67 protein-coding genes and 1 pseudogene (2 of these 68 running past the window's edge) are annotated in these 52,635 nt (G+C 61.8%); 30 read left to right on the top strand and 38 right to left on the bottom strand.

Annotated features, from left to right (window positions below):
• Together L1K66_RS08105 and L1K66_RS08100 are read left to right on the top strand one after the other, a co-directional pair.
• Positions 1-23: the end of a hypothetical protein gene (locus L1K66_RS08105; protein WP_252260436.1), read on the top strand. The gene continues 628 nt to the left of window position 1, outside the view; the window shows 23 of its 651 coding nt (coding positions 629-651); the start codon falls outside the window, past its left edge; it ends in the stop codon at positions 21-23.
• A 90-nt stretch (positions 24-113) separates the two neighbouring features.
• Positions 114-653 (top strand): SixA phosphatase family protein, encoded by a 540-nt coding sequence (locus L1K66_RS08100; RefSeq protein ID WP_252260435.1) that lies wholly within the window; start codon positions 114-116, stop codon positions 651-653.
• Here L1K66_RS08100 and soxR read toward each other — a convergent pair.
• Entirely contained in the window at positions 650-1,117 is a 468-nt protein-coding gene (soxR, locus tag L1K66_RS08095) for a redox-sensitive transcriptional activator SoxR (protein ID WP_252260434.1), read from the bottom strand. The two genes, L1K66_RS08100 and soxR, sit on opposite strands and share 4 nt — an antisense overlap.
• A 114-nt stretch (positions 1,118-1,231) precedes the next feature.
• Between soxR and L1K66_RS08090 the strand changes: the two genes are divergently transcribed.
• Complete coding sequence (locus tag L1K66_RS08090) at positions 1,232-1,636, top strand: VOC family protein (RefSeq protein ID WP_034952841.1); 405 nt, start codon at positions 1,232-1,234, stop codon at positions 1,634-1,636.
• An 87-nt stretch (positions 1,637-1,723) separates the two neighbouring features.
• Positions 1,724-3,172, top strand: coding sequence for a S41 family peptidase (locus tag L1K66_RS08085; protein WP_252260433.1), 1,449 nt, complete (start codon positions 1,724-1,726; stop codon positions 3,170-3,172).
• Here the strand turns inward: L1K66_RS08085 and L1K66_RS08080 are convergent.
• The 3 genes from L1K66_RS08080 to L1K66_RS08070 are packed head-to-tail and all read right to left on the bottom strand — an operon-like array spanning position 3,169 to position 5,109.
• A complete protein-coding gene (locus L1K66_RS08080; protein ID WP_252260432.1) occupies positions 3,169-3,798 on the bottom strand; it encodes an SOS response-associated peptidase in 630 nt (209 codons plus the stop codon). The genes L1K66_RS08085 and L1K66_RS08080 overlap by 4 nt on opposite strands.
• A 4-nt stretch (positions 3,799-3,802) precedes the next feature.
• Positions 3,803-4,711 carry a 4-hydroxybenzoate octaprenyltransferase gene (ubiA, locus tag L1K66_RS08075; RefSeq protein WP_252260431.1) on the bottom strand — a complete coding sequence of 303 codons (909 nt, stop codon included), beginning with the start codon at positions 4,709-4,711 and terminating at the stop codon, positions 3,803-3,805.
• Positions 4,708-5,109 (bottom strand): hypothetical protein, encoded by a 402-nt coding sequence (locus L1K66_RS08070; RefSeq protein ID WP_252260430.1) that lies wholly within the window; start codon positions 5,107-5,109, stop codon positions 4,708-4,710. The genes ubiA and L1K66_RS08070 overlap by 4 nt, the downstream gene beginning before the upstream one ends.
• A 39-nt stretch (positions 5,110-5,148) precedes the next feature.
• Here L1K66_RS08070 and L1K66_RS08065 point away from each other — a divergent pair, with 39 nt between their 5' ends.
• From L1K66_RS08065 to L1K66_RS08055, 3 genes are all read left to right on the top strand, one after another.
• Positions 5,149-5,919 carry a 16S rRNA (uracil(1498)-N(3))-methyltransferase gene (locus tag L1K66_RS08065; RefSeq protein WP_252260429.1) on the top strand — a complete coding sequence of 257 codons (771 nt, stop codon included), beginning with the start codon at positions 5,149-5,151 and terminating at the stop codon, positions 5,917-5,919.
• 63 nt (positions 5,920-5,982) lie between these two features.
• Positions 5,983-7,356 carry a glutamate--cysteine ligase gene (locus L1K66_RS08060; protein WP_252260428.1) on the top strand — a complete coding sequence of 458 codons (1,374 nt, stop codon included), beginning with the start codon at positions 5,983-5,985 and terminating at the stop codon, positions 7,354-7,356.
• A gap of 17 nt (positions 7,357-7,373) precedes the next feature.
• A complete protein-coding gene (locus L1K66_RS08055; RefSeq protein ID WP_034952825.1) occupies positions 7,374-7,673 on the top strand; it encodes a putative quinol monooxygenase in 300 nt (99 codons plus the stop codon).
• 7 nt (positions 7,674-7,680) lie between these two features.
• Here the strand turns inward: L1K66_RS08055 and L1K66_RS08050 are convergent.
• The 5 genes and pseudogenes from L1K66_RS08050 to L1K66_RS08030 all read right to left on the bottom strand — a co-directional run bounded on the left by L1K66_RS08050 (position 7,681) and on the right by L1K66_RS08030 (position 13,533).
• Positions 7,681-9,072 (bottom strand): annotated as a pseudogene (locus L1K66_RS08050) (methyltransferase family protein).
• Between the two features lie 100 nt (positions 9,073-9,172).
• The gene (locus L1K66_RS08045; protein WP_407931987.1) at positions 9,173-10,510 is read right to left on the bottom strand and encodes a PQQ-binding-like beta-propeller repeat protein; all 1,338 of its coding nucleotides are present in this window, start codon (positions 10,508-10,510) and stop codon (positions 9,173-9,175) included.
• Between the two features lie 35 nt (positions 10,511-10,545).
• The gene (locus L1K66_RS08040; protein ID WP_252260427.1) at positions 10,546-11,334 is read right to left on the bottom strand and encodes a tetratricopeptide repeat protein; all 789 of its coding nucleotides are present in this window, start codon (positions 11,332-11,334) and stop codon (positions 10,546-10,548) included.
• A gap of 185 nt (positions 11,335-11,519) precedes the next feature.
• A complete protein-coding gene (locus L1K66_RS08035; protein WP_252260426.1) occupies positions 11,520-12,659 on the bottom strand; it encodes a glycosyltransferase in 1,140 nt (379 codons plus the stop codon).
• Between the two features lie 10 nt (positions 12,660-12,669).
• Positions 12,670-13,533: an alpha/beta fold hydrolase gene (locus tag L1K66_RS08030; RefSeq protein ID WP_252260425.1), complete on the bottom strand. Its 864-nt coding sequence runs from the start codon at positions 13,531-13,533 to the stop codon at positions 12,670-12,672.
• A 74-nt stretch (positions 13,534-13,607) separates the two neighbouring features.
• Here L1K66_RS08030 and L1K66_RS08025 point away from each other — a divergent pair, with 74 nt between their 5' ends.
• Positions 13,608-15,005 (top strand): protein adenylyltransferase SelO family protein, encoded by a 1,398-nt coding sequence (locus L1K66_RS08025; protein ID WP_252260424.1) that lies wholly within the window; start codon positions 13,608-13,610, stop codon positions 15,003-15,005.
• A 155-nt stretch (positions 15,006-15,160) separates the two neighbouring features.
• The gene (gene astD / locus L1K66_RS08020) at positions 15,161-16,582 is read left to right on the top strand and encodes a succinylglutamate-semialdehyde dehydrogenase (protein WP_330221261.1); all 1,422 of its coding nucleotides are present in this window, start codon (positions 15,161-15,163) and stop codon (positions 16,580-16,582) included.
• Positions 16,583-16,587: 5 nt separating this feature from the next.
• On the opposite strand, the gene L1K66_RS08015 is transcribed toward astD, so the two are convergent.
• Positions 16,588-17,313: a hypothetical protein gene (locus L1K66_RS08015; protein ID WP_252260422.1), complete on the bottom strand. Its 726-nt coding sequence runs from the start codon at positions 17,311-17,313 to the stop codon at positions 16,588-16,590.
• 364 nt (positions 17,314-17,677) lie between these two features.
• Between L1K66_RS08015 and rarD the strand changes: the two genes are divergently transcribed.
• Positions 17,678-18,595 carry an EamA family transporter RarD gene (rarD, locus tag L1K66_RS08010; protein ID WP_252260421.1) on the top strand — a complete coding sequence of 306 codons (918 nt, stop codon included), beginning with the start codon at positions 17,678-17,680 and terminating at the stop codon, positions 18,593-18,595.
• Here rarD and pyrC read toward each other — a convergent pair.
• The gene (gene pyrC / locus L1K66_RS08005; RefSeq protein WP_252260420.1) at positions 18,592-19,629 is read right to left on the bottom strand and encodes a dihydroorotase; all 1,038 of its coding nucleotides are present in this window, start codon (positions 19,627-19,629) and stop codon (positions 18,592-18,594) included. The genes rarD and pyrC overlap by 4 nt on opposite strands.
• 65 nt (positions 19,630-19,694) lie before the next feature.
• On the opposite strand from pyrC, the gene L1K66_RS08000 reads away from it, so the two are divergent.
• Both L1K66_RS08000 and ygfZ read left to right on the top strand, forming a co-directional pair.
• A complete protein-coding gene (locus L1K66_RS08000) occupies positions 19,695-20,597 on the top strand; it encodes an ATP-grasp domain-containing protein (protein ID WP_252260419.1) in 903 nt (300 codons plus the stop codon).
• A complete protein-coding gene (gene ygfZ, locus L1K66_RS07995; protein ID WP_034952806.1) occupies positions 20,597-21,337 on the top strand; it encodes a CAF17-like 4Fe-4S cluster assembly/insertion protein YgfZ in 741 nt (246 codons plus the stop codon). The genes L1K66_RS08000 and ygfZ overlap by 1 nt, the downstream gene beginning before the upstream one ends.
• On the opposite strand, the gene L1K66_RS07990 is transcribed toward ygfZ, so the two are convergent.
• From L1K66_RS07990 to rplU, 4 genes are all read right to left on the bottom strand, one after another.
• The gene (locus L1K66_RS07990; protein WP_252260418.1) at positions 21,325-21,921 is read right to left on the bottom strand and encodes a TetR/AcrR family transcriptional regulator; all 597 of its coding nucleotides are present in this window, start codon (positions 21,919-21,921) and stop codon (positions 21,325-21,327) included. The genes ygfZ and L1K66_RS07990 overlap by 13 nt on opposite strands.
• A gap of 55 nt (positions 21,922-21,976) precedes the next feature.
• On the bottom strand, positions 21,977-22,522 hold the full coding sequence (locus L1K66_RS07985) for a GNAT family N-acetyltransferase (RefSeq protein ID WP_252260417.1): 546 nt from the start codon (positions 22,520-22,522) through the stop codon (positions 21,977-21,979).
• A 221-nt stretch (positions 22,523-22,743) separates the two neighbouring features.
• On the bottom strand, positions 22,744-23,013 hold the full coding sequence (gene rpmA / locus L1K66_RS07980) for a 50S ribosomal protein L27 (protein ID WP_034952804.1): 270 nt from the start codon (positions 23,011-23,013) through the stop codon (positions 22,744-22,746).
• A 13-nt stretch (positions 23,014-23,026) separates the two neighbouring features.
• Entirely contained in the window at positions 23,027-23,476 is a 450-nt protein-coding gene (gene rplU, locus L1K66_RS07975; protein WP_252260416.1) for a 50S ribosomal protein L21, read from the bottom strand.
• Positions 23,477-23,694: 218 nt separating this feature from the next.
• Here rplU and L1K66_RS07970 point away from each other — a divergent pair, with 218 nt between their 5' ends.
• Both L1K66_RS07970 and L1K66_RS07965 read left to right on the top strand, forming a co-directional pair.
• Positions 23,695-24,201, top strand: coding sequence for a hypothetical protein (locus L1K66_RS07970; RefSeq protein ID WP_252260415.1), 507 nt, complete (start codon positions 23,695-23,697; stop codon positions 24,199-24,201).
• Positions 24,198-24,887, top strand: a complete 690-nt coding sequence (locus tag L1K66_RS07965; protein WP_252260414.1) for a Crp/Fnr family transcriptional regulator — start codon at positions 24,198-24,200, stop codon at positions 24,885-24,887. Before L1K66_RS07970 ends, L1K66_RS07965 begins: the two co-directional genes overlap by 4 nt.
• Positions 24,888-24,938: 51 nt before the next feature.
• Here L1K66_RS07965 and L1K66_RS07960 read toward each other — a convergent pair whose 3' ends face one another.
• From L1K66_RS07960 to coxB, 16 genes are all read right to left on the bottom strand, one after another.
• Complete coding sequence (locus tag L1K66_RS07960) at positions 24,939-25,361, bottom strand: hypothetical protein (RefSeq protein WP_252260413.1); 423 nt, start codon at positions 25,359-25,361, stop codon at positions 24,939-24,941.
• Between the two features lie 81 nt (positions 25,362-25,442).
• Positions 25,443-25,889 carry a molybdenum cofactor biosynthesis protein MoaE gene (locus tag L1K66_RS07955; protein ID WP_252260412.1) on the bottom strand — a complete coding sequence of 149 codons (447 nt, stop codon included), beginning with the start codon at positions 25,887-25,889 and terminating at the stop codon, positions 25,443-25,445.
• Positions 25,890-25,892: 3 nt separating this feature from the next.
• Complete coding sequence (locus L1K66_RS07950; protein ID WP_252260411.1) at positions 25,893-26,138, bottom strand: MoaD/ThiS family protein; 246 nt, start codon at positions 26,136-26,138, stop codon at positions 25,893-25,895.
• A complete protein-coding gene (gene moaA / locus L1K66_RS07945; RefSeq protein ID WP_252260410.1) occupies positions 26,138-27,196 on the bottom strand; it encodes a GTP 3',8-cyclase MoaA in 1,059 nt (352 codons plus the stop codon). Before moaA ends, L1K66_RS07950 begins: the two co-directional genes overlap by 1 nt.
• On the bottom strand, positions 27,180-27,515 hold the full coding sequence (locus tag L1K66_RS07940; RefSeq protein ID WP_252260409.1) for a Rossmann fold domain-containing protein: 336 nt from the start codon (positions 27,513-27,515) through the stop codon (positions 27,180-27,182). The genes moaA and L1K66_RS07940 overlap by 17 nt, the downstream gene beginning before the upstream one ends.
• The gene (locus L1K66_RS07935) at positions 27,515-27,898 is read right to left on the bottom strand and encodes a dihydroneopterin aldolase (RefSeq protein WP_034952790.1); all 384 of its coding nucleotides are present in this window, start codon (positions 27,896-27,898) and stop codon (positions 27,515-27,517) included. The genes L1K66_RS07940 and L1K66_RS07935 overlap by 1 nt, the downstream gene beginning before the upstream one ends.
• Positions 27,899-27,910: 12 nt before the next feature.
• The gene (locus tag L1K66_RS07930; protein ID WP_252260408.1) at positions 27,911-28,819 is read right to left on the bottom strand and encodes a class I SAM-dependent methyltransferase; all 909 of its coding nucleotides are present in this window, start codon (positions 28,817-28,819) and stop codon (positions 27,911-27,913) included.
• Complete coding sequence (thrC, locus tag L1K66_RS07925; protein ID WP_252260407.1) at positions 28,819-30,246, bottom strand: threonine synthase; 1,428 nt, start codon at positions 30,244-30,246, stop codon at positions 28,819-28,821. The genes L1K66_RS07930 and thrC overlap by 1 nt, the downstream gene beginning before the upstream one ends.
• 61 nt (positions 30,247-30,307) lie before the next feature.
• Positions 30,308-30,886, bottom strand: a complete 579-nt coding sequence (locus L1K66_RS07920; RefSeq protein ID WP_252260406.1) for an SURF1 family cytochrome oxidase biogenesis protein — start codon at positions 30,884-30,886, stop codon at positions 30,308-30,310.
• Positions 30,883-31,167, bottom strand: coding sequence for a DUF983 domain-containing protein (locus L1K66_RS07915; protein WP_252260404.1), 285 nt, complete (start codon positions 31,165-31,167; stop codon positions 30,883-30,885). Before L1K66_RS07915 ends, L1K66_RS07920 begins: the two co-directional genes overlap by 4 nt.
• A 95-nt stretch (positions 31,168-31,262) precedes the next feature.
• Positions 31,263-32,147 carry a cytochrome c oxidase subunit 3 gene (locus L1K66_RS07910; protein ID WP_252260403.1) on the bottom strand — a complete coding sequence of 295 codons (885 nt, stop codon included), beginning with the start codon at positions 32,145-32,147 and terminating at the stop codon, positions 31,263-31,265.
• A 32-nt stretch (positions 32,148-32,179) separates the two neighbouring features.
• Positions 32,180-32,776 carry a cytochrome c oxidase assembly protein gene (locus tag L1K66_RS07905; protein ID WP_252260401.1) on the bottom strand — a complete coding sequence of 199 codons (597 nt, stop codon included), beginning with the start codon at positions 32,774-32,776 and terminating at the stop codon, positions 32,180-32,182.
• Between the two features lie 2 nt (positions 32,777-32,778).
• Complete coding sequence (locus L1K66_RS16450; protein ID WP_034952780.1) at positions 32,779-32,904, bottom strand: hypothetical protein; 126 nt, start codon at positions 32,902-32,904, stop codon at positions 32,779-32,781.
• Positions 32,901-33,836, bottom strand: coding sequence for a heme o synthase (locus tag L1K66_RS07900; RefSeq protein ID WP_252260400.1), 936 nt, complete (start codon positions 33,834-33,836; stop codon positions 32,901-32,903). Before L1K66_RS07900 ends, L1K66_RS16450 begins: the two co-directional genes overlap by 4 nt.
• Before the next feature lie 111 nt (positions 33,837-33,947).
• A complete protein-coding gene (gene ctaD, locus L1K66_RS07895) occupies positions 33,948-35,657 on the bottom strand; it encodes a cytochrome c oxidase subunit I (RefSeq protein WP_252260399.1) in 1,710 nt (569 codons plus the stop codon).
• Between the two features lie 54 nt (positions 35,658-35,711).
• Positions 35,712-36,665, bottom strand: coding sequence for a cytochrome c oxidase subunit II (coxB, locus tag L1K66_RS07890; protein ID WP_252260398.1), 954 nt, complete (start codon positions 36,663-36,665; stop codon positions 35,712-35,714).
• 256 nt (positions 36,666-36,921) lie between these two features.
• On the opposite strand from coxB, the gene pyrE reads away from it, so the two are divergent.
• The 8 genes from pyrE to ruvX are packed head-to-tail and all read left to right on the top strand — an operon-like array spanning position 36,922 to position 42,693.
• Positions 36,922-37,527: an orotate phosphoribosyltransferase gene (pyrE, locus tag L1K66_RS07885; RefSeq protein ID WP_252260397.1), complete on the top strand. Its 606-nt coding sequence runs from the start codon at positions 36,922-36,924 to the stop codon at positions 37,525-37,527.
• 1 nt (position 37,528) lies between these two features.
• Entirely contained in the window at positions 37,529-38,647 is a 1,119-nt protein-coding gene (locus L1K66_RS07880; RefSeq protein ID WP_252260396.1) for a beta-lactamase family protein, read from the top strand.
• The gene (locus L1K66_RS07875) at positions 38,644-39,387 is read left to right on the top strand and encodes a pyridoxine 5'-phosphate synthase (RefSeq protein ID WP_252260395.1); all 744 of its coding nucleotides are present in this window, start codon (positions 38,644-38,646) and stop codon (positions 39,385-39,387) included. The genes L1K66_RS07880 and L1K66_RS07875 overlap by 4 nt, the downstream gene beginning before the upstream one ends.
• On the top strand, positions 39,374-39,670 hold the full coding sequence (locus L1K66_RS07870; protein WP_252260394.1) for a pyridoxal phosphate biosynthetic protein: 297 nt from the start codon (positions 39,374-39,376) through the stop codon (positions 39,668-39,670). Before L1K66_RS07875 ends, L1K66_RS07870 begins: the two co-directional genes overlap by 14 nt.
• On the top strand, positions 39,670-40,074 hold the full coding sequence (gene acpS / locus L1K66_RS07865) for a holo-ACP synthase (protein ID WP_034952770.1): 405 nt from the start codon (positions 39,670-39,672) through the stop codon (positions 40,072-40,074). Before L1K66_RS07870 ends, acpS begins: the two co-directional genes overlap by 1 nt.
• Positions 40,075-40,117: 43 nt before the next feature.
• On the top strand, positions 40,118-41,056 hold the full coding sequence (gene lepB, locus L1K66_RS07860; protein ID WP_407931986.1) for a signal peptidase I: 939 nt from the start codon (positions 40,118-40,120) through the stop codon (positions 41,054-41,056).
• An 18-nt stretch (positions 41,057-41,074) separates the two neighbouring features.
• A complete protein-coding gene (locus tag L1K66_RS07855) occupies positions 41,075-42,226 on the top strand; it encodes a DUF3089 domain-containing protein (RefSeq protein WP_252260392.1) in 1,152 nt (383 codons plus the stop codon).
• On the top strand, positions 42,223-42,693 hold the full coding sequence (gene ruvX, locus L1K66_RS07850; RefSeq protein WP_252260462.1) for a Holliday junction resolvase RuvX: 471 nt from the start codon (positions 42,223-42,225) through the stop codon (positions 42,691-42,693). The genes L1K66_RS07855 and ruvX overlap by 4 nt, the downstream gene beginning before the upstream one ends.
• Before the next feature lie 50 nt (positions 42,694-42,743).
• On the opposite strand, the gene L1K66_RS16445 is transcribed toward ruvX, so the two are convergent.
• Genes L1K66_RS16445 through L1K66_RS07835 form a run of 4 tightly spaced genes read right to left on the bottom strand, consistent with a single transcriptional unit; the run spans position 42,744 to position 44,927 of the window.
• Positions 42,744-42,866: a hypothetical protein gene (locus L1K66_RS16445; RefSeq protein ID WP_256471499.1), complete on the bottom strand. Its 123-nt coding sequence runs from the start codon at positions 42,864-42,866 to the stop codon at positions 42,744-42,746.
• Between the two features lie 22 nt (positions 42,867-42,888).
• A complete protein-coding gene (locus L1K66_RS07845; protein ID WP_252260391.1) occupies positions 42,889-43,785 on the bottom strand; it encodes a transposase in 897 nt (298 codons plus the stop codon).
• Positions 43,785-44,744 (bottom strand): hypothetical protein, encoded by a 960-nt coding sequence (locus L1K66_RS07840; RefSeq protein ID WP_252260390.1) that lies wholly within the window; start codon positions 44,742-44,744, stop codon positions 43,785-43,787. Before L1K66_RS07840 ends, L1K66_RS07845 begins: the two co-directional genes overlap by 1 nt.
• Positions 44,745-44,762: 18 nt before the next feature.
• Complete coding sequence (locus tag L1K66_RS07835; protein ID WP_252260389.1) at positions 44,763-44,927, bottom strand: hypothetical protein; 165 nt, start codon at positions 44,925-44,927, stop codon at positions 44,763-44,765.
• 128 nt (positions 44,928-45,055) lie between these two features.
• On the opposite strand from L1K66_RS07835, the gene L1K66_RS07830 reads away from it, so the two are divergent.
• Positions 45,056-45,556, top strand: a complete 501-nt coding sequence (locus L1K66_RS07830; protein ID WP_252260388.1) for a PaaI family thioesterase — start codon at positions 45,056-45,058, stop codon at positions 45,554-45,556.
• Positions 45,549-45,950, top strand: a complete 402-nt coding sequence (locus L1K66_RS07825; RefSeq protein ID WP_034953306.1) for a PaaI family thioesterase — start codon at positions 45,549-45,551, stop codon at positions 45,948-45,950. The genes L1K66_RS07830 and L1K66_RS07825 overlap by 8 nt, the downstream gene beginning before the upstream one ends.
• 12 nt (positions 45,951-45,962) lie before the next feature.
• Here L1K66_RS07825 and L1K66_RS07820 read toward each other — a convergent pair whose 3' ends face one another.
• Together L1K66_RS07820 and cobS are read right to left on the bottom strand one after the other, a co-directional pair.
• Complete coding sequence (locus L1K66_RS07820; protein WP_252260387.1) at positions 45,963-48,113, bottom strand: transglycosylase domain-containing protein; 2,151 nt, start codon at positions 48,111-48,113, stop codon at positions 45,963-45,965.
• A 44-nt stretch (positions 48,114-48,157) separates the two neighbouring features.
• Positions 48,158-49,138, bottom strand: coding sequence for a cobaltochelatase subunit CobS (gene cobS / locus L1K66_RS07815; RefSeq protein WP_034952761.1), 981 nt, complete (start codon positions 49,136-49,138; stop codon positions 48,158-48,160).
• Positions 49,139-49,204: 66 nt separating this feature from the next.
• Here cobS and L1K66_RS07810 point away from each other — a divergent pair, with 66 nt between their 5' ends.
• The 4 genes from L1K66_RS07810 to L1K66_RS07795 are packed head-to-tail and all read left to right on the top strand — an operon-like array spanning position 49,205 to position 51,625.
• Positions 49,205-50,092: an oxygenase MpaB family protein gene (locus L1K66_RS07810; RefSeq protein ID WP_407931985.1), complete on the top strand. Its 888-nt coding sequence runs from the start codon at positions 49,205-49,207 to the stop codon at positions 50,090-50,092.
• 52 nt (positions 50,093-50,144) lie between these two features.
• The gene (locus L1K66_RS07805; RefSeq protein ID WP_252260385.1) at positions 50,145-50,516 is read left to right on the top strand and encodes a DUF1428 domain-containing protein; all 372 of its coding nucleotides are present in this window, start codon (positions 50,145-50,147) and stop codon (positions 50,514-50,516) included.
• 3 nt (positions 50,517-50,519) lie between these two features.
• On the top strand, positions 50,520-51,146 hold the full coding sequence (locus tag L1K66_RS07800) for a glutathione S-transferase family protein (RefSeq protein ID WP_252260384.1): 627 nt from the start codon (positions 50,520-50,522) through the stop codon (positions 51,144-51,146).
• Entirely contained in the window at positions 51,143-51,625 is a 483-nt protein-coding gene (locus L1K66_RS07795) for a VOC family protein (RefSeq protein ID WP_252260383.1), read from the top strand. The genes L1K66_RS07800 and L1K66_RS07795 overlap by 4 nt, the downstream gene beginning before the upstream one ends.
• On the opposite strand, the gene L1K66_RS07790 is transcribed toward L1K66_RS07795, so the two are convergent.
• On the bottom strand, positions 51,622-52,215 hold the full coding sequence (locus tag L1K66_RS07790; protein WP_252260382.1) for a DnaJ domain-containing protein: 594 nt from the start codon (positions 52,213-52,215) through the stop codon (positions 51,622-51,624). The two genes, L1K66_RS07795 and L1K66_RS07790, sit on opposite strands and share 4 nt — an antisense overlap.
• Before the next feature lie 73 nt (positions 52,216-52,288).
• Between L1K66_RS07790 and L1K66_RS07785 the strand changes: the two genes are divergently transcribed.
• Positions 52,289-52,561, top strand: coding sequence for a BolA family protein (locus L1K66_RS07785; RefSeq protein ID WP_252260460.1), 273 nt, complete (start codon positions 52,289-52,291; stop codon positions 52,559-52,561).
• Positions 52,558-52,635: the 5' end (the start) of an NUDIX hydrolase gene (locus L1K66_RS07780; protein ID WP_252260381.1), read on the top strand. The gene runs 378 nt beyond the window's last position; only the first 78 of its 456 coding nucleotides appear in the window; the start codon lies at positions 52,558-52,560; the stop codon falls past the right edge of the window. The genes L1K66_RS07785 and L1K66_RS07780 overlap by 4 nt, the downstream gene beginning before the upstream one ends.

The raw sequence follows: 52,635 nt of genomic DNA, 5'->3' as shown, positions 1-52,635 counted from the left end.
AAGATCGGGACACGCAGGAATAACCTGCCGCCCTGCCCTTGTCGCATTTGCAATGCGCCGCGCGCATGGCATAGGGCGATGCAGATGTTTCGCATGGTGGGGAAAGCAGAGTCGTGAAAATCCTTGGTCTGTTTCGCCATGCCAAGTCCGAATGGGACGACACGGCCAAGCGCGATTTCGACCGCGGTTTGAACGAGCGCGGTCGGCGCGGTGCAGTGACGATGGGCGACCATATCCGCGCCCACGGCATCGAATGGGACCGCCTGATCGCCAGCCCTGCCGTCCGGGTCACGGAAACGCTGCAACTCGGCATTCCCGAGATTCCCGCGATCCTCGACGAAAAGCTCTATCTCGCCAGTTCGGACACGATCATGGAAGTCGCTGTCGCGCACGCCGGCGAAGGCAGGGATGAAGCCGAAGCGATCCTGATGTCGGGCCACAACCCCGGCTTGCAGGAAACCATCCTCGAACTCGTATCCCCCTCCCACGAAAACGACCTGTTCCGCGAAGCCTGCGTCAAGTTTCCGACCGCCAGCTACGCCGTGCTCGAATGCAATGTCGAACGCTGGGCCGATTTGAGGCCGCGCTGCGCCAAGCTGGTGCATTTCGCACGCCCGCGCGACTTGGATCCGGAACTGGGGCCGGAATACTAAGCCGCTTTCGGCGGGTCGAGGACATAGCGCGGCCCCGCCCCCAGCGCCGCCATCCTGTCATCGGGATTGTAGAGCTTGCAATGCGTCAGGCTAAGGCAGCCGCAGCCGATGCAGCCGTCCAGCCGATCGCGCATCGACTGCATCTGCGCGATCTTGCGATCCAGCACCTGACGGATCGAAGCGCTGATGCCCTGCCAGTCGTGCGCGGTGGGGGTGCGGCCATGGGGAAGCTTGCCCAGCTCCGCCTCGATCTCAGCCAGCGACAGGCCCAATTGCTGCGCGATCAGGATGAAGCTTAACCGGCGGATGTCGGATCGTAGAAACCGCCGCTGATTGCCGCCGGTGCGTATCGGCTCGATCAGGCGCTTGTCTTCGTAGAAACGGATCGCCGACACCGAAAGCCCGGTGCGCCGCGCCATTTCGCCGATCGGGATGAGGTCCTTGGGAGAGAGGGGCCGAGACATGCAAACCGGGTAGTCCAGAAATAGCTTGATCTCAAGTTAAGTTGAGATTGCATGGTTGCTGCACGACTTGATTCGCGAGCGGAACGATCCGCCGCCCCACAGGAGTGCAAAGCAATGCCGACAGGAACCATCGAACACGCCAACATCACCGTCACCCGGCCCGAACGCAGCGCCGAACTGCTCAAACAATTGCTCGGCTGGGAAGTGCGTTGGCAGGGCCAATCGCAAATGGGCGGCGACACGATCCATGTCGGCGCACCGGGCAATGGAGCCGCCTACATCGCGCTCTACACCAATGCCGAAGTGCAGGCAGACAAAGATCGCCGCTATGCCAAGGGGCAGCCGCTCAACCACATCGGCCTGCTGGTGGATGACATCGCAGCGGCAGAACAGGTGGTGGTGGCCGCCGGGCTCGAACCTTTCGGCCACGACGATTACGAACCGGGCAAGCGGTTCTACTTCTTCGACTGGGACGGGATCGAATTCGAAATTGTCAGCTATTCCGGGGACGGCGCATGAACGAGCCGATCCTGACGCAGCCGATGTTTGCTCGCCGCGCGCAACGCAAGGGGTTGAAGCCTCAAGCACGGGGTGTATTAGGGCCGCATGACACCCCGCATTCTTACACCGCTTTCCGCGCTCTTGCTGTGTTCCTGCGCCGCATCCGCCACGCCTGTTTCAGCGCCTATCGCCCTTTGGGAACGCGCAGGTGAGATCAGCACGATAGTCCGCGCCGACGGCACCACCGATCCGCGTGTGCGCGGCGCCTGGCGTGCGCGCGGATATGGCTGGATCGTCGATATCGATGCCACCGGCGTCACCCGTTATCAGGCGGGCGACACCTGCTATGCCCCGCCCCGCGCCGGCGGGCCGCAATCGGCGATGGATTCGGTCAGCTATCGTTATTTCCGGGAGATCGAGCCGGGCAAGAGCGTGATCCTGCAACTCCTCGACGGGGACACCAATGTGGTGTTTGACCGCCTCGCCGCGCTGCCCGAAGATTGCACTGCCGAACCGGCTACGGATCCCGAAACCGTGGCGGCTGCCTTCCTCGATCATTTCGAACGGCATTACGCCTTTTTCGACCGCCGCCCGCCCGGCCATGCGGAGCGCGCCAGCCGTGTGACCGACGCGATCCGTGCGGACATGGACGATGCCGGGCTTTGGGCGGCCCTTGCCAGCTATATGCACGGCCTTTCCGACAGCCACACCAAGCTGATCGGGACGGTCGATGGCGCGCGCCAGCGCGTGCAGGACGGACAGGGAACCACCCTTCCCCGCATCCGCTCAGGCGAAGGGGGTGAACAGCAATGGCTCGTCAGCCTGATCGGCGAAGCAAAGACACAATTGGGAGAGTCGGCCCGCCACGAAGCGAACGACCGCATCCTGTGGGGCGTGATCGACGCACCCGGAGGGAAAAAGGTCGGTTACATCCAAGTATTCGTCATGGGTGGCTTCACCGACCGCGATGATTTCGGGAGCCCGGAATGGGCCACCGCCGAAATGGCCGAATTCGACCGGGTGATGGATGAAGCGCTGTCGGCCTTCGACGGTTTCGACGCGGTGATTGTCGATCTGTCCAACAATCGCGGCGGGTGGGACAGGGTGGCAAAGGCGCTGCCTTCACGCTTCACCGATACCGCCTTCACCGGCTTTACCACCGTCTCGCGCGGATCGGGCCTCGCCCCCTTCCCGCACCTGATCACGCCAGCCGCCGGTGCGCGCTTTACCGGGCCGGTCTGGCTGATGACGAGCGATGTGACCGTCAGCGGCGGTGAACTGGCGACGCTGGCCTTTCGCCAGATGCCCAACGTGACGCAGGTGGGGACAACAACGCGGGGGGCGTTTTCCACCCCACTGGCCAAGCCGCTGCCGAATGGCTGGCTGCTTGAATTGTCGAACGAAGTCTTTGCCGCGCCCGATGGAACCATGTTCGAGGAAACCGGCATCGCGCCGCAGCGCACGCTTGAAATCTATCCGGCGGACAATCCGGTGAGCGGCCACTGGAACGCGGTGATGGAGGTTGCGGCAATGGCCGCTGGACAGGCGGGTTAGAGCAAATCCCGCTGCACCGCCGCGCCCTTTACCCAGGGCTGATCGGTGAGGTCTATCCGGATTTCGCCCTCCCACGCGGTGCACAGCGCCTTGGCATCCTGCAGCGATCCCGACAGCCATCGCGCATAATGATCGGGCGTCAGCAGCACCGGCATCCGGCTGTGGACATCCTCTGCGGCCGAACCGACGCTGTCGGTCATCACCATCGAATAGCAGGTGCCGAATTCGTCGCTGTCGCGCCACACGCCTGCGACAGCGAACAGTTCGGCATCAGGCAGCGAAAGCCAGGTGCGGGTTTTTGCCCCCTTGGCCCCTTGCGCCTCGGCCCATGCGGAAATGGGGATCAGGCAGCGGCGCTGTTCAAAGGAATTGCGCCAGAAGAAGCTGTCGAGCTTGTCCGTACGGGCGTTGTTCACCGGCTTGGGCTTCAACGGCTGGCCGTTCTTGCCCTTCATCACCAGCGGAAAACCCCAGCTCATCTGCCGGACTTCGCCCGATGCAACGACAAGGCCGGGATAGCCGGGATAGACTTCCTCCCCGAAATTCGCCCCGCCCGCCGCGTCGACCGCGTCGAACCACTTGGCGACCTCGTCCTTGTTCTTCGTCATGCGGTAGAGGTTGCACATCGGATCAGGCGCCCGCGTTTCCGACCACGAAGCACGCCGCCGCCATCAAGGCGCCTGCCCAGCGGTTCGAACGGAACCGGGCGAGCGGGTTGTCGGGGTCTTCGGGATCGAGCGTGGTAACCTGCCACACCAGATGGATCGCCACCGGCAGCAGCGCCAGAATCGCAAACACATCCGGGCGGTAAAGCCAGATGCCCAGCCCCCACAGCGCGATTGTCGCGCCATAGAATGCCGCCACCCCGGCATGTACCCTGCCACCCATGCGCAGGGCAGAGGACTTGATCCCCACCAGCGCATCATCCTCCCGGTCTTGCAGGGCATAGATCGTATCGTATCCGATCACCCAGCAGATGCACCCGGCATAGATCGCGGCGAGCGCCTCCCAATTGTCAAACCGCAATTCGGACCATCCAACCAGCAGCCCCCAGTTGAACACCATGCCCAGCCAGGCCTGCGGCCACCATGTGATCCGCTTCATGAAAGGGTAGGCAGCCACCAAAGCCAGGCTGGCCAGCGCGATAACCTGCGCCTCCAGCCGCAATTGCAGCAGCACCACCAGCCCGATCAGGCACAGGAATACAAGCCAGCCCCGTGCCAGTTTCTTGCTCACCCGCCCGCTTGCAACGGGCCGTGCGGCGGTGCGGGCGACCTTGCGATCAAGATCGGCATCGACGATGTCGTTATAGACGCAGCCTGCCCCGCGCATCGCAATCGCGCCCAGCAGCAGCCAGCCGAGCAGCGCAAACTGCGCCCCCCCCCCCGCCAGCCACACTCCGAAAACACAGGGCCAGAACAGCAGCCACCAGCCGATCGGACGGTCAAACCGTGCAAGCTGCGCCAGATCGCGCGGCAATTGCGGCAGCCGCTCAATGATTGAACGATGTTCGGTGTCGGGGACGACTTGGTCTGTCATGCAAACTTCCGGTTCGCTTTGCGCTCGTCATTGCGTGCGGCTCGCCAGCCGAGCAGGCAGGCAATGAACATGGTCAGATTGCCGGCAAAATCGAGCATTCCGATCGAGGTCAGGACGGGCATTTCGTAATGGAAATACCAGTTAAAGACGAAGAACGGCAGCAAGACCACGGCAAACACCGCGAACGCGCGCGCAGTCCAGCGCACCACCAGCGCCATAATCCCGAACATCACAGCCTGCGCGCCGAAGCAGGCGATGGCAAAGCGCATGATGAAGCCCGTGTCGCGGTAAGGCTCGGTCAGGGCGAGCTCAATCACATTGGCAGGTGCAAACAGCGCCCAGCCGCCGAGGCCGAGGAACACGGCTGCGATCAGGAATTGGCAGATGCGCGCGGTCATGGCTTGCTCCCTACCCTTGCGCGCGACTAGAGGAAAGCCATGCCCGCAACTCCCGCCCCTCGCATTCCGGCATGGCCTCCGAAAAGTGCACCGCGCCTGTTTGTGGAGCAAGCGTTGGAAGCCGGCGGGGCGATCACGCTTGATGGGACGCAGGCGCATTATCTTGGCCGGGTGATGCGGGTCGCGCCGGGTGACGCGGTGATCGTGAGCGACGATCAGACCGGCGAATGGGCCACGCGGGTTGTCGATGCGGGCAAGCGATCAGTGACGCTCGAAGTGGTGGAGCGCCTGCGCGAACGGGAGGAAGTGCCCGATCTGTGGCTTTGCCCCGCCCTCCTCAAGAAAGACCGGTTCGACTTCGTGCTGGAAAAGGCCACCGAACTGGGCGTCGCCCGCATCCAGCCCGTGATCACGCGCCGTTGTGTGGCGGACAAGCTCAATCTGGAACGCGCCCGCACGATCACCACCGAAGCTGCAGAACAATGCGCCCGAACGGCGCTGCCCGAACTGGAGCCGCCGCTGAAGCTGGATGCCTTGCTGGGTGAATGGCCGTCTGAACGTGTGCTGTTCTTTGCCGATGAGGAAGGCGGCGATCCGGCTGCCGATGCGTTCTGCTATCACGAAGGACCCGCCGCGATCCTGATCGGCCCCGAAGGCGGCTTCGACGATGCCGAACGCGCGGCCATTCGCGCGCATCCGCAGGCACGGGCCATATCGCTCGGCCCCCGCATCCTGCGCGGGGAAACCGCTGCGATTGCCGCGCTTTCGGTTTGGATGGCGGAAGCAGGCGACTGGCTGGGCGAAGAATGACTTCGCACCGCACAACGCAGTTTACGCTTCCCTCGGGCAAGTCGGTTTTCTAGGGCAACTGACATGAGCACACGCCAAGCCTCCGCCGCCGACGAGCCGATCATCGAATCGCTTGATCAGCTGATCGAACCGATGATCCGCGGCGAAAAGCCCAAGGCAGACTGGCGCATCGGCACCGAACACGAAAAGCTCGTCTACAAGCGCGACGATCGCCGCGCCCCTTCCTATGACGAGCCATGCGGCATCCACGACCTGCTGATGAACCTTACCGAGTTCGGATGGGAACCGGTCGAGGAAGGCGGCAAGGTCATCGCCATGCGCGGAAGCGACGGGACTGTCAGCCTCGAACCTGCGGGCCAGCTCGAACTGTCGGGCGCACCGCTCGAAACTCTCCACGAAACCTGCGCCGAAACCGGGCGCCATCTGGCACAGGTCAAGGAAATCGGCGAGCGGTGCGGGGTCGGCTATCTCGGCCTCGGAATGTGGCCGGACAAGACCCGCGAAGAACTGCCCGTGATGCCCAAGGGCCGCTACAAGATCATGATGAACCACATGCCCAAGGTCGGCAATCTGGGGCTCGACATGATGCTGCGGACCTGCACGATCCAGGTCAATCTCGACTATTCGTCCGAAGCCGACATGGTGCAGAAATTCCGCGTCGGGCTTGCGCTGCAACCGCTGGCGACGGCGCTGTTCGCCAATTCGCCCTTTACCGAAGGCAAGCCCAACGGCTTCCTTTCCTACCGTTCGCACATCTGGTCGGACACCGATCCGCACCGCACCGGGATGCTGCCTTTCGTGTTCGAGGACGGCTTCGGATACGAACGCTGGGCGCAATACATGCTGGATGTGCCGATGTATTTCGTCTTCCGCGACGGCAAATATATCGACGCGGCGGGCCTGTCGTTCCGGGATTTCATGGATGGGAAGCTGTCCGTCCTCCCCGGCGAACGCCCGACGGCAAGCGATTGGTGGGATCACCTGTCCACCGCCTTTCCCGAAGTGCGGCTGAAAAGCTTCCTCGAAATGCGCGGAGCCGATGGCGGCCCGTGGAGCCGCATTTGCGCCCTGCCCGCCTTCTGGGTCGGCCTGTTGTATGATCAAGGCGCGCTCGATGCGGCGTGGGATCTGGTCAAGGACTGGTCGATGGAAGAGCGCGAGCAATTGCGCAACGATGCCCCGCGCCTTGCGCTTGATGCGCCGCTTCCGGGCGGAAAAGGCACGATGCAGGATCTTGGCCGCGAAGCTTTGGCGATTGCCCACGCGGGCCTCGCCGCACGCGGAAAGCTCAATGCCAGCGGCGACAATGAGACAGGATATCTCGAAACACTGGACGAGATCGTGAAAAGCGGCAAGGTTCCGGCCCAGCGCCTGCTGGATGCCTATCATTCCGAATGGGGTGAAGACGTTTCAAAGGTCTACAAATACTCGTTCTGAGGGAGACAGAACCACCCATGATCATCGTCGTCGGAAGCTTCCGCATTCCCCCCAGCATGATCGAAGTGGTCATCCCGGTGATGGAACACATGATCAAGGCCAGCCGCGCCGAGGAAGGCTGTATCGAATACGCCTATGCGCTCGATGTTCTCGACAAGGGGCTGGTACGGGTGAGCGAGAAATGGCGCGATCGGGCTGCACTCGAAGCGCATTTCCGCACCGCGCATATCGCCGAATGGCGCGCGCAGGTTTCGGCATTGGCGGTGTCAGAGCGCGAATTGACCGCGCACGAAACCGACGACGGTTTCTACATCTAGCGCGCTATCATTCCGCCGGTTCGACCACGGCAGGCTCCGGGCTCTTGCCGGGGCCGGCGATCCGCCCCATCAGCCTGCGCTTTACCTTCGCCAGCGGCGCGGTGATCAGGCCGTATTGCTCCATCCAGTCGTAATATTCGCGGTATTTCGGGTCTTCGGCCAGCAAATGCGCCTCTTCGGTGCGCGCACGCCAGTAATAGATCGCGTTGACCACGGCGAGGAAGAAGCAGTTGCGGATCATGTCCACCGGCGAACCGCTGGTGACAAGGAACGGCATGACCGAACACCACCAGAACAGGTTCTTCGACACATAGGCCGGGTGCCGCGTAAAGCGATAGGGTCCGTTGGTCAGCACGCCGCGATAGGTAAGGTTGGAAAAGCGGATGCCGAACGCCACCGTCGCCCAAGCGTAGATGCCCGTGAGGAACACCAGCAAGGCGGCCCAGGCCCACAGTGCCACTTCATTGCCCTGCAACCAGAAATCCCAATGCGCGGTGTTCACTTCATAGCTGAGCACGCCATTGCCAAAGAAACCCCATGCAAACGGCGGGTAACACAGCAGCGCGGCCAGCCAGCCGGCAAGGAAGGGATTGCCCGAACGGATATGTGCATCCAGCGGGCGCAGGGTGAACAGATAGCCGACCGTCCCGATCTGCACGTCGATCAGGAACAGCAGCGTCACCAGCAGCATCCCGATTTCGACCGGGTTGGACAAGATTGCCGCCGGATCGCTTTCGACAATCACGGCAAAACCCGGCGGGATGATCGAGATCATGAACGCGCTGAAGAAGCCCTTGATGATCCATGCGCGCCAATGCTTCTTGACGGCTTCCATATCCCATTCACCGCGCCCCAGAACCATCGCGCCAAAGTGCCATGTCGCATCCTTGGGTTCGACCATGTAGCGGTCGATCCAGATGACATAGGGCACCGATGCCACCACCAGCGGCAGGATCGCCACACCCATCACATTCATCGCGAACAGGTAATTGTCGTCCCAATACCAGCGGCAGATGCAATACAGTCCTGCGATGATCGCCTAGGTCACCCACAGGCCGACAATCTTGACGGCGGAGAATGCGGCCACATCGTTGACGCTGCGTTTGAGGCTCCAGTCGAGCCCGGTCGAAGGACGCAGGTGCACCCTGTCCACCAGAATTGACCAGATCGCCATCGGACCTGCGGTGAACAGCATTGCGGTGAGTGCCGCGTTCGGGCCTGAGAGAACGCCATATTCCTCTTCCAGCCCGACCCATTGCGCCAGTTGCGGAAATGTGCGGCAGAAAAGGATCCAGACGAACAGCCCGAGCAGACCGGCAAGGCCAACGCCGCTCGAAACGTCGCTCTTTGGCGGCGCGGGGCGCTTCTGCGCCGCAGCAGGATGGAATAGCGAAGTCATCACCCGAAAGCGCATAGCGCCAAAGGGTTAATTCTCCGCTCCCAAAACCGGCGGCGTTCCGTCACGAAACGCCGGGCGGCCAAAGGTTAACGGCTGCGGCTCAACGCCAGGCGTGGATCGTGCCGCTGTCGTCGAGGACGTAGAGGTAGTTGTCGGCCACAACCGGGGCGAGGCTGACCGGCTGATCGATGTCGGCGAAAAGCTCCGCCGAACCTTCGCCGGTGCTCACCTTCCAGATTTCCCCGCGTGAGCTGGCAACCCAAAGATTGCCGCCGGCCAGCACCGGGCCGACCCAGAAAATCGGGCCCTCACGGTCCTTTTCGTCGCGGAATTGCTGCAACTGGGTGATCCAGCGCACACGGCCCGTCGAACGCGCGATCGCCAACAGGCGGGCATCGTCGGTAAGGGTGAAGATCCACTCGCCAGCGATCGCCGGAGTGGAAATTCCCGCGAGATTCAGCTCCCAGATGCGCTGCCCTGTCACCAATTCGTAGGCGGCCATTCGCCCGCCTTGCCCCAGCGCATAGACGCGGCCCGAATCGATGATCGGATCGGCGTCGATATCGGTGATCGAGCTGACGGTGGTGGAAATATTGGTCCGCGCCAGTGCGTCAGCCCACAGGATACGGCCGTTTTCGTAGCGATAGGCGCTCAGTTCGCCGCTCGAATAGCCCGCGATCACCGTGCCCTGCCCCGCAGCCGGAGCGGCCACGCCGAACACGCCGCTTTGCGTGGTCGATCCGCTCTCGTTCCACAGCAAGTCGCCATTGCGCGCATCGAGCGAGATGATCTGGTTGTCCTGCGTCATCACGAACACTTGGCCAAAGGCGATAGTCGGCGAACCACGCAGCGGCCCGGCAGGCTTCACCTTCCAGAGCGATTCGCCTGTCTGGGCGGTCATGGCCTTTACATCGCCTACGCCGTTGGTGGCGTAGATGATGCCGTTGTCATAGCTGACACCGCCACCGAAAGCGGCGGGGCGCAGGTCCTTTTCCATGTTCTGCTCGGCGCGTTCCCACAGCCTTGCACCGGTGTTCTTGTCAAATGCGTGGATCGTGCCCTCGGTGTCTGTGGCAAACAGCATTTGTCCGCCAATTACCGGCGAAGCGGCGAGCCGCACGCGGTCGGACGAACCGGCTATGCGAGCGGTCCAGGCTTTGGTCGGGTTCTGCCCCAGCGCGAGGTGGCCGTAGGATTTGCTGGCCGAACCGCCGACCTGCGCCCATTCCGCGTTCACGCTGGCAGGGGGTAGAACCACGCTGACACCCGCGAGGGCGGAATCAACCGAAGCGCCGCTTTCGATGCGCGAGAGGATCGGCGTACGGTTGCCCACTGTAGGGGTCGTTTTCTTGCCGCCCCCGAAGAGGCCGCCTCCGCCGCAGCCCGTCAGCAACATCGCCAGAACGCCCGCTGCGAGCGCACCCTTTTTCCCCGTCATTCGCATAAGCATCCGTCCGTCCAAATCACTTCAGTTTATTGTGGCAGTGCCGCCGTGAGCGCCCCTTCGCCCGGCAATCCGCCCTCTTCTTCGAGCAATTGCTCGACATCTTCAATCGCATCGACCCCCAGCAAGCCTGCCATCTGACGCGCGCGCGAGCGCAGCGTTTCGGGCATGTCCTCATCCTTGGCAATCTCTGCAAACAATGCGCCCGCGCGGTCGCGGTTGCCCGCTTCAAGATGTGCGATGGCGACGAGTTCGCCCGCGCTGCCGAAGAATTCGTTGCCGGGCACAGCCAGCGGCCCGAGCTTGGCGATGATATCCGCCGGTTCGCGATCATCGAAATTGGCCGAAACCTCGCGGATCAGCGCAAGATCGCGCAGCGGCTGCGGAGCGTCGGTGTCGGCAACAACGGCCGCATACAACTCGACAGCGCGCGCGGTTTCGCCCTGTTCCAGCGCCGCACCTGCCTGAAGGAAGCGAGCGACGGTGCGCGCGCCGGGCGATCCATCCTCGACCAGTCCGGCAACTTTCTCCGATGCGCCCGCGAAATCATTGGCATCGACGGAATCGAGCGCGCTGATGATCGCTTCGGATTGGCGTTCCAGTTCCGCCTCGCGGGTGCTGTCCCAATACCAATAACCAAACATGGCAACCAGCAGCACGGCCAAGGCCCCGCCAAGCGCGGCGCCGTATTTCTTGAAGAATTGCGCCGCATCATCCTGGCGCACGGCCTCGTCGATTTCGCGCATGAGGATTTCATCCTCACGCGGAGGGCCAGTGGGCTGTTCGTCCTTGGGCAGTTCAATCGGGTTGCGCGCCACGGGGCACCGTTCCTCGTTACAATTGCGAAAGCTTTGCGCCGCTCTTTAGGCAGGGCCGGGGCCGGGCGCAATGCCGCTGGCATCCACAGTCACCGTGCTGTGCATTTGCGCCGCCGTTCATGCCATACTTCGCCATCAAGGCCGCAATTGCCGATTGCCAGTTGAACCTCGGGTGAAGCGCGCGTTCAACGCCCCTGCTCCAGCGCGCCCCAGTACAATTTGCGATAGGCTTCGATCATCGCCGCCTGATCGAATTGCGCGCTTGCCTTCGCGCGGTTCGCGGCTCCGACCGAAGCACGCAAATCGTCTCTTTCCGCAAGTTCCTTGAGCATCGCTGCCAGCGCCTGCGCATCATCGCGCACGGAAATGAAGGGGCGGTTCTCCTCCGAGACGATCGACTTGATATCGCCGACATCCGGTGCGACCACGGGCAGGCCTGCCGCCATGGCTTCGACCACGGACAGCGGGAACTGCTCGCTCTTCGAAGATAGAGCAAAAATGTCGAACAGCCCGACAACATCGGCGGGATTGGCGACCGCGCCCGGTAGATGCAGCCGATGGCTGATGTCGAGCGAGTCGGCGGCAGCCTGTATCGCTTCGCGCTCAGGACCTTCACCCAAAATCACGAGCTGCCAGTGTTCGGGCAGTTCGGCAAAGGCGCGCACCAGCATCGGCAATTGCTTGACGGGCCGCAGTCCGGCAAGCGTGCCGACCCAAAGCTCACCCTCGCGCTTCACCACGCGGAAACCGGCGGTCCTGGGCTTGGCGGCAAAGGCGGCAGTATCGATGCCATTCGGGATACGTTGGATGCGGGCGCGCGGCTGCTTCCATTTGTCGAGCGCGATGGCTTCGAGCACGCGGCTCGGCACCACCAGCGCATGAGTGCGGCCAAGCGCAATGCGACGATACCAGTTGCGCCGCGATTTCAACCCGTCGACTTCGTCTTCGTTGAAGCCGTCTTCGTGGTGGATCAAAGGCGGCAGGCCCAGCGCATCGGCAAACACCGTGTGCGCCATGACAACATCCATCGCACCCCAGTTGTAGGTCAGCACCAGATCATAAGGCTTCATCGCCTGTGCAATGGCAACCAGCCGCCCGGGTGTGGGCAATCCGGTGAGCGAAGGAAAATCGCTGGCGATGCGATAGCGCACGCCGCGCGCGACGTGGTCCTTTGCCGCCAGATTGTCCGGTTCGCCCGAAACGATGGTATGGTCGAGCTCTGCGCCAAAGGCGTTCATCAGGTGAACGGCGCGCAGTTCCTTGCCCCCGGCCGCGAAGGTCGAATGGCAATGCAGCACCTTGGGAACGCTTCCCCGGTCAGTCATCGAATTGCCTTCAGATCTTGGCGAGCAGCGCGTCGATCGCCGCGCGCGCTTCGGGTTCATCGAGCGTCGGGGCATGGCCGACGCGCGGCACGGTGACGCTCGTCATCGCGGGGTTCTTTACCGCCATTTGCTCAACCGTTTCAGGGGTCAGCAAATCGGACAATTCGCCGCGCACCAGCACCATCGGGACATCGCGCAATGCCTCATATGCGGCCCACAGATTGGCCGGAGCCGCGCCGCCGGGCTGCTTGAACGGTTCGGCAATCGCCATGTCGTAATCATAGCTGATGCGCCCGTTCTGGGTCACGATCATCGTCCGCTTCGCCATTTCCAGCCACATGTCGAGATCGTAATCGGGAAACGCGACGGAATGGACATCGCCCAATGATCGCGCCGCATGGACCCATGTGGGATAGCTGCGCCCCTGCCCGACATAGCCGGTGATCCGGTCAATCCCGGCAGGATTAATCTCTGGTCCGATATCGTTCATCACCACCGCGACGATCCGTCCGGGCTTTGCCGCGGCAAGCCGCATCGTCATCAGCCCGCCCATCGACGTGCCCACCGCGATGAATTTGTCGATGCCCTGCTCTCCCAGCAGCTTTTCGACATCGGCCACATATTGCAGCGGATTGTAGGTGGCGGAATCGGGCGCGTAATCGCTTTGCCCGCGCCCGCGCATTTCCGGAACAATCACGCGCCGCGTTTCTGCGATATGCGCGGCAAGATCGGCAAAATCGCGCGAATTGCGGGTCAGCCCGTGCATACACAGGACCGGCGGCCCGTCATAGCCATCCGGCCCCGGATAATCCCTGTAGTAAAGCGACAGGCCGTCCGCACTCGTCCAGTTCCTGTCTTCGTATGTAGTGGCCATCAGCGGCAAAAATCCCCGGTCTGTCATGTGCCTGCGTGGTTGCGCAGACGATCCCTTGCCCCCACTATCGCGGGATGAGCGAAGAACCGCAAGCAGCCAAATACCGCGCCGATAAGGCGATTACCACGCTGGCCGATTGGCTGGGAGCGCCGGTGGATGCCGCCGACTTCCCTGAAACGCGCCTGCGCTTTCGCAATGATCGTGCCGCCGCAAGCGTGGGTCTGGACGCTCTTTCGGATGAGGATTGGACGCGCCACTTTGGCCGCTTCGCGCCACTCGAAGACAATCTGCCCCGCCCGCTCGCGCTCAAATATCACGGCCACCAGTTCCGCGTTTACAATCCGCAGATTGGTGACGGTCGCGGGTTCCTTTTCGCGCAGATGCGGGATCAGGCCGGACGGCTGATGGACCTCGGCACCAAGGGTTCGGGCCAGACCCCCTACAGCCGCGCGGGCGACGGGCGGCTGACGCTGAAAGGCGCGGTGCGCGAAATCCTCGCCACGGAAATGTTGGAGGCGCTGGGCGTCAACACGTCGAAGACGTTCTCCGTCGTCGAGACGGGCGAAAATCTGATGCGCGATGACGAACCATCGCCCACCCGATCTGCCGTGATGGTGCGGCTATCGCATTCGCACATCCGCATCGGCACGTTCCAGCGCCTGCTTGCTCTGGAGGAGCCCGATCACATGGAGGCGTTGATCGCTTATTGCCTCGAACATTTTCCCGGCCCGCCCCCGCCAGAGGATGCGCCGGGGCGCGATGAGCCGGCGGTGATGCTGATGCACAATGTCGTCGAGCGGATGGCTGATCTTGCCGCCAGCTACATGGTCGCAGGGTTCGTTCACGGGGTGCTCAACACCGACAATATGAATATCACCGGGGAAAGCTTCGACTATGGCCCGTGGCGCTGGCTGCCGGAATGGGACCCGTCCTTCACCGCCGCCTATTTCGATCATGGCGGCCTGTATGCATTTGGTCGCCAGCCGGAGGCGCTGCATTGGAATTGCGGGCAATTCGCCGTCGCACTTCGCCTGCTTGCCGAAACTGAGCCGCTGGTGTTCGCGCTCGAACGGTTCGGGCCGCTGTACATGGAAGCGGTGGCACGGCGGTGGTGCTGGCGTCTGGGGGTCGAGCCGCGCGGGCTGGAGGAGGATTCGCAGCTAGTATCGGTCTGCGAAAAGGCGATGCGCGAAAGCAAGGCGCAACCTGACGCATTCTTCTTCGCCCATCGGGGCGGACGCGGTGCTTCTGGTGAGCTTGGAGATGTTCTGGCGGATTACACTGCAGTCGAGGACGCGCACGAATACTGGAACGACGCCGCGCCCCAATCCATGGTGATCGACGAAGTCGAAGCGATCTGGTCCGCGATTGACGAACGCGACGATTGGCAGCCCCTGATGGACAAGGTGGCCGCGCTTCGCCGCATGGGCAAGGCCCACGGCACGCCTCCTGCACCGGCGGGACACGCCTGACCGCACCCGATTACGCAATCAACCGGGGGCAAACGCAGGGCGTAAGCGCCGCATTGCCTCTATGAAATGCGCGTCTCCCTCTGTAACGGTTTTGGCTTGGGGGGCGTAAGACGGTCAGTCTCTCGCCAATTACTGTGAGGCTTTGACACGGGCAGATCCGCCACATGACAAACAGCATTCTCGTTTCATACGCGCCTGCAACCGGGGAAGAGGTATGGCGCGGCGAACATGGCAATGTCGGCGAGGCCGTGAGCCGTGCCCGTCGCGCATGGCCGGCATGGGCCGCGCTGGCGCTGGGCAACCGGATCGAAATCGCCCGCCGTTTCGCCAATGAAGTGCGCCATGACGCCGAAGTGCTGGCCGAACTGATCGCCCGCGAAACGGGCAAACCCCTGTGGGAAGCCCGGACCGAAGTCGATGCGGTGGTGGCGAAGGTCGATATCTCGGTGCAGGCCTATGCCGAACGCACCGGCAAGAAAAAGCTCGACAGCGCGCTTCAGGGCAGCACCGCAGTCCGGCACAAGCCGCATGGCGTGATGGCCGTGCTTGGCCCCTATAATTTCCCCGCACACCTGCCCAACGGCCACATGATCCCGGCGCTGATCGCGGGCAATGTCGTATTGTTCAAACCTTCGGAAAAGACCCCCGGCGTTGGCGCGGCGCTGCTCGAATGCTGGAAGCGCAGCGGCGCGCCCGAAGACACCATGCAACTGGTGATCGGCGGCCCTGACGAAGGCAAGGAACTGGTGGCGCACCCCGGTGTGGACGGAGTGCTGTTCACCGGTTCGGCACAGGCGGGGATCGCGATCAATCGCAAGCTGGCGGCCAATCCGGGCAAGATTGTCGCGCTGGAAATGGGCGGCAATAACCCGATCGTGGTGATCGAAACGCCAAGGATGAAGGAAGCGGCGACGCTCGTCATCCAGAGCGCCTTCACCACCTCCGGGCAACGTTGCACCGCCGCGCGCAGGCTGGTGGTGAAGAACAGCGTCTATGACGAGCTGATGGCCGAACTGATCCCGATGGCGCGCAAGCTGATCGTCGCGGAACCCTTTGCCGATCCGGCACCGTTCATGGGGCCGGTGATCGACAACGATACGGCGGATCGCCTAACGGAAAGCTTCCTCGCGCTGTTGACCGCCGGGGGCCGGGCGTTGCTGCCGATGCGGCGGATCGACCCGGATCGGCCATTTCTGACACCCGGCATCATCGACACGACTGACATTCCCGATCGCCCCGATGTCGAATTGTTCGGGCCGCTGCTGCAGGTCATCCGCGTCCCCGATCTCGACGCGGCGATTGCAGAAGCCAACAACACCCGTTTCGGCCTTTCGGCTTCGCTGATAGGCGGATCACCCGATGATTACGGGCGGTTCTGGGCCAATGTCCGTGCCGGGATCATCAACTGGAACCGGCCCACCAATGGCGCATCCTCAACCGCGCCGTTTGGCGGCATCGGATTGTCGGGCAATCACCGCCCCGCTGCCTATTACGCCGCAGACTATTGCGCCTATCCGGTGGCCAGCACCGAAATGGACCAGCCGCGCGCGAATATCGAAGTCGGTTTGAAGGAATAGCGGCGTTATTTGCGCCAGTGGACGACATCCACCGCCGTCATGCCGCCCGGCCCGGGCCGGACGTGAACGGCGATTTCCTGATCACGCCGCTCCGCCCGCAATTGCGCTTCGGGCGCGGCAAAGCGTTCGATGCGGAAACGCGCGCGGTCAGCCTTGGCAAAATGGTATTCGAGCGCGTCTTCCGGCGCGACTGGCGTCAGATACCGAACGACCCGGATCACGCAGGTGCCCTGATCCACGCCAGCCGCCTGCCGCACCATGCCATGCGGCATGACGGAGGACGTCGGCGGCAGGCCGGTCGACCAGGTGATGTCGGCCGTCAGATCATCGATGCAGTCTTCGCGGCTTCCCACCGCACGGATGATTTCGTCGGCGGTGGTGAGGTTTGCGAGCGAGGCCTTGCCCTGCCCTCCGGATGCAGGGGGCAGTGCCGGGATCTGCCCGTTCTCCAGCAATTCCAGCCGGCCTGCATCGCGCGCCCTCTGGCGCGCATCGTCGCGCGCGTCGAAGGGTGGCAAAGGGTGGCCGTCGCGGATCGCGATCACAGCATTGGCTTCGTTGCGCCAGGACAGATCGGGATCGACCATCAACGGATCATTGAGCGCACGGGCCAGCAGCGGATCAGTGCTGAGAACCTCAGGCGCGGCAGCTTCGCTTTCCGGCTCGCTGCAAGCGGCAGGAAGGACACAGGCGATTGCCGTGGCAAAGTAAAGAAGAAGGCGACCTTGCATGGCTTGCGCTTTAGCCTGCTTTGGTTAATTTTCATTCTCACGGAGGCACGACAGACCGCCGGAAATGAAAACGCCCCCATGCCTCTTGCGAGAGATGAGAGCGCTTTCCACGGCTGGTGGGAGCCGTGCCGGAGCCGCCTGGTGGAAGCGACTCAAGACAGATCAATCCTCGGCAAGGACGCAGAGATGGTCGTAACCATGCCTGCTCCTCACCCCTTGCGTTCATTATTAGATGCGTAAACCTGAATGATGAGCGAGCGGATGGTTAGCCTTTGTTCATCTTTCATGCGAGAAATCTGACCAGCCAACCCTGTTGCGAGCGCGCTTGCGCTTCCCGGCAGGGCGGCCTAGTGCGCTCTCTCCCATGAACAGCGCCTCGTCCAATTCCCCGGCCGAACCATCTGGCCTCCCTGCGGCCTTGGGCGCTTACATCATCTGGGGCTTCCTGCCGCTTTACCTGTTGCTGGTTACTGCCGTTCCACCGTTCGAATTCGTCGGCTGGCGGATCATCTGGACCTTGCCGTTCTGCCTGATCATCGTGGCATTGCGGCGCCAGTTCCCGGCATTGAAGGCCGCGCTTACCAATCCTCGCACCATGCTGGCGCTTCTGGCGAGCGCGGTGCTGATCGCGATCAACTGGTTCGTCTATATCTGGGCGATCATGGAGAACCAGGTCTATGCGGCGAGCCTGGGCTATTATCTCAACCCCTTGATCAACGTGCTGCTCGGCACTCTGCTGCTCGGAGAACGGCTGACCAAATGGCAATGGCTCGCCGTCGCAGTTGCCGCCAGCGGCGTTGCTCTGCTGTCGGCAGGAGCGGTGACGACGCTTTGGATCAGCCTCACACTCGGTTGCAGTTTTGGCCTTTATGGCATTGTTCGCAAACAGGTTGATGTCGGATCGCTGCCGGGACTGACCATCGAAAGCGCGATCCTGCTGCCGGCCGCTATAGCCATTGCCGGATGGTATGCGGCGAGCCCGGCCGGGCCATCGTTCGGTAAGGACTGGTTCCTGAGTCTTTCCATCGTCTTTTCCGGCGTGGTGACGGCAGTACCGTTGTTGCTGTTCGCGATAGCGGCACGGCGGATGAACTATTCAACGCTGGGCTTCATCCAGTATCTGGCGCCCACCATCGTGTTCATTCTGGGCCTCACGGTGTTCGGCCAGCAGCTTCGCCCGGTTCAGCTCGGAAGCTTCATCCTGATCTGGATTGCTGTCGCGATCTTTGTCGGCGATCTTTGGGCACGCACCAAGCGCGCGAAAGCCGCCGCAGCTGCCTAACCCACGAAACGCCAGCCGATCGTCTGGCCGCCGTGCCATGGCACAATCGTCGATCCGGCCAGATCCAGTTCCGCCGGAACCTGCACCTCGGCCCGCTCCAGCGTCACGCTGCTTTCGTTGACAGGCAGACCATAAAAGGCAGGCCCGTGAAGCGAGGCAAAGCCTTCGAAATGCTCCAGCGCGCCTTCCTGATCGAATACGGTGACATAGCTTTCGAGGGCATAGGGGGCGCCGAAAATTCCGGCACAGCCGCATGCGCTTTCCTTGTCCCCGCGCAGATGCGGCGCGCTGTCAGTGCCAAGGAAGAACTTTGCACTCCCGCTCGTCGCCGCCGCGCGCAAGGCCAGTCGGTGCGTCTCGCGCTTGGCCACGGGGAGGCAGTAATTGTGCGGCTGGATCCCGCCCACCAGCATGGCGTTGCGATTGATATGGAGATGCTGCGGCGTAATTGTCGCAGCGACATTCGGCCCCGACGCTTTGACGAATTCCACCGCATCCGAGGTGGTGATGTGTTCGAACACCACTTTCAGCTTAGGGAAATTGGCAACGATTGCGCGCAGGTGCCGCTCGATAAATTCCGCTTCGCGGTCGAACACGTCGATATCGGCATCGGTCACTTCGCCATGGATGCAAAGCACGATCCCCTCTGCCTCCATGCGCTCAAGCACAGGATAGATCGTTTCGACATTGGTGACACCGCTGGCCGAATTGGTGGTGGCGTTGGCCGGATACAGCTTCGCCGCAGTGAACACCCCTTCATTCGCCCCCCGCGCCAGATCATCCGGATCGGTCGCATCTGTGAGGTAACAGGTCATCAGCGGCGTAAAATCGACCCCTTCCGGCACTGCCGCAAGGATCCGCTCGCGATAGGCCGCAGCCAGCTCTGTCGTCGTGACCGGCGGTGTCAGATTAGGCATCACAATCGCACGGGCAAACTGGCGCGCGGTGTAGGGAACGACGCCGCGCATCACCTCCCCGTCGCGGAAATGCAGGTGCCAGTCGTCAGGGCGGCGGATCGTCAGCGTGTTGGTCATGCCAGCGCCTTAATCCTGCATCTCGGCCCTTTCCAGTCCCGGCGCACACGAATATGGCGACGCGCATGAAAACTGTCGGATTCCTCGCCTGCGAAACCACCCTGCCCCTGCCCTTTGGCGGGATCGGCGAAAGACGCGGCGACGCGTTCGAACATGATCTGATGATTGCAGCCCTCGCCCCGGCGTTCGAGGCTGCGAGGTTGGACCTGAAGGTGATCGACTGGGAAGCCCCCATCGCAGATTTCGCCGGTGTTGACCTCGTGCTGCTGGGCACATCCTGGAATTATCAGGACAAGGCTGACGCATTTCTTGCCCGGCTGGACGAACTCGCCGCGATCGGGATCAAGGTGTGCAACCCTCCCGATCTGGTGCGGTGGAACATCCAGAAGACGTATTTGCGCGATCTGGCAGAGCAAGGTGCCGCCACGATCCCGACGCTGTGGCTTACGGACGTGGGGCTGAGCGACGTTGAAGAGGCGTTCAAAGCCTTTGAGTGCGACAGATTGGTGGTCAAGCGGCAGGTTGGAGCAGGCGCGCTGGGACAGGTTCTGATCCACCGTGACGATCTGCCCGATCCCGCTTGGCGATTCGGCCATCCGGCGATGGTTCAGCCGTTCCTTCCCGCGATCGCGGAAGAAGGGGAACTCAGCTTCATCTTCATCGACGGCGAATTGAGCCATGCGCTGGTGAAGCGCCCGGCCAGCGGCGATTATCGCATTCAGTCGCTGTATGGAGGAGTGGAAACCGCGTTCGAGCCTGATGCCGGACAAACCGCCGCTGCAAGCGCGATCCTCGACGCGCTGCCGTTCGAAACGCTGCTCTATGCCCGGATCGACATGCTGCGGGCGCAGGACAATCGCCTGATGGTGATGGAAGCGGAGATGATTGAACCCTATCTCTACCCTGTGCAGGGTCCGCAATTGGGAGAGCGCCTAGCGCGTGGAATCGGGAAGAGGCTGGATCGGTAATGGACTTCAGGCAGTTGACGGACCGGGCGATTGTGCGGGTGGCCCCGCTCGATCCGCAAGAGAATGTGCGCGGCTTCCTGCAAGGGCTCGTCACCAATGACGTGAGCGGCCCTCTCCCCATCTATACCGCGCTGCTTTCGGCGCAGGGCAAGTGCATGTTCGACTTTTTCGTGTGGGATGGCGGCGGCGGCAGCCTGCTGCTCGATTGCGAGGCGCAGGTGGCTGACGAGCTGGTAAAGCGGCTCTCGCTCTATCGCCTGCGCCGCAAGATCGAGATCGGGCGCGACGATGCGCTGGCACCCTATTGGCATTTCAAGTCATTCGAAGGTGCCGTGCCCGACCCGCGACTTCCAGTACTCGGCTTTCGCGCGATCATGAAGGCAACCGGGTTCACCGGCGGCCTCGCCCTCTACCACCATGGCCGTCTGCTTCAAGGCGTGCCCGAAGGTCGAGCCGAACTGGGTGATGTGCTCTGGCTTGAAACCAACGCGGTCGAATTGAACGGCGTCAGCTTCACCAAGGGCTGCTATGTCGGGCAGGAGAACACCGCGCGGATGAACTGGCGGCAAAAGGTCAACCGGCGGCTGGTGGTGGTGCCCCTCGACCAGTCTGACCCCGCAAGACAGCGTGTCGCCTATCCTGAATTCGGCTTGGCAGTGGATCACTTGCGGGTGAGCGACATTGACCCCGCCACGCAACCGGAATGGCTGCGCGCCGCGCTGACCGATCAGGCGCCGTAGTGTTCTGCCATTGAAGCTTCGAGATTGGCCGCTGCCCGCTCTCGCGCGGTGTCGCGCGGCAGACCCAGCGAATTCGCCAGCGCCGCGCCGATCAGCGCGTCGCCCAATGCCAGAAGGACGAGGCTGAGCGTGTCCTTGTGGACATGCTTGGGATCGTCATTGTGCCCGGCTTCTTCGGGCGCGATTTCGTCAACCAGTTGGTGAATCGTGGTGATGATCGGATTGAGCGCGTCCTCATTCCCGGTCAGCAGCATCCAGCTGGTGAGCGCACCCGCCCCTTCGCGGTCAAACGCGTCGAACGCGAGATCCACCACCTCACGCGCCGAACCCAGCCCCGCGCGGCTCGCATGAACGGCTTCGCGGATCGTGTCGCAGACCGTGCGCGCGAGATGCTCCGCCAATGCCCGTTGCAGGCCCGATGCCGAACCGAAGTGGTGCAGCAGATTGGCATGGGTGCGCCCGATCCGGGTAGCGACCGCTTTCAGCGTCACCGATTGCGGGCCGGTTTCGATCAGCAGCCCACGGGCCGCTTCGAGCGCGGAGCTGCGCGATTCCTCGGGACTTAATCTCTTGCGACTTTTCATTGCGCAGGGCGAATAGTCGAATTGGCCGCCGCTCACAAGCAAGCGGCCAATCCGTTCAGGCGGCGCAGACAGCGCCCAACCTGTCGCTTTCGATCAATTCAAGCGAATATTCAGCCGTTTGCGCCTTCTCGCCGCGTCCACAGGAATGACGTTCCACAACCCTTCCGGTGGGCTCGAAACCCAACTTGCTCAGAACCTTTCCCGATGCGGGATTGTCGAGGAAATGCGAGCCATACAGCCGGGCATAGCCGAGCGTACGCGCGATCTCGATCACGGCGCGCCCTGCCTCCGTGGCATAGCCCTGCCCCCAATGCGGGCGAGCGATCCAGTATCCGATCTCAATCGCGTCGGCTTCGCCCGGAACCGGATCGATCCCGATGCATCCGATCACCGCTGCGTCACGGGCACGGGTGATCAGAAAACGCGGGTGCAGCGGCGCAATCGGCAAGGCCGTAAATTCGCGCGCATCCTGTTCACTGTACGGCCACGGCGCCCTTGCGAGATTACGCACGACGCCTTCATCGGCGATACCTGACAGGACACCCTGCCAGTCTTCAGGCCAAATCGGTCTTAACAGCAATCTTTCGCTACGATGGAACACGAGCAATCCCTCTCTCGCCCCGCGCCGCCGATAAGGCCTGCGCATGACAATTTCATGGCCACGAAACAAAATGATTCGATGGCCGGTTTCGAGGGAGATACGAGAAGAGGGAGACGGCACTCCCCCGGCTAAACCGAGGTGGCCCTTCTCCCTCTACGGTGCCGGATCAGATGTCCGGCCTGGACCGCCCCGGTGGACGGTCCTTTTCATGAACCGTCCGGTTATTCGGCTGCTTCCGCAATCATGTCTACCGACACGTATTTGCGGCCAAGCTTGCCCTTGTGGAATCGCACCACGCCATTCGCGAGCGCGAACAGGGTGTGGTCCTTGCCCATGCCGACATTGGTGCCCGGATAGAATTTGGTGCCGCGCTGGCGCACGATGATGTTGCCGCCGATCACGTCCTGACCGCCGAACTTCTTCACACCAAGGCGACGACCGACTGAGTCGCGACCGTTACGCGATGAACCGCCTGCTTTTTTATGTGCCATGGTTCTCTAGTCCTTACTTGGCTTCGTCAGCCTTGGGCGCGGCCTTCTTGGCCGGTGCCTTCTTGGCCGGTGCTTTCTTGGCTGCAGGCTTCTTGGCCGGTGCAGCTTCGGCTTCCGCCTTGGGAGCGGCTTCCTTCTTGGCAGGAGCAGCCTTCTTCGCCGCGCCGGTGCCGACGTCAGTGATGCGCAGCAGGGTCATCTGCTGGCGATGGCCGTTCTTGCGGCGATAGTTGTGACGGCGACGCTTCTTGAAAACGACGACCTTCTCGCTCTTCGCCTGGGCGATGATTTCCGCCGAAACGGTGACCTTGGAAGCGTCAGCGACGGTGTCGCCCTCGCCTGCCAGCAGGACATCGCCCAGCGTAATCGTGTCGCCGGCTTCGCCTGCGAGCTTTTCAACGGCAATTTTGTCTCCGGCGGCAACCCGATATTGCTTGCCGCCCGTGCGCACTATCGCGAACATGGCTAAAACTCTCTGTCTCGTGCTGTGCCCGGACTGGTGCAACCTCGCGCCAGCCGAACGGCAGTGCAGCGCCGCGAACTTGCAGCGCCGGAAAGAAGCGTGCCGTTAAGGGAAAGGCGGCAGCAAGTCAACGCTCGACTTGTGACATTTTCGCAAAGGGTCGTTTGCGTAAGGTGGGTTTGCCACTCGGCTGCGTCATGATAACAGAACGCGGGATCATGAATAGCTTTAAAGCCGCCTTTGCCCTGTTTGGACTTGCCTGCACGGCGCTTGCCGGATGTGCTGGCAGCAGCGATGATTATCCATCGCTGGCAATCCGTGATGCGGAGCGGGTGACGGGCAGCCTTTCGCCGGCAAGCCAGCCGTCTGCCCCTGCCCTTTCGGCGCAAACCATCGAATCGATCGACGCAGCTCTGTTATCCGCGCAATCGATGCATGCGCGTTTCCTTGACGCCCGGCCACAGGCCGCCGCGCTGGTGGATGCCGCGCGCGGTAGCGGGCCGGAAAGCGACAATCGCGCAAAGGCCCTGATCGCCATGGCCGACCTCACTTCGCTCCACAGCGAAACTGCCATTACGCTGGCTGAACTCGATCGGATGGAGGTCGAGGCTGCAACCGAATTTGCATCGGTCGACACGATCAGATCGGCGCAGATCGAGGTCAAGAAACTGGTGTCGGATCAGGATCTGATCCTGGACGCACTCTGGTCGGAGATTGATGGATGAACCTCGCTTGCGAGACTTGCCCGGTCAAGGAAACGGCCGCCTGTTCGGTTCTTACCGAAGAGGAACGTGACGCACTGGCTGCTGCCGGACGCACCCGCACGATCAAACGCGGCGAAATGCTTTTTGCCGCAGGGGACGAAGACGCGGCTTGCGCTACGCTCGTCAGTGGGGCGCTAAAGGTGTCGGCCTATGATCAAGACGGGAACGAGCAGATCCTCGCTCTGGTGCATCCGGCCGGGTTCATCGGCGAACTGTTCGCGCCTTTCGCCCATCATGACGTTGTCGCTCTGACCGAGAGCAAGCTTTGCACCTTCGCGCGCGGCGACATCGAACGCGCGATCGATGATTATCCCGCCCTTGCCCGCGCGCTTCTGCGTCGCAGCCAGGAAGACCTGCTGGCGACCCGCAACCTGCTGGAACTGACGGCCCACGCCAGCGCCGAATCGCGTCTGGCGGCGCTGCTGCACGACTTCGCCGCCGCGGCGAGCCAGTCGTCCTGCCACCTTGCGCGGGAATTCGAACTGCCGCTGACGCGCGGGGAAATCGCCAACATGCTGGGCCTGACGATCGAAACCGTCAGCCGCAAGCTCGGCGAACTCGAAGACACCGGGGCGATTGTGCGCAAAGGAAAGCGCGGAATCGAAATCGTCGATTCCGCGCTTTTACAGGATATTTCGCGGCGCTGATCGGGGAGGGTCACACGCCCCTGTCGGGAAGCCACTCACTTCCCAATTCGGTTAGCTCACGATCGCGGCGATCGTTGCGGTGGTGATGCCCCAGACCAGCACAAGAACCGGCAGCAGCAACACCTGTACCGCTGCATCGCGCGGGGCGAGTCGCCCGGTGTTGGTCATGATGCCGTTGGCTTCGAACTGGCCCATCGTCATCGGCTTGCTGTCATTGCCTTTCAGCCGGGTCCACACAGCGGGGACGCCGAAACCGGCGATCATGAAGAAGGCAAAGATCACCATCGGAATGATCAACACCGGATTGCCAAAACCGGCGGCCATTACCCCGACAAAGCCGAGGTAGCAGGCGACTGTCCCGGCATAGAGCGCATTGGGCAGGCCGAAGCTGCGATCACGCTTCACGCCGAATTTCGGCGCGTCGACGATGCGGGCTTCGCCGGTTTGAATCTTGTCCTGTACGAGCTTGCTCATGAACCATCTCCCTATTCGAGGGCGAGGATTATGCCGCCGGAAACCAACCGGCCTTGATCGATATCAAATCACCGCATTTTTTCAGTCGGCCCAGCGGGCAAGATCGGCATGGTCCTGATCGCGCGGCTCGATCCAGTGCCACTCCCCGGCGCGTTTCTCGCGCTTCCAGAACCATGCGGCGCTCTTCAGATGATCCATGCAGAAGTCGACCGCATCGATCGCATCCCGACGATGGCGCGCCGCGGCAGAGACACAGACAATAGGCTCTCCCGGACGCATCATCCCGACGCGGTGAACCATCAGCAATCCCATCAGATCGAACCGAGCAAAGGCCCGATCAGCCAGTTCGTGCATTCCCGGCAGGGTCAGCGGCTCGTAATGGGTCAACTCGAGCGCCTCGACACCGGCGTCCGACCGGACCTCTCCCACAAAGGTGCAGACCCCGCCCAAACCCGGATTCGCTTGAGTGAACGGGCCGATCAACGTGCCGGGAACGAACATCCGGTCGAGCAGGAGAATGTCGCGCATCGCCTATCCGCCAGACACCGGGGGCAGCATCGCGATCTCGTCGCCCGCTGCCGCAGCCAGAGACGCTTTGTCAGCGACAAGCGCGCCATTGACGGCAATACGATTGCGCGGGTCTTGCGCCGCCTGTGCCAAACCTTCGGGCAAGCCAGCCAGCAATCCCGTCCAATCGAGCGGCGCTGGCAAGGCAATCTCTGGTGATCCCCCCAGATCGGCAAGCTTGCCCAGCAAGACTATGCGCACTCCCGGCATCAGCCACCCGTCATCGACATATGCCGCGCCAGATGCGGGTCGGCACCGCGCTGGTCCATACGGAAGTGATGCTTTTCCGGCTTGATCATCATCGCCCGTTCCAGCGCGTCGGCCAATTCGGCCTGCGGATCGTCTGAACGCAGCGCAGCCCGCAGATCGACCCGTTCGCTCCCGCCGAGGCAGGGGTAAAGCTGACCGGTAGCCGTCACCCTCAACCGATTACACCCGGCGCAGAAGTTGTTGGTGTGGGGCGTGATGAAGCCGAGCCGACCGCCAGTTTCAGCAATGTCGACATAGCGCGCAGGCCCGCCAGTGGAGGCATCATTGTCGCGCAGCGTCCAGCGCCGCTCCAACTGATCGCGCACATCGCTCAGCGGCAGATACTGGTCGAGCCGCTCTTCCTCGACATCGCCCAGCGGCATCACCTCGATCAGGGTGACATCGTGCCCCTGCCCATGCGCCCATGCGATCAGGTCCGGCAATTCGTCTTCGTTCACGCCTTTAAGCGCGACGGCGTTGAGCTTCACCTTCAATCCGGCCGCCTTGGCTGCGGCGATCCCTTCCATCACCTGCGGCAGCGCATCACGCCGGGTGAGCCGAGCAAAGCGATCACGATCCAGCGTATCGAGCGAAATGTTGACCCGCCGCACCCCGGCCTTCACCAGCGCATCGGCATGACCTGCAAGCTGGGTCGCATTGGTGGTGAGCGTCAATTCCTCAAGCCCGTGTCCCAGCCTGCGACCAAGCGCCGAAAACAGGTCCATGATGTCGCGCCGCACCAGCGGCTCACCGCCTGTGATCCGTATCTTGGTCACCCCGCGATCGATGAAGCCCGCCGCCAGTTCGTACAATTCCTCCAGCGTCAGGACTTCCTTCTTGGGAAGGAAAGTCATCCTCTCGGGCATGCAATAGGTGCAGCGCAGATCGCACCGGTCAGTCACCGAAAGACGCAGATAGGAAATGCGCCGCCGAAATGCGTCCACCAACGGCGCGGCACGGCTTGCCGGAGTGTTGTCGAGCACGATCAGATCGGGCTTGCGGTCAGATCCCTTGGTCATGGACCTCACAATAATGCCCCGTAACGCCGGGTGCATTCCCCAAATAGGCTAGCAGGGCGTCGAGTTCAGCGCCTTCCTCTCCTGCCACCACATTGACCCTTTTCGGGGTATAGGCCCGCGCCAGATCGCGTGCGACGGCCCGACGCCAGTCGGTGTGATCGGGGCCGGCGGGTGGCAAGACGATTGCGAGAGCTTCAACGTCAGCCTCCTCGATCACGGCGCGTGCGCCAGCAAGGTGTCCGGCAAAGAAAGCAGCCCCCGCCGCAAGACCATCGGCAGGCAGGTGTTCAACCGTGAAGACCCGCTGCTTGTCCGCCATCAGAGCGCCGGGCGTTCGCGGTGGAGCGTGATGCCGATCTGTTCGTTCGCTTCGGCAATCGCCAGCTTGACGATCTTGACCGTCACCGCCTGGACCCGTGCATCCTGCACGAACAGGGTTTCGCAGATGTGATCGGCGACCGCCTCGATCAGCTTGAAGTGCACGCCCTTGGGCAAGCCTTCGGAAGCGGCGAATTTGAGGTCCATGTAATTCTTGCTCGCATCCAGCGGCGTATCGGGATCATACCGATCCGCCACGTCATAACGCGCCTGAATGGTGATCCGCAGCGGCTGCGGCTTGCCGGTTTCCTCGGAATAGATGCCGGTGAGAACATCGACTTCGAGATCGGCGACTTCGAGTATGAGCGAATCGGTTTTGGTCATGGAACGGTGCCCTTAGCCGGGATTGCTCCACCTTGCGAAAATTGCTGTCGGCAGCAGCCGTTGCGGAGCGCCCTCGCCCAGCCCTTCTTCCAGAACCGCCAGATCGCCATGCTCGATCGTACCGGGCAGATCGCGCAGCGCCTCTTCGAGCAAACCCGCAATCGCAAGGCTGCTCATCCGCACGGCATAGACCGTCAGGAACAGGAAGCTGCTGTTGGCGTCCAGCAGCTTGGCGCAATCACCGATCAGCGCGGGCAGCCCCTCCTCCAATCGCCATGTCTCGTTCTTGGGACCGCGCCCGAATTTCGGCGGGTCGAGGATGATCCCGTCATAGCGCCGCTCGCGCCGCACTTCGCGCGCGGTGAACTTGGCCGCGTCATCAACCAGCCAGCGGATCGGGCGATCCTCCATGCCGGACAGCGCAGCATTCTCCCGCGCCTGCGCCACCGACTTCTTCGACGCATCAACGTGAGTGACAGGGCCATGATCGCTGAGCGCCAGCGAGCCGAGGCCGGTGTATCCGAACAGGTTGAGCGTCTGCGCATCGGTCCGCCCGCGCAGCTGTTCGCGCATCCATTCCCACACCGGGGCCATATCCGGGAAGAATTGCAAGTGACGGAACGGTGTGGGCTGCGCAGTGAAGCGCACGGTTTCCCAACCCAGTTCCCAGCCATTCTCGGGCAGTTCCTGCTTCATCACCCAACGACCGCCGCCGTCCTCGTCGGAGCCGGGGACAAACTCCCCTGCCGCTTTCCAAGGGAGGCGCGGTTTCCACATCGCTTGTGGTTCGGGACGGATGAAGGTGTAGTCGCCGAATTGCTCCAGCTTGCGGCCGCCGCCGCTGTCGAGCAGGTGGTAGCCGTCATCAACGCCCCACCCGGTGCATTTCATTACCGTAGGCTGCTCGACAAGTTTCGCCATCAGGCTGCAGCTGCCGCGTTTTCCAGCACGAAATCGCGCGATGCTTCGTAATCACCGGACAGTTCGACGAAGTGCTCCTCGCGCCCGAACAGGTCGCCCACGCGTGGCGGCAGGGCTGGACGCACGCCGACGGCACGTTCGATCATGTCGGGGAATTTTGCCGGGTGCGCCGTCGCCAGCGTGACCACTGGAACCAACGGATTGATCTCGTCCTGTGCCACAGCATCGCGTGCGGCGCTGAGGCCCACGGCGGTGTGCGGATCGATGATCTGCCCTGCTGCCTGATAGGCCCACTGCACCGCCCGCGCGGTCTGCTGCTGATCGGCGCGCAGGCTTTGAAACAGCGATCGGGCGCCTTCGCGCTGGGAATTGGTGAGCTGCATCGCCTTGGTCGTTTCGAACCCGCGCATCTGTTCGGCCAAGGCCGCACCATCGCGTCCTCCTGCATCGAACAAAAGCCGTTCGAAATTGGAGCTGACCTGAATGTCCATCGACGGGGTCTGCGTCGGGGTGACCGTTCCGGCGGAATAATCTCCGGTGGTCAGCGCGCGGTAGAGGATGTCGTTGACGTTGGTCGCCACCACCAGCGTTTCGATCGGCAGACCCATCTGCGCGGCGACATATCCAGCGAAGACATCGCCGAAATTGCCCGTGGGTACGCTGTAGGCGACCTTGCGATCAGGCGCGCCCAGTTGCAGCGCGGAGGTGAAGTAATAGACCACCTGCGCCATCAGCCGTGCCCAGTTGATCGAATTGACCGCCCCCAGATTGAGCGGACCGCCCAGCGAACGCGCCACCGAAGCATCGCCGAACATTGCCTTCACATGGCGCTGCGCGTCGTCGAAACTGCCTTCGATGGCGATGTTGTGCACATTGGGCGCGCGCACCGTCGTCATCTGGCGGCGCTGGACATCGCTGACCTTGCCGCTGGGATGGAGCATGAAGATTTCGACCCGGTCGCGCCCCGCCACCGCCCTGATCGCGGCGGAGCCGGTGTCGCCACTGGTCGCGCCAACGATTGTGAGCCGTTCGTCGCGTCGGGCGAGAAAAGTCTCGAACAGCCGGCCCAGCAATTGCAGCGCCACATCCTTGAACGCGAGCGTCGGGCCGTGGAACAATTCCAGCAGCCAATGCTGTTCATCCAGCTGCACCAGCGGTGTCACCGCTGCATGGCTGAATTCGCCGCCGTAAACCTGCTGGCAGATTTCGGTCAGTTCCTCACGCGTCAGGCTGTCGCCGAGAAAAGGCGCCATCACCTCCACTGCTACTTGCCAATAGGGCAAGCCACGCAAGTCGCGGATTTGCGCCTCGCTGAAACGCGGCCATTCGCGCGGCAGGTAAAGTCCCCCGTCAGAGGCAAGCCCTGCCAGCGTGACGCCTTCGAAATCGAGTACGGGCGCGCTGCCCCTGGTGGAGATGTATTCCATGGTGGTTTCGCGGTTAGCGATGGTGCGGCGCGGGGGCAAGCGAGTGTCGCTTGTCCATGCCCTAGTCCCGCTTCGCCAGTCTCGAACGCAGCGCGAACCCGTAGATTGCCAAAGCGGTGAGCGCGAAAAAGAACCACTGACCGGCATAGGCCAAGTGGTTGTTGGGAAGGTCGTTGGGGTTAGGACGCGCAAGCGGGCGCAGACCCGCCAGTCCCTCGGACGCGACCAGTTTGACGGTTTCGCCATAGGGGGCAACGATACCGGTAACGGAGCCTCCGCTCCATTCAGGCGGATTGGGGTCTCTGGACCAGCCGATGGCAACATCCGCTACTCCCGCCCCATTATGGTCACACCGGGCAATATGCGCCCAGCCCGATTGTCCGCGATCCGATTTGCCGGAAACGGAGTCGATGCCTCTCACCTGCACGCAATCGACGCGGCTGCGACGAAAGAGCGAGGCTTCATACGTGTCGGGCGAAGGCCATGCGATTTCCTCGGCCTCCGCCAGCGCCGTTTCATACCTTGCGATCAGTTCTGCCTTCTCATCGGCCCGGCCCAATTGCCAGAAGCCCAGCCACACCATCACCCCGGCCGCGGCGACAACGATAATCGTCGGGATCAACGGCAATTGGCGGATCATTCGGAAGGCTCCTTCTGCCGTTCATACGCCGCATAGAGCAGCAGGTGCTTATAGAGACGGAGGGCAAAGATCACCCCGCCCACTGTCACCGGTGCCCAGAATGCGGCCTGAAGCCAAAGGGGTGGCCGAAACGCCGCCTCTATCCCGACGGCGATCATCATCAGTACGATTGCGAGGATCACCGTCAGCATTCCGGCAAACCGCCCGCCGCGCTCCAACGCGCCAAGATCAAGCCGGCATCCGGAGCATTCCAGCGCAACGCGCGCGGGTGCTTCAAACAAGGTGGGCTCGCCGCAGCGGGGGCATAAACCCAAAAGGGCAGCCCGGACGATGCCGGACTGCCCTTTTCGTGTCTCAGGGCTTTCGCCCGGTTCCATCAGTGGACTTCGGCTCCCGCACCGCCCCAGATGTAAACGGCGATGAAGAGAAACAGCCAAACCACGTCAACGAAGTGCCAGTACCACGCGGCAGCTTCGAACCCGAAGTGCTGACGCGGGGTGAAGTGGCCAATGTAGGCCCGGTAGAGGCACACGCACAGGAAGATCGTACCGATCAGAACGTGGAACCCGTGGAACCCGGTCGCCATGTAGAAGGCCGAGCTGTAGGTGTTCTGGCCGAAAAGGAACGGCGCGACACTGTATTCGTAGGCCTGAATGCAGCTGAACAGCACTCCGAGCGCAACGGTAGCCCAGAGCCCCTGCTTCAGACCTTCGCGGTCGCCGTGGATCAGTGCGTGGTGCGCCCAGGTCACCGTGGTACCCGAACACAGCAGGATCAGCGTGTTGAGCAGCGGCAGGCTGAACGGGTCGAGCACTTCCATGCCTTCGGGCACGAGAGTGCCGAGGCCAAGCTTGCCTTCGCTCAGGAACAGGTTGTTGGTCGCCTGTTCGGCGGTGCCCGCAGCGGTTACCACCAAAGGATCGGGGAACAGCGCGAAGTCGAAGAAGCTCCAGAACCAGCCCACGAAGAACATGACTTCCGAAGCGATGAACAGAATCATGCCGTAGCGCATGTGAAGCTGCACCACCGGAGTGTGATCACCGCGCTGGGCTTCGATCACGACATTGCGGAACCAGAAAAAGAAGGTTGCCAGCAGACCTGCCAGACCGGCCCAGATCACGACATTGGCAGCCGCGCCGAACAGGTCAGGGTAGAAGCTCAGCACCATGCCGCTCGTGAATGTCAGCGCGGCAAACGCACCGATCAGCGGCCACGGATCCGGGTCCAGAATGTGATAGTCGTGGTTTACGTTTCCAGCCATGATTGCCTTCCCGTCCCTAGGAGAATTGCGTCTTATTGCGTGCGGTCCAGAGCACTCGATACGGGCTCTTTCGCGCGGTGAAAAGTGTAACTCAATGTGATTTGCTCGATATCGCCGATCACTTCATCGTCAAGGATGGCAGGATCGACGAAATAGAGCACGGGCATGTTGACTTCCTGCCCGGGTTCGAGCGTCTGCTCGGTAAAGCAGAAGCACTGGATCTTGTTGAAATAGATGCCGGCCTGCGCGGGCTCCACGTTAAAGGTCGCGGTACCGGTGATAGGCACAGCCGAATTGTTCTTGGCGACATAGGTCGCGATGTCGCGCTGGCCGATGCGAACAGTGTCGGTCGATCGGGCCGGGCGGAAATCCCACGGAACATCGCGCGCGGTCGATGCGTCGAAGCGGATCGAGATTTCCCGCATGGTGCCCACGGCCGCTGCCGCATTGGCATCGGCTTCGCTCGCCACCTGCGTCGTCCCACCAAAGCCGGTGACGCGGCAGAACAGGTCATACAACGGCACCGACGCATAGCCGAGGCCGAGCATGGCTACTGCGCCGAGAAAGGCGAGTGACCCGGTTCGCACATTCTTGCGGCTCTGGTCGCCATCAAGAGGAAGGCTCGCCATGATCAGTCGCCCATCCGTACCATGGTGATGGCGTAGAACAGCACGGCGAAAAACAGCAGCGTTCCGCCCACAACAAGGTTGCGGCTCTTCTGGCGGCGCTTGAATTCGGCTTCTTCTTCAGGCGTCATCCGAAGATTCCCGGCCCGATCAGCCCGTTGGCTGCGAGCATCCGATCAGCCACCAGAGCGGCAAACAGGACGAAGAGGTAGTAGATGCTGAATTTGAACAGGGTCTTTTCCGGGGTCATCGAATCGACCTCGCTCCGCGTCCTTGTGCCGACTGGCACTGCCAGCGCGAAGAACAGGATGGAAAGCACGACGGCGACGGAGCCGTAAACCCAGCTCGTCCCACCAATCAGCCACGGGGCCAGCGTCACCGGCGCAAGCAGGACCGTGTAGGCAAGAATCTGGCGACGGGTCGAACGCTCACCCGCAACAACCGGCATCATCGGGATGCCGACCTTGGCATAATCGGACTGCACGAACAGCGCGAGCGCCCAGAAATGCGGCGGGGTCCACATGAAGATGATGGCGAACAGCAGCACCGGCATGGCGGTGACTTCGCCGGTAACAGCGATCCAGCCGATCATCGGCGGGAACGCGCCAGCCCCGCCACCGATCACGATGTTCTGCGGGGTGCGCGGCTTCAGCCAGATGGTGTAGATGACCGCGTAATAGATGATCGCACCAAGCAGCAACGCCGCAGCGAGCCAGCCGATTGCGACGCCCATGAGCGCGACAGAAACTGCAGACAGGAACACGCCGAAATCACGCGCGTCATCGCGCCGCATACGGCCACCCGGCAGAGGGCGGTTGGCAGTACGCTTCATCCCCGCATCCAGGTCGGCTTCCCACCACTGGTTCAGCACAGCCGAACCGCCTGCGCCCATGGCGATGGCGAGAATGGCCGTAAATCCGAGGACGGGGTGAATCGTGCCCGGAGCTGCGAGCAGGCCGCAGATCGCCGTGAACACCACCAGTGTCATGACGCGCGGCTTCGTCAGCGCGAAGAAATCGCGCCATTCCGTCGGCAGCATCGTCGATGTGGTTGCGGTGTTCATTGCGGCAGTCTGCTTCGTCAGTCTATTCAGGAAGAGCGCGCCTCAACGACGCGCCCTCCCCGTTTTCCTTTAGTTTGCCAACCCGGCGCTATGCCGGGCAGCCGGATCGCGTCAGGCGGTTGCCGGACGGTGATCGTGGTAATCGTGGTGGTCCTCGATCACCGGAAGGGTTTCGAACTGGTGGAACGGCGGCGGGCTCGAGAGAGTCCACTCAAGCGTGGTCGCACCTTCACCCCACGGGTTGGCTTCAGCCTTCTTGCCGGCCAGGAAGGCGTAGGCGAGGTTGGCGAAGAACAGCACCATCGAGCCCGCCATGATCACATAGCCGATCGAGCTGATCTCGTTCCAGTAGGCGAATGCTTCCGGATAGTCGGGGTAACGACGCGGCATGCCCTGCATCCCGAGGAAGTGCTGCGGGAAGAAGATAACGTTCACGCCAACGAAGAAGGTCCAGAAGTGGATGTGCGACAGCAGTTCGGAATGCATCCGGCCGCTCATCTTCGGGAACCAGTAGTAGAAGCCGGCGAACATCGAGAACACGGCACCCATCGACAGCACGTAGTGGAAGTGCGCCACCACGTAGTAGGTGTCGTGCAGGTTGTCGTCGATACCGCCGTTGGCCAGCACCACGCCCGTCACACCGCCAACGGTGAACAGGAAAATGAAGCCCAGCGCCCAGACCATCGGCGACTTGAATTCGAGGCTGCCGCCCCACATCGTCGCGATCCAGCTGAAGATCTTCACCCCGGTCGGAACCGCGATGACCATGGTGGCCGCGGTGAAGTACATCTTCGTATTCACGTCGAGGCCGACGGTGTACATGTGGTGCGCCCACACGATGAAGCCGACGACGCCGATCGCGACCATGGCGTATGCCATGCCGAGGTAGCCGAATACCGGCTTGCGGCTGAAGGTAGCCACGATCTGCGAGATCATGCCGAAGCCCGGCAGGATCATGATGTACACTTCGGGATGACCAAAGAACCAGAACAGGTGCTGATAGAGCACCGGATCACCACCACCGGCAGGATTGAAGAAGGTCGTGCCGAAGTTGCGATCGGTCAGCAGCATGGTGATGGCCGCAGCCAGCACCGGCAGCGCCAGGAGCAGCAGGAATGCCGTAACCAGCACCGACCAAACGAACAGCGGCATCTTGTGCAGGGTCATGCCCGGCGCACGCATATTGAAGATGGTGGTGATGAAGTTGGTCGCACCCAGGATCGAGCCCGCACCTGCGAGGTGGAGCGAGAAGATCGCAAAGTCGACAGCCGGGCCAACCGAACCGGTGGTCGAAAGCGGCGCATAGACCGTCCAGCCCACACCGGCACCAAGACCGCTGCCACCCGGAACGAACATCGAGAACAACAGGCTCAGGAAGCCGACAACGGTCAACCAGAAGGAGATGTTGTTCATGCGCGGGAACGCCATGTCAGGCGCGCCGATCATCAACGGAACAAACCAGTTGCCGAAGCCGCCGATCATCGCGGGCATGACCATGAAGAACACCATGATCAGGCCGTGAGCGGTGATGAAAACGTTCCACATGTGGCCCGCCGCCGCGATATCCTCAGGCGAGGAATTCGCAAACCAGTGCAGATACTGGATGCCCGGCTCGGCCAGCTCAAACCGCATGATGCCCGAAATGGCACCACCGACGATCCCCGCGATGATCGCGAAGATCAGGTAAAGCGTGCCGATATCCTTGTGGTTAGTCGACATGAACCAGCGGGCGAAGAAGCCCGGCTTGTGGTCCGCGTGATCATGACCATGATCGCCACCATGTCCTGCGGCCGGTGCGAAACTGTCAGCGGTGGTTGCCATCGTTTGCGTCTCTTCAGTTCGTTCTAATTCGTAAAACTTGTTGCTTGGTCAGGCTTAGGCTGCCGGGGCAGCTTCCGCCTCGCCTTCGGTCGCGGGAGCAGCTTCAGCAACCGCTTCGGCGCCCGGCATGGTGCCACCCTTGGAAGCGACCCACTTTTCAAAGTCTTCCATCGGCACAGCTTCGACTGCGATCGGCATGTAGCCATGCAGGGCTCCGCACAGCTCGGAACACTGACCGTAGTAAACGCCCGGCTCGTCAATCACGAGCATGCGTTCGTTCAGACGGCCGGGAACCGCATCCTGCTTGAACCACAGCGACGGCACGGCGAAAGCATGGATCACATCGGCAGCGGTGGTCTGGATGCGCAGTGGCACACCAACCGGCACAACCATGCGGTTGTCGACTGCCAACTGGTGAGGCTCACCGCTGGTCAGCGCTTCGTTTTCGTCGAGCATGTTCGACACGAGCTCGATGTCATGATCGGGATATTCATAACCCCAATACCACTGATAACCCACGGCCTTGATCGTGATCGCGTCGGCGGGCGGCGTTTCGAATTGACGCGCAAGCAGCGTGATCGAAGGCACCGCAATGACGACGAGGATCAGGGCCGGAATCACGGTCCAGATCACTTCGATAGCGGTGTTATGGGTGTTCTTGGACGGGATCGGGTTGGCACGGCGATTGTAGCGCACGATCACCCACAGCAGCAAAGCGAGAACAAACAGGCTGATCGCGGTGATCACCGGGAGCAGGATCCAGTCATGCATCCACAGCGCGTAGGCACCATCAGCCGTGTACTGATCCTGGAAGGTCAGGCCGCGGTCGACGGGCATACCCTTGCCATCAGTCGGCGCCATCGGCGTGTAGACAGCAGCATCAACAGCGCCCTCCACGGTAGCTGCCGCAGCATCATCTGCAGCTGCATCCACTTCCTGCGCCAAGGAAACCTGCGGTGTCGCAAGAACGAACACAGCCGCCATCAGCGCGAGAAATCCAAATTTCATGCGGGCAAAAGCCTGACCCATAATCATGCCTAATCGCTTATCGTGTTTTTATCCCATGCCGGACTTCGAGGTCATTTGCACAGCCTTTGGGCCCGGCGACTTCCGACATTTCTGCCGAATTCAACGCCCCCTTAGCCGCGCTTGCCCAGTGCCTCAAGCGCTTCTAGGGAGAAAATTATGCAAGGCTGCATGACGCTCGCGCAAGCACCTGCGTTTCCAGCCCCTTTTTCTCCCTGAGTTACCGGACAGACAACACATGACCTTGAAACAAGATATCCCCGACACAGTTGAAGCCGTGATGGATGAATTCCGAGCATCCGGCGCCTTGTTGGAGGGGCATTTCAAGCTGTCTTCGGGGCGCCACAGCGGACACTACCTGCAATGCGCCCGTGTCCTGATGAACCCGGCGCGTGCCGGCCGTCTGGCGCAAGCTGTCGTCAAAGCGATGCCCGCCGAAGTCGTTGCGGCAGTGGATTTGGTGGTTTCCCCGGCCATGGGCGGGATCATCATCGGCCACGAAGTTGCCCGCGTCCTTGGCAAGGATGCGCTATTTCTGGAACGCCCCGAAGGCGTGTTCCATTTGCGGCGCGGTTTTGCACTAGAGCCGGGCGCAAAGGTGCTCATGGTCGAGGATGTCGTCACAACCGGACTTTCCAGCCGCGAGGCAATTGCCGCCGTTGCAAGGGAAGGCGGCGAGGTGATCGCCGAATGCGCGCTGATCGACCGTTCTATGGGCTCGGTCGACCTCGGGGTTCCTTTCTACCCGCTCGCCGCTTTTGATTTCCCGACCTATGCCGAAGATGAAATCCCCGAAGCACTTGCGAGCGTAGCTGTTACAAAACCAGGAAGTCGAAAGGCCTGAGATGTTTCGCTGCGCCCCTGCCCTGTTTGCCATGATCAGTCTCGGCGGCTTCCTGCCCGCCGGAGTTGCTGCCGCGCAGGAGCAGCAAGCCCTGCTTCTGCAATCGGAAGAAATCAAGGAGATGGCTTTCGAAGCCGGGTTCAAAGGCGAGATCGCGATCGACATGGGCAATATGGCGATCAGCGCGCATGTCAGCCCCGATCTGGAACGCGAGGGATACGTGCCATTTGTCAGCGAGTCGCCGCTCTGGCCGTTCGCTTCGGTGACAAAACAGATCCTTGCTGCCCGCCTGCTTGGGGAACTGAACCGTGAGGGGATCAGCCTCGACACACCGATTTCCCGCTACGTGCCGCAAATCAGCCGTCGTGGTGGCAGAGTGCCGACTTTCCGCGAATTGCTTCAGCACCGCTCTGGCCTGCGCAATCCCGAAGACGCCCCGATGGAAGCGAATGGGTGGCCAGCATTCTACAACAAGCCGGGTGATTACGGCCTCGATTGGTGCCTCAACGGGCGTTCGGAGCCGCCGGCAAGCGGTTGGACCTATAACAATTGCGACTACATCGTGCTGGGCGCAGCCTTTGACGAACTGAGCTTCGAAAAGGTCGAGAACATGCTTGCCGGTCCGCCCGATGCTGACATCGGAGAGCGACCGGACGGCCGGAACTCGCTTGAGCGCGTCTTCATCACGCCCGACAATGTTGAGCGTTTCTATGCGATCCGCAGCCCTGAGCGTGACATCTTGCCAAGCTACGGCGCATCCGGATCGCTTGGCGGCACCCTGCAGGATATCGTGTACTTCAACTGGGGCCTCATGCACCAATATGGCGAACGGGGCGATGCGATGGCGGAGATGTGGAAGGGCGATCCCGCGCTTGGTTACATGGCGCTGGGCCAATGGGTCTTCGAAACGCAGCCACCGGGTTGCCCCTCACCTGTCATAGTTGCCGAGCGCAAGGGGCAGATCGGCCAATACCGGATGCACAATATCCTCTTGCCGCAACTCAAGCGGTCGATGGTTTTTGCAACGATTGATCCCGATTTCGAATTTGGCGAAATCTGGGCTGGCGAAGGCTTCCTGCCCCAAGCCGTTGCCAAACTGGTATGTGGAGCAGGTGAATGAGCAGCCACCGCCTTCGCCTTGGCGTCAACATCGATCATGTCGCCACCATCCGCAACGCGCGCGGCGGCGACCATCCCGATCCCGTGCGGGCGGCAGAGATCGTTGCTGCGGTTGGCGGCGACGGTATTACCGCTCACCTGCGTGAAGACCGGCGTCATATCCGTGACGAAGATCTCGCGCGCATTCAGGCCGCGACTGACCTGCCGCTGAATCTGGAAATGGCAGCGACCGAGGAAATGCTGGCCATTGCCCTCCGGCACAAACCGCATGCGGCCTGCATCGTGCCTGAAAAGCGCGAGGAGCGTACGACCGAAGGCGGCCTCGACGCGGCAGGGCTTCACAACCAGCTTGTGCCTATTGTCGATCAGCTGCGCGAAGCGGGCATCCGGGTTTCACTGTTCATCGAAGCGGACGAGCGCCAGCTTGATACCGCTCTGCGGCTTGGCGCGCCCGTAGTCGAATTTCACACCGGCGAATATGCCCACGCATGGATTGACGGCGATCAGGAACGCGTGAGCCGCGAATTGCGCCGCATAACCGACTTGGCCGCTTTAGCCGCAAAGAACGGGATCGAGCCACATGCTGGGCACGGACTGACCTTTGACAATGTGCAGCCGATCGCCGCGATTCCGCAGTTGGCGGAGCTCAATATCGGACATTACCTGATCGGCGAAGCGATCTTCTCCGGACTTGAACCCGCGATCCGCCGGATGCGCGAATTGATGGATGAGGCGCGCTGATATGTCGCAGGAGGAACTTCCCCCGCTGTCATCAGCGCAAAAGACATGGTCGCTTGCCGCGGCCATTCTGTTTCTGATCGCCATCGGCTTCCTCGGCTTTGCGCTCAACACCGGTATCCTGCGCAGTTTCGCCATCGGCTGGGTCGCACTGCAAATTTTCGGATTCGTGGGATCGCTCAAATTCGCAAAGGGCGATTTCGCCCATCCTTTGTTCAAATCGCAGGTGATGCTCCACGGGATCGCGCTGGTACTGCTGGGTGTCCTGATCGCGAGGGCCGGATAATGATCATCGGGCTTGGCTCTGACCTCTGCAATATTGAGCGGATCGCCAATTCGCTTGAACGCTATGGCGAACGCTTCGAAAACCGCGTCTTTACCGAAACCGAGCGCGCCAAGGCCCGCCGTCGCCCCTTCACCATCGCCGGCACCTACGCCAAGCGCTTCGCTGCGAAAGAAGCTTTCAGCAAGGCTGTCGGCACCGGTTTCAAGCGTGGAGTGTTCATGAAGGACATCGGCGTCGTCAACGCTCCTTCAGGTGCGCCGACACTCGCGCTGACAGGCGGCGCGGCAAAGCGGCTTGAAGAAATGATCCCGCCGGGCCATGAGGCCACCATTCATCTTACCCTAACCGACGATCATCCATGGGCGCAGGCCTTCGTCATCATCGAAGCGCATCCAAAAGCCTGACAATGGCCGGAATTGATCGACGCAAAGCAGTGAAGCAACAACCTTGACCCAATCCGAAACCCCCGCATCCGGCACTCCAGAGAACGAGCCGCATCCCCACGAAGAGCTGAGAAAGCAGCTCGCCGAAAAGGATGCGGAAAAATCGGACAAGGTCGATTGGTTCGCCGAAATTCGGGGGCTTGCGCTGATGTTGCTCGCGGTGCTGGCATTCCATTCGCTGGTGGCCAAGCCGTTCTACATTCCGTCCACATCAATGATGCCGACCCTGCATGTCGGCGATCGTCTGGTTGTCAGCAAATACCCATACGGTTGGTCTTGGGCTTCGGTCAGCTTCCACCTCATGCCGCGCGGCGATTGGCGCGTATTCGGTTCGACACCGGAATATGGCGATATCGTGATCCCGGTGCATCCTACCCGCGACGAAGACTACATCAAGCGTGTGGTCGGGCTGCCGGGAGATACGATCGAAGTGCGCGACGGGCGGCTGATCCTCAATGGCGTTCCGGTCAAGCGCGAAGTGGTTCCGCCGGTGCGCATTCCGTTCGAGCCGGAACTGATGTGCGAAAACGGCCCGTGCCTTGCCAATTTCGATGCCTATCGCGTGCGCGATGCGGATGGTCAGCAATATTTCGAGCCGCCGACCTATCGCGAAACCCTTCCCAATGGCGCGACCTATCTGATCATCGATCACAAGAACCAGTATCTCGACAATTTCGGCCCCTACACCGTGCCCGAAGGCAATGTCTTCGTCATGGGTGACAATCGCGATGAGAGTGCCGACAGTCGTGCGTCTGCGGAAGAACGCGGCCTTGGTTATGGAGTACCGCTGGAAAACATTGGTGGCCGGGCTGAATTCATCACCTTCTCGCTCGACGGATCAGCCACCTGGAACCCGCTAAGCTGGTTCTCGGCCATGCGCGGTGAACGGGCATGGAGCACGTTGCGTCCTGCAATCGCCGAACAGCCCGAAGCGGCAGAATAACGGAGGCGCGGCCCGCCCATGGCGAAGAAGTTTCTCTATTTCGTCGCAATCAGCATCGTCCTGATCCTCGTTGCCGCCATCGCTTTCCGCATATGGGGCGAAGAGATCGCGCGCGCCGCGCTCGTGCCCACCGCTGAGTTCGAAGCGCAAGCGCCGCTCGAACCCAATGCCTATCAGGATCCCGCCCTCTGGTATTCGCGCCCCGGCATTGGCGTGAACGACCCCGCACGATGGCAGCCTGCCTATGCCAGCGATCACGGGCCGCTGCCAACACCCGCCGATCAGCGCCCGCCGCAGCACGCCGTATTTTTCATCCATCCGACGAGCTATCTGAGCCGCGAAAACTGGAACGCGCCTATCGGCGAAGAGGAGGCGGAGCGCATTGCCCGCATCTATGTGCGCGGCATGGCGAGCCCGTTCAACGCAGCGAGCGAGATCTGGGCACCACGATATCGTCAAGCCACCATGGGATCGTTCCTGACTGACGAACCCGAGGGCCAGCAGGCGATTGATGCTGCCTATGCGGACGTGCTGGAGGCCTATCGCTTCTTTATCGAATCGGTGGACGCTGAAACGCCTATCGTGCTGGCCGGACATAGCCAGGGCTCACTCCATCTCCTGCGCCTGCTGCGCGAGGAAGTGAAAGGCTCGCCGGTCGCGGATCGTCTAGTCGCTGCCTATGTCATCGGATGGCCGATCTCGGTGGAACATGACGTCCCCGAACTCGGGTTTGCCGCCTGCGCTACGCCGCAGCAGACGGGCTGCATCCTGTCCTGGTCGAGCTTCGCTGAGCCGGCCGATCCTTCCGCTTTGATGGAGACCTATGCCAAATCGATCGGGTTTGACGGGCAACCGCGCGGTGACAGCCGTATCCTGTGCACCAATCCGCTGACAGGCATGTTCGGCGGAGAGGCCGCAGCGGATCGCAACCTCGGAACGCTCGTTCCGGATGACAGCATGTCCAACGGTGAACTGGTTCCCGATGCGGTGCCGGCACGATGCGACGATCGCGGCCTGCTGCTGATAGGTGATCCGCCCGAACTGGGTTCCTATGTCCTGCCAGGCAACAATTACCACGTCTATGACATCCCGCTATTCTGGGCCAACACACAGGCCGATGTCGCCCGCCGGGTCGAAGCGAAGGTAGGCGGCGGAGCGTCGGCAAACTGATTACCGAAAGCGCCCTCGACTTTGCCGATGCCCTGCCCGATGGCGGAGTGCTGCTGGGGCTGGACCTCGGCACCAAGACGATTGGCACCGCGACATGCGACGCGGGCTGGCGCTTTGCCACCAATGGCAAGACCATAGTCCGGGGCAAATGGGGCAAGGACCGGGAAAAAATCGCCGCGCTGATCGCCGAACGGACCGTCAAGGGGCTGGTGCTAGGTTTGCCGCTCAACATGGATGGCAGCGCAGGGCCGCGCGCTCAGGCAAGCCGCGCCTTTGCCCGCAATGCCGCAGAAGCCTTTGCCCTGCCGATCCTGCTATGGGATGAACGCTGGTCAACACAAAGCGCCGAGGCCGCAATGATTGGTCAGGACATGAGCCGCAAGAAGCGCGCCGAGGCAATCGACAGCCACGCGGCGGCGGTGATCTTGCAAGGCGCCATCGACAGGCTTGCCAGCGGGATGCTCTGAACCATGAGCGAGTTCCTGCAACTGCTCTTGCGGGACCTCTTGATGGCCCTTTACACGCGGTTGGGGCAGCCACTGGTCAACAGATTGCCGCGCACGGTCAGGATCGGTTGCCGGACTGTCGCAATCGGGCTGATCGCAGCATTTTGCGGATTGGTGCTCTTTACCCTTTTCACGAAGTCTGGATAAGCTTTCGCGCTAGGCACGGATGTCCGTGCGCCTGCGTTTGGCCGTTTCCGCGACCATCCGGCATCCCGCAGCTTCTGCTGTGCGCCAAAGTTCTTGGCGTGCGTCCGGCTCCGCAATCAATCCGGCCCTCGCCTCAAAGCTGGCAAGCCGCATTCGGTCACTCGGATGGGTCCGTCCTACCCATTCCGCAAAATCCAGCGCCGCTTCGGAACCGCTCGCGACGGCTGTTCGCAGGAAGACTTCCGTCGCATTCGGGCTGAGGACACGCGTCACTTCGCCGCGTTCAAGATCGAAACCATATTGGTCGAACCACCCCTGAGCCGGATCGATGTGCATGACGTTCAGCGAAACCGACAGGCTTTCGGCAGGCAATTGCGAATGAACGTCGCGGTGGGCGCGGTACAGCATCAGCTTGCCTTGGCTTAGCGCGCTGCGCTCCACGAACCGCAACCCCGCCGGTTCGCCTTCATATCCGCTCAGGGCATCGTAGTCATATTCGAAGTAGTCGCTGCGATAGCCCGGCCCCAGATATCCGCTCGTCAGGAATGAGAAATTGTGATCGTGCGGCACGCCATAGACAAAAGCCGCCGCACCGCTGTTGCGGAAAAACAGATCATGCTCCGCTGGCCAGATGTTGGCGCGCAGGAACATGTTGCCGCGCCGTGGGCTCAGGATGATCGCTTGCGGACCGTATCCGCTTTCAACCCCGCCGTCGCTTCGGCCAGCCAGTCGATCCAGCAGCAGGTCGGCAAGGAAGGTGCGATTGTTGGTCAGGCGGCGCAGCCACAGGGCCGCTTCCAAGGTGCTTTCCTCTTCGCGCGGATCGAAATCCTGTTGGGCGAGCGCTTCAATCGCCTCAGGCAGCGAGGCGCATTCCGGTGAATCGATTGCGATGGTACGCGGCATCAGGCTGGCTCCACGTTGGCTTGGGCAAGTTCGGGCTGCCGTTGCAGGAGGTCCCGGTGGAGTGATCGAGCGGGTTGAGCCAAGGGATCGGCTTGGCACGACGACAATTCGGACAGCAAATTCAGTCCGGCGCGCGCATCGAGCGCCAGAACTTGCCGCACAGCCTCCCAGCGGGCGGTCGTATCGTGGGACGGGTCGGAGGCAAAGGCGATCATCGGCGCGATCGCCGCACTGTTCCCAAGCGCGCCCAGAACCCCCAGCGCCATGACCTGCTGGCTGGCCCGCTTGTCTCCGCTCGATTGCTGAACAAGCGCGCTATCGGTAAGGTTATAGACCAGCGTTGGTGCTGGGCGCTTGGCGGTGCGGATCAACTGGAGCAAAGTGACGCTCCGCTGCACTTCAAGGAATTGTCGGCTTTCGCGCCTCGCATGACAGCGAATACTGTCTCCCTGGCGCCAAGACTTCCGGTCGGCTTTCACCCGGCCCTGATCGCAAACAGAAAAATGCCAACCGCTGGCCTCTCCTGAAACAATCAACTCGGTTCGTTCACAATCGACAAACTGGGCCGTTTCCGGCTCGATAGTCGATACGACCGGTTCATAAGTGGAAAGCGAAAGGGTCACGCCTGCTTCCTGCCAGAGCAGCAGTCGGGAATATCCGGGGCTGTGGCTTTGGCGAAGCGGTACTTCGGCCAGCGGTTGCTCGCGCAAGGCGGGGATGATCGCGGAGGTGAAGCTTTCGACATAATCCTGCGCCACGGGCAGTTCCGCCATCAGCGATGCCAACATCGGCAATCGCGTCAGATCTTCGCCGGCGGCATATCGCAGCAGATCGCCATGCACAGCTGATACATGCTCGTGCTGGTCCCATAGGCAGAGCGCGGCTTCCACCTCGGCGGTGGCGCGGCGCTGCAAGGGTGGGTCTGCCCGCAGCGCCGCGATGGCGGGATGCACTTGCATTATCCCGGCCGTCCCCGTTTACATGATGCCCGGCGGCGGGGGTGGCGGCGGTACGGTGTCGTAGACATAGACCATGATATCGACGATCGTATCGTCATAGACGGCCGCCTTTGTCTTAACGGCGCCGAACAGGGCTTGAGCGGACTCAAGACCGGGAATACTGGCTAGATCGATTTTGGGCATGAATGCGTCCCCTTGTCTGAATGCCTCTGGCGAAAGTGCCAGCTGCCTGAGGGACATTGATTGCAGGCCATGCGAGGTTGAAATTAAATGATTGTAACAATGTTGCTTTCCGTGGAAAGCTTACGCGCATGAGCACTAATCAATCGCAGTTTGATGCGAAAATGGTTGGCCGGTTTCTGTTCGAGGCTGGCCACACCGGGTGGCTTGGTCTGAAATACACCGACCATGGATACAATTGGGTCGAGATCGAATTGCCCTGGCGCGAAGACCTGCTGGGTGAGCCGGACCGCGCGGTTCTCGCATCAGGCCCGATCATCAGCCTGATGGACATGGCCAGCGGCATGTCGATCTGGCAAACCAAGAAGGACTTCACCCCCATCGCCACGCTCGACCTGCGCGTCGATTACCAGCGCCCAGCACGCGAACGCAGTTCGGTCTGGGGGCGGGTCGAATGCTACCGCACCACACGCTCGGCCGCCTTTGTCAGGGGCATTGCGCACGATGGCGATCCTGATGATCCTGTTGCGCATGTCGCGGGGGTATTCATGACCATTGGCAAGGACCCGCGTCGGGTAAGAATGAGCAACGATGATGCAGCGCCAAGCGAAGCGGGGACAGGCGATGACTGACATTCCGGCAAGGCTGAAACTGCCCGCTTACGCGCAAGCGCTGGGGATAGAAGTCGCGCGGATCGAAGACGGTGTGCCCGTGCTTACCGTGGAATTCGGCCGCATCGTCGAAGGAAGGCCGCAGCACTATCACGGCGGAGCCACCGCTGGTCTGCTGGAGAACGCCGGCTATGCGGCACTGCGCGCCCGGCTGATCGCGGAAGGGCGCGAAGCACAATTGAAGCCGGTTAATATCACCGTGCAATACCTATCGGCGGGGAAGTCCCAAACCAGTTTTGCCAAAGGCCGCATCACCCGGCTCGGACGGCGTAATGCCAATATCGCGGTGGAAGCATGGCAGGATGATCCTGGTCGCCCGATAGCGACCGCAATCATGAATATCCTGATGGCTTGATACCGGGCCGGGCTATTCTTCGGGTGGGATCGGTTCGACCCGCAAGCCTTCTTCGCCAAGGCGGACTTCCACCGGTACTCCGTCCTGCGAGAGCACGATGCCGTCGGATTCAATTCGCAGCCTTGCGCCATCTTCGCCCAACGGAATTTCCTCGCCCTCGCCTATATCGACATCAAGCGGCTGAACCGGTCCCTCGGGATCGGGTGAGGCGCTCGGACGCGGAGCAGGTAGCGACAAGGCGCCGCGCATGAAGTCCTTCCAGATGCGGGCCGGAACACCGCCGCCTGACACGCGATTGAGCGGAGAGGCATCGTCATTGCCGACCCAGACGCCCACCACAAGATCGCCCGCATAACCGACGAACAGGGCATCACGGTAATTCTGGGTCGTGCCGGTCTTTCCGAAATTGGCGATCGGCAATTCCGCCGCCTCCCCCGTCCCGCGATTGATTGCAGCGCGCAGCATGCGTTCGATATTTTCGTGCGTGCGGGCAGATGCGCTGTCGACCGGGGTGGTCAGCCATTCCCACCAGCTCTGCTCCTCTTGCGGAAAGGCACGCGGCTTTACGGGAAAGCGGTTGGCAGCAACTCCGGCGTAGGCAGCGGTAAGCTCAAGCAGCGTCATCGTCGAAGTGCCCAAGGCAAGGCTCGGATCGCCTTTGGTCATGTCCGAAGTCACCCCCAGCGAACGCGCCATGCGGATGACGTTTTCGCTGCCGACTTCATTGAAAAGCCGCACTGCCGCGACATTGCTTGAAGTGGCAAAAGCATCCTCAAGCGTAATCGCTTCGGAGTATCGATCGCCCGCGTTGCCCGGACGGTACGAACCCGTTTCGATGGGAGTGTTTGCTATCGTGTCATCGGGTTCCCACCCGGCTTCTAGCGCGGCAAGGTAGACAAACAATTTGAACGTTGACCCCGGCTGCCGCCGCGCCTGTGTTGCGCGGTTGAACGGGGAATCGGCATAGCTGCGTCCCCCCACCATCGCCACCACTTCACCGGTGGGACGCATTGCCACCAGCGCAACCTGCGCATTGCCCAATGCGGCGCGGCTCGTCACGCGGCTTGCAAGCGCCTGGAGCCGTGCGTCTAGCGTTGTCGTAAGGGTCTGACGCGAATAGCTGACTTCCATCCCTTCACGCGCGATCGGCAGCGCCCAATCGGCGAAATAGGTGCCCGTGGGCAGATCGTTGCGGGTGCGCACGTCAAGCCGCGGGTCTGGCAGGGCATCGGCCTCCGCCTGTGTGAGGTAACCCACCTCCACCATCGCCCCGATCACGAGATCCATGCGCGCCTTTGCGCGGTCGTAGTGGTTCGTCGGCGCGTAACGGGAGGGAGCCTGCAATAGCCCGGCAAGCATGGCTGCCTGCTCTGGCCGCAGGTTTTCGGGCTGGCGGTAGAAGTAATGAAGGCTTGCGGCGCGCAGCCCGTATTGATTGTCCCCGAAATAGGCATTGGAAAGATAGCGCGACAGGATTTCATCCTTGGTCAGCCAGCCCTCCAGCCAGAAGGCGATCAGCGCCTCGCGCGCCTTGCGCGTCAGCGTCTGCTCTGGGGTCAGGAAAGTGAATTTGGCGAGCTGCTGGGTGATAGTCGAACCGCCGCCATTTCCGGTCCATATCGCTCGGGCAATCCCTCGCGGGTCGATGCCCCAATGGGAATAAAAGCGCCGGTCCTCAATCGCCAGAAACGCCTCGATGACATGAGGCGGCAGCTTGTCCACCTCGACAGGCGCCTCCACCACCGCTCCGCTTCGGGCTATCGGCGTGCCGTCACTCGCCAGCAAGGTGATCTGCGGCGGGGCAATGGGTTCAAGGCTCTTCGATAGCGGAGCGGTGATCGCGAGCCACAGGAACAGGGCGATAAACAGGGCAAAGCAGGCCGCGATGACGCGGACCGCCCACCAGCGCTTGCGCCGGCCGCGCCAATATTCGCGGGTCCACCACGGCAGGCGGCGGCGTTCTTCGCGTTCAAGCGAGCTGTCGAGCTGGGACAGCCGGGCGTCCCAAGTGGCGTAATCGGGCGAGCCTGCCGGGCGGTATGCAGGCCCGTCCTCGTCAGGATCAATCGGCCTTTGCGATTCGTACAACGGAAAGAATCCCGCGCCGCCCGTAGGCAACTCGCCCCCGCCCCGGCGTTTCCAGAATCGTTCGAACAGCGCCATAGGCTACTGTATTAGCAATCTAACACGCCAAGGCGCAAGAGAGACTAGATCGCACCTTCCGGCAGATCCTCATTGAACACGCGCTGGTAGTATTCGCTCACCAGCGTGCGTTCGGCCTCGTCGCACTTGTTCAGGAACGACAGGCGGAAGGCAAAGCCGACATTCTTGAAAATCGCTGCGTTCTGGGCCCAGGTGATGACGGTACGCGGGCTCATTACGGTCGAAATGTCGCCGTTCATGAAGCCCTGACGCGTCAGTTCCGCTACCTTGACCATGTCAGCAATCATCGCATCGTCGGTATCCGGCGTCTTGGACTTGACGATCTGCTGCTCGGTTTCGGCGGGCAGGTAATTGAGAGCGACGACGATGTTCCAGCGGTCCATCTGCGCCTGGTTGATCGCCTGCGTGCCGTGGTACAAGCCGCTGGTATCGCCAAGGCCGACGGTGTTGGTCGTCGCAAACAGTCGGAAATAGGGGTTCGGCGTGATCACGCGGTTCTGATCAAGCAGCGTCAGGCGACCGTCAAATTCCAGCACGCGCTGAATCACGAACATCACATCCGGGCGACCGGCATCATATTCATCGAAGGTCAGCGCCACCGGGTGCTGAAGCGCCCAGGGCAGAATGCCTTCCTTGAATTCGGTGACCTGCAAACCGTCCTTCAGAACAATCGCATCGCGTCCGACTAGGTCGATACGGCTGATATGCGCGTCGAGGTTTACGCGGATGCTGGGCCAGTTCAGGCGCGCGGCGACCTGTTCGATATGGGTCGATTTGCCGGTGCCATGATAGCCCTGCACCATCACCCGCCGGTTGTGCGCAAAGCCCGCCAGAATCGCGAGAGTGGTTTCCGGATCGAAGACATAGCTGTCATCGCGTTCGGGCACATGCTCGCTCGGCTGCGAAAAGGCGGGAACCTGCCAATCGACATCGATGCCGAAAGTGTCGCGCACGTCGACAGTCGTATCGGGTTCGGCAGGAATGGCGCTGGCGCCGGCGAATTCTTTGGTGGCGTGTGAGTTCATTACGCGCCTCGGTTAGAACGCCAAGGCGACGGCTGCAAGCGCATCGCACCTGCTAATTTTGCAAGTATGGCAGTGATGCTCGCCTTGAACCGCCTGCTGCCCTATATTCGGACCATGCCGGACCCCATCGAATCCCTGCGTTTGCGACTGGTAGAGCAGGTCAGAGGGGTGTTTAACGACACCAAGAGCGGGCAGAAGCCTGTGCCGATCTCCGATGATGCGCTGTTCGCGAAGGACACGCCGATCCGGTTGGTTCATGCAGACCTCGTCGGGATGATGACCGGGGGTATTCGCGGGCTGATGCTCCAAATACTCCACCCCGAGGCGCTGCAAGGGGTGCTCGACCATTCGAACTTTCGCGAAGACATGCACGGTCGCCTTCAGCGAACCGCGCGTTTTATCGCAGTCACAACCTTCGGGCATCGCGATGAGGCGATGAAGGCGATTGACCGGGTCAACCGGATTCATGCGAAGGTTGGTGGAACCTTACCTGATGGCACCCCGTACAAAGCCACCAATCCGCGCACCCTTGCGTGGGTTCATGTGACAGAGGCGCAGAGCTTTCTTGCCGGATATCTGCGCCATGTCCGCCCTGACATGCCCTATTCTGAACGCGACGAATATTATCGCCAGTTCGCGGTCATCGCCCGCGCTCTGGGGGCCGACCCTGTTCCGGAAAGCTGCAATGAAGCCGATGCGATCTTTCGCGAATTGCGCAGCGACCTGCGTGCCTCGCCCGCCGCGCGCGAAGTGGCGCAACTCGTTCTCAGCCAGCGCCCAAAGGGCACTCCGGCCGCATTGCAAAACGTGATCGGAGCGGAAGCGGTGGCGATGCTGCCCGACTGGGCACGCCAGATGCTGCGGCTGCAACGCCCGGTATTGACCGCCCTGCCCGCTCGTGCGGCGACCTGGGGAGTGGGTCGCACTCTGCGCTGGGCGTTCCGCCAGAATTGACGGGCGAGCCCCGCAAAAGAATGCTACGATCAGCGGCGGAGGGAGAAGCGGCATGTATGTGCAGGGGTTCGTGATCCCGGTGCCCGAAGGCAACCGGGAGGCATACCGCGAGATTGCGGAGAAATTCTGGGCGATCGCAAAGGACTATGGCGCGCGGGCGCAGATCGAATGCTGGGAAGTCGATGTACCCGATGGCGAAAGCACCGATTTCCGCCGCGCCGTGAAGGTTGAGGACGGCGAGAAAGTCGTGTTTTCCTGGGTCACGTGGGACGACAAGCAAAGCTGCGATGCCGGTCATGAAAAGATGATGGCCGACGAACGCATGCAAACCCAATTCGGCAATCCCGATGGCAGCGACATGCCTTTTGACGGAAAACGGATGATCTTTGGCGGGTTCGAGCCGATCGTATGGAAGGAGGCATAGGCAATGGCCGAGTTCACATTCTACACCGTCGCCATGAGCCGTGGACAGATTTCGCGCTGGGCATTGCACGAAGCGGGCGCGGATTACGAACACGTCGTATTCGATTGGGCCACGCGGCCCACCGACTTCATCAACATAAACCCGATGAACAAGGTGCCCGCGCTGGTCCACCATCACGGCGATCACGATCACGTCGTGACCGAGGCGGCTGCGATCAACCACTATCTTGCCGAAACCCACCCCGAATCCGGTCTGCTGCCCGACATCCATGAACGTGCCGCCTATTTCCGCTGGCTGTTCTTTGCCGCAGGACCGCTGGAGCAGGCTGTGGTTGGCAAGGCAATGGGCTGGGAAGTCCCGCCAGAACGCGCCGGAATGGCCGGTTTCGGTAGCCTTGATCTCGCGCTGTCCGCGATGGAAGGCTGGCTTTCGAAGAACGACTTCGCCGCCGGCAAACGCTTCACGATGGCGGATACCTATGTCGGCAGCCAGTTTGTATGGGGACTGCGCTTTGGCTCGATCCCGGAAACGCCGGCGTTCAAGGCCTATGTCGAACGGATCACCCAGCGCCCCGCCTATGCAGAGGCCAATGCCATCGATGCAAAGCTGATTGCGGAGGCCGGGCAATGAGCAAGGGCGGATTGGCGACCTGCCTCTGGTACGCGAGCGGCGCAGAGGAAGCCGCCCGGTTTTATTGCGATCTCTTTCCCGACAGCCGCATAGACCGGGTGGATCGCGCGCCCGCCGATTACCCCGGAGGCAAGGAGGGGGATGCCTTGGTGGTAGCATTCACACTGCTGGGGCATCCCCACATGGCGATGAACGGCAGACCCGAAGGCGACTTTACAGACGCGGTTTCTTTTCAGGTGTTCACGGACACTCAGGAGGAAACCGACCGCTACTGGGAAGCGCTCACCGCCGATGGGGGCAGTGAAATGGCATGCAGTTGGTGCAAGGATCGCTTCGGCGTGCGCTGGCAGATAGTCCCCCGCGTCCTGATGGATGCGCTGGGCCACGAGGATGCTCTTGTGCGCAACCGCGTATTCGTTGCGATGCAGGGCATGGTGAAGATTGACCACGCCGGGATTGAGGCGGCGGTAGCCGGTTAACCCAAGGCCCTGCTTTTCCTTAGCAGTTGATACGCCTCGACCACCTGGCCGAGTCGCGCCTCGTGTCTGCGATCCCCGCCATTGCGGTCCGGGTGATACCGCCTGACCAGTTCCGAATAGCGCCGGCGCAATCGGCGCCTGTCGGTGTCAGAGCCCAGCCCCATGGTTTCCAACGCTTCGGCCTCATCCTTGGAAAAGCGGCCGTCCATCGCCATGCTCGCAGAGCGTTCCGCGCGGCTGCGGATACCGCCCGCGCGCGCCGAAATCGCTTCCAGCGGATCGTCGAAATCGGCCCAGCGCGGCATTCCGTCCACCCCGGCCCGTGGCCCGAAACTTGGGCTTTCTGTGCGCCACCCCTCAGCAGGTGCCTGCGCCATCAGGATTTCCTCGGCACTCATCCCTTCGAACCAGTCGTATCCCGCATTGAATTCGCGCACGTGATCAAGGCAGAACCAGCGCCACTCGCCCGGACCGTCAAACCCGCTCGGGCGATAGCCGGGAGCGCGAAATTCGCCGGGCTCACGGCAAGTCGGGTGCTCGCACACCCGCTCGCTTCCTTCGTGCCTGCCATGGAATCGTGTCTGGGACATAAGGGGGTTGAGAATGGCGAGTGAGACGCCAGATTCCAACCCGTCAGAAGTTGCAAAGAAGGAAAGTCAGGTCATGAGCGGTGCAGTGGCAGAAGAAATGCAGATCCTTTTGACCGAGGCATTTGCCCCGACCCGGCTCGAAATCATCAACGACAGCGCGAAACACAGCGGCCACATGGGCGACGACGGATCGGGGGAATCCCACTTCACAATCCATATCGAAGCCGCCGCCTTTGCCGAAATGACCCGCCTTGCGCGCCAACGCGCGGTTATCACTGCACTGGGAGACATCGTTGGCCAGCGCGTCCACGCTGTCGCGATCAAGGCCAGCGTTCCCGAAGCATGAACGAATTCGGCAACACCAAACGGGTGAGGCGCTCGGCCCGGATCATCGTGCTCGATGCCCAGCACCGGGCGCTG

Origin of the sequence: Erythrobacter aurantius (genome assembly GCF_023823125.1) — a bacterium.
In the GTDB taxonomy this organism is placed as follows: domain Bacteria; phylum Pseudomonadota; class Alphaproteobacteria; order Sphingomonadales; family Sphingomonadaceae; genus Erythrobacter; species Erythrobacter aurantius.
This window is presented reverse-complemented; position numbering and strand designations above follow the sequence as displayed.

What these genes read in the sequence shown, in the direction of transcription:
- L1K66_RS07805 (WP_252260385.1), top strand. Translation starts at nt 50,145, where the DNA reads ATGTATGTGCAGGGGTTCGTGATCCCGGTGCCCGAAGGCAACCGGGAG.
- L1K66_RS07965 (WP_252260414.1), top strand. Translation starts at nt 24,198, where the DNA reads ATGAACCTCGCTTGCGAGACTTGCCCGGTCAAGGAAACGGCCGCCTGT.
- L1K66_RS07790 (WP_252260382.1), bottom strand. Translation starts at nt 52,215, where the DNA reads ATGTCCCAGACACGATTCCATGGCAGGCACGAAGGAAGCGAGCGGGTG.
- moaA (WP_252260410.1), bottom strand. Translation starts at nt 27,196, where the DNA reads ATGACCAAGGGATCTGACCGCAAGCCCGATCTGATCGTGCTCGACAAC.
- L1K66_RS07960 (WP_252260413.1), bottom strand. Translation starts at nt 25,361, where the DNA reads ATGAGCAAGCTCGTACAGGACAAGATTCAAACCGGCGAAGCCCGCATC.
- L1K66_RS07810 (WP_407931985.1), top strand. Translation starts at nt 49,205, where the DNA reads ATGGCAGTGATGCTCGCCTTGAACCGCCTGCTGCCCTATATTCGGACC.
- L1K66_RS08055 (WP_034952825.1), top strand. Translation starts at nt 7,374, where the DNA reads ATGATCATCGTCGTCGGAAGCTTCCGCATTCCCCCCAGCATGATCGAA.
- rarD (WP_252260421.1), top strand. Translation starts at nt 17,678, where the DNA reads ATGAACAGCGCCTCGTCCAATTCCCCGGCCGAACCATCTGGCCTCCCT.
- L1K66_RS08045 (WP_407931987.1), bottom strand. Translation starts at nt 10,510, where the DNA reads ATGACGGGGAAAAAGGGTGCGCTCGCAGCGGGCGTTCTGGCGATGTTG.
- L1K66_RS08000 (WP_252260419.1), top strand. Translation starts at nt 19,695, where the DNA reads ATGAAAACTGTCGGATTCCTCGCCTGCGAAACCACCCTGCCCCTGCCC.
- L1K66_RS07820 (WP_252260387.1), bottom strand. Translation starts at nt 48,113, where the DNA reads ATGGCGCTGTTCGAACGATTCTGGAAACGCCGGGGCGGGGGCGAGTTG.
- L1K66_RS08035 (WP_252260426.1), bottom strand. Translation starts at nt 12,659, where the DNA reads ATGACTGACCGGGGAAGCGTTCCCAAGGTGCTGCATTGCCATTCGACC.
- L1K66_RS07835 (WP_252260389.1), bottom strand. Translation starts at nt 44,927, where the DNA reads ATGCCCAAAATCGATCTAGCCAGTATTCCCGGTCTTGAGTCCGCTCAA.
- L1K66_RS07830 (WP_252260388.1), top strand. Translation starts at nt 45,056, where the DNA reads ATGAGCACTAATCAATCGCAGTTTGATGCGAAAATGGTTGGCCGGTTT.
- thrC (WP_252260407.1), bottom strand. Translation starts at nt 30,246, where the DNA reads ATGGAATACATCTCCACCAGGGGCAGCGCGCCCGTACTCGATTTCGAA.
- L1K66_RS16450 (WP_034952780.1), bottom strand. Translation starts at nt 32,904, where the DNA reads ATGACGCCTGAAGAAGAAGCCGAATTCAAGCGCCGCCAGAAGAGCCGC.
- pyrC (WP_252260420.1), bottom strand. Translation starts at nt 19,629, where the DNA reads ATGACCAACACGCTGACGATCCGCCGCCCTGACGACTGGCACCTGCAT.
- L1K66_RS08030 (WP_252260425.1), bottom strand. Translation starts at nt 13,533, where the DNA reads ATGGCCACTACATACGAAGACAGGAACTGGACGAGTGCGGACGGCCTG.
- L1K66_RS07800 (WP_252260384.1), top strand. Translation starts at nt 50,520, where the DNA reads ATGGCCGAGTTCACATTCTACACCGTCGCCATGAGCCGTGGACAGATT.
- ygfZ (WP_034952806.1), top strand. Translation starts at nt 20,597, where the DNA reads ATGGACTTCAGGCAGTTGACGGACCGGGCGATTGTGCGGGTGGCCCCG.
- soxR (WP_252260434.1), bottom strand. Translation starts at nt 1,117, where the DNA reads ATGTCTCGGCCCCTCTCTCCCAAGGACCTCATCCCGATCGGCGAAATG.
- L1K66_RS08025 (WP_252260424.1), top strand. Translation starts at nt 13,608, where the DNA reads ATGAGCGAAGAACCGCAAGCAGCCAAATACCGCGCCGATAAGGCGATT.
- L1K66_RS08070 (WP_252260430.1), bottom strand. Translation starts at nt 5,109, where the DNA reads ATGACCGCGCGCATCTGCCAATTCCTGATCGCAGCCGTGTTCCTCGGC.
- L1K66_RS07950 (WP_252260411.1), bottom strand. Translation starts at nt 26,138, where the DNA reads ATGCCGGGAGTGCGCATAGTCTTGCTGGGCAAGCTTGCCGATCTGGGG.
- L1K66_RS07920 (WP_252260406.1), bottom strand. Translation starts at nt 30,886, where the DNA reads ATGATCCGCCAATTGCCGTTGATCCCGACGATTATCGTTGTCGCCGCG.
- L1K66_RS07825 (WP_034953306.1), top strand. Translation starts at nt 45,549, where the DNA reads ATGACTGACATTCCGGCAAGGCTGAAACTGCCCGCTTACGCGCAAGCG.
- L1K66_RS07900 (WP_252260400.1), bottom strand. Translation starts at nt 33,836, where the DNA reads ATGAACACCGCAACCACATCGACGATGCTGCCGACGGAATGGCGCGAT.
- L1K66_RS07795 (WP_252260383.1), top strand. Translation starts at nt 51,143, where the DNA reads ATGAGCAAGGGCGGATTGGCGACCTGCCTCTGGTACGCGAGCGGCGCA.
- L1K66_RS07940 (WP_252260409.1), bottom strand. Translation starts at nt 27,515, where the DNA reads ATGGCGGACAAGCAGCGGGTCTTCACGGTTGAACACCTGCCTGCCGAT.
- L1K66_RS07970 (WP_252260415.1), top strand. Translation starts at nt 23,695, where the DNA reads ATGAATAGCTTTAAAGCCGCCTTTGCCCTGTTTGGACTTGCCTGCACG.
- acpS (WP_034952770.1), top strand. Translation starts at nt 39,670, where the DNA reads ATGATCATCGGGCTTGGCTCTGACCTCTGCAATATTGAGCGGATCGCC.
- L1K66_RS07870 (WP_252260394.1), top strand. Translation starts at nt 39,374, where the DNA reads ATGAGGCGCGCTGATATGTCGCAGGAGGAACTTCCCCCGCTGTCATCA.
- L1K66_RS07880 (WP_252260396.1), top strand. Translation starts at nt 37,529, where the DNA reads ATGTTTCGCTGCGCCCCTGCCCTGTTTGCCATGATCAGTCTCGGCGGC.
- L1K66_RS07990 (WP_252260418.1), bottom strand. Translation starts at nt 21,921, where the DNA reads ATGAAAAGTCGCAAGAGATTAAGTCCCGAGGAATCGCGCAGCTCCGCG.
- L1K66_RS07785 (WP_252260460.1), top strand. Translation starts at nt 52,289, where the DNA reads ATGAGCGGTGCAGTGGCAGAAGAAATGCAGATCCTTTTGACCGAGGCA.
- ubiA (WP_252260431.1), bottom strand. Translation starts at nt 4,711, where the DNA reads ATGACAGACCAAGTCGTCCCCGACACCGAACATCGTTCAATCATTGAG.
- L1K66_RS07840 (WP_252260390.1), bottom strand. Translation starts at nt 44,744, where the DNA reads ATGCAAGTGCATCCCGCCATCGCGGCGCTGCGGGCAGACCCACCCTTG.
- L1K66_RS08080 (WP_252260432.1), bottom strand. Translation starts at nt 3,798, where the DNA reads ATGTGCAACCTCTACCGCATGACGAAGAACAAGGACGAGGTCGCCAAG.
- L1K66_RS07845 (WP_252260391.1), bottom strand. Translation starts at nt 43,785, where the DNA reads ATGCCGCGTACCATCGCAATCGATTCACCGGAATGCGCCTCGCTGCCT.
- L1K66_RS08090 (WP_034952841.1), top strand. Translation starts at nt 1,232, where the DNA reads ATGCCGACAGGAACCATCGAACACGCCAACATCACCGTCACCCGGCCC.
- L1K66_RS08060 (WP_252260428.1), top strand. Translation starts at nt 5,983, where the DNA reads ATGAGCACACGCCAAGCCTCCGCCGCCGACGAGCCGATCATCGAATCG.
- rplU (WP_252260416.1), bottom strand. Translation starts at nt 23,476, where the DNA reads ATGTTCGCGATAGTGCGCACGGGCGGCAAGCAATATCGGGTTGCCGCC.
- coxB (WP_252260398.1), bottom strand. Translation starts at nt 36,665, where the DNA reads ATGAAATTTGGATTTCTCGCGCTGATGGCGGCTGTGTTCGTTCTTGCG.
- rpmA (WP_034952804.1), bottom strand. Translation starts at nt 23,013, where the DNA reads ATGGCACATAAAAAAGCAGGCGGTTCATCGCGTAACGGTCGCGACTCA.
- L1K66_RS07875 (WP_252260395.1), top strand. Translation starts at nt 38,644, where the DNA reads ATGAGCAGCCACCGCCTTCGCCTTGGCGTCAACATCGATCATGTCGCC.
- L1K66_RS08065 (WP_252260429.1), top strand. Translation starts at nt 5,149, where the DNA reads ATGCCCGCAACTCCCGCCCCTCGCATTCCGGCATGGCCTCCGAAAAGT.
- L1K66_RS07955 (WP_252260412.1), bottom strand. Translation starts at nt 25,889, where the DNA reads ATGCGCGACATTCTCCTGCTCGACCGGATGTTCGTTCCCGGCACGTTG.
- L1K66_RS07910 (WP_252260403.1), bottom strand. Translation starts at nt 32,147, where the DNA reads ATGGCTGGAAACGTAAACCACGACTATCACATTCTGGACCCGGATCCG.
- L1K66_RS07905 (WP_252260401.1), bottom strand. Translation starts at nt 32,776, where the DNA reads ATGGCGAGCCTTCCTCTTGATGGCGACCAGAGCCGCAAGAATGTGCGA.
- L1K66_RS07930 (WP_252260408.1), bottom strand. Translation starts at nt 28,819, where the DNA reads ATGGCGAAACTTGTCGAGCAGCCTACGGTAATGAAATGCACCGGGTGG.
- L1K66_RS07855 (WP_252260392.1), top strand. Translation starts at nt 41,075, where the DNA reads ATGGCGAAGAAGTTTCTCTATTTCGTCGCAATCAGCATCGTCCTGATC.
- L1K66_RS07935 (WP_034952790.1), bottom strand. Translation starts at nt 27,898, where the DNA reads ATGACCAAAACCGATTCGCTCATACTCGAAGTCGCCGATCTCGAAGTC.
- L1K66_RS08015 (WP_252260422.1), bottom strand. Translation starts at nt 17,313, where the DNA reads ATGCAAGGTCGCCTTCTTCTTTACTTTGCCACGGCAATCGCCTGTGTC.
- cobS (WP_034952761.1), bottom strand. Translation starts at nt 49,138, where the DNA reads ATGAACTCACACGCCACCAAAGAATTCGCCGGCGCCAGCGCCATTCCT.
- ctaD (WP_252260399.1), bottom strand. Translation starts at nt 35,657, where the DNA reads ATGGCAACCACCGCTGACAGTTTCGCACCGGCCGCAGGACATGGTGGC.
- pyrE (WP_252260397.1), top strand. Translation starts at nt 36,922, where the DNA reads ATGACCTTGAAACAAGATATCCCCGACACAGTTGAAGCCGTGATGGAT.
- L1K66_RS08085 (WP_252260433.1), top strand. Translation starts at nt 1,724, where the DNA reads ATGACACCCCGCATTCTTACACCGCTTTCCGCGCTCTTGCTGTGTTCC.